This window comes from Geobacter sp. AOG1 (assembly GCF_019972315.1).
Taxonomy (GTDB): domain Bacteria; phylum Desulfobacterota; class Desulfuromonadia; order Geobacterales; family Geobacteraceae; genus Geomobilimonas.
In genome coordinates this window covers 866727-922416 of the sequence record NZ_BLIZ01000001.1, presented here as the reverse complement: position 1 = coordinate 922416, position 55690 = coordinate 866727, and the positions used below count along the sequence as shown (strand labels likewise).

Here is a 55690-nt window from a genome sequence, read left to right as displayed (position 1 = left end):
GCGTGGCCTATGCCACCGACTACAAGTACATGTGCTCCGATCCGGGGCAGGGGCTCCTCAAGAAGGCGGTGGCTGAGCACAAGCTGGACGGACTTGTGGTCGCAGCCTGTTCCCCCCGCATGCACGAGAAGACCTTCCGCAATGCTGCGAAGGCTGCGGGCCTGAATCCGTTTCTCTGCGAGATGGCCAACATCCGCGAGCATTGCTCCTGGGTCCACGAGGACCGGGAGGAAGCGACAGCCAAGGCGATCGACATCGTAAGGCTTATGGTGGAACGGGTGAAGAAGGACAAGGCACTCCAGCCGATCACCGTTCCCATCACCAAGCGGGCGCTCGTCATCGGTGGCGGCATCGCCGGCATCCAGGCAGCCCTGGACATTGCCGATTGCGGCCACCAGGTGCTCCTGGTGGAGCGGGAACCTTCCATCGGCGGCCACATGGCCCAACTTTCCGAGACGTTTCCCACCCTGGACTGCTCCCAGTGCATCATGACCCCCAAGATGGTGGACGTGGCCAACCACCCCAACATCAAGCTCTACACCTGGTCCGAAATAGAGAACGTCGACGGCTATATCGGCAACTTTCAGGTTACCATCCGCAAGAAGGCCCGCTCCGTCGACATGGACAAGTGCACCGGCTGCGGCGTCTGCATGGCCAAGTGTCCCCAGAAGAAAATCAAGAGCAAGTTCGACTGCGGTCTCGGCACCCGGCCGGCCATCTATGTCCCGTTTCCCCAGGCGGTCCCCAACGCTCCGGTTATCGACCGGGAAAACTGCACGTACTTCAAGTCCGGCAAGTGCGGTGTCTGCGCCAAGGTCTGCGGTCCCGGTGCCGTGGATTATGACCAGCAGGACGAGCTTATTACCGAACCGGTGGGGGCCATCGTCGTCGCAACCGGATTCGAGCTCTACAGCATCGCCGAAAAGCCGAAGGGCTCTTCCATCAAGGGGTACGGGGAATTCGGCCATGGCACCATCCCCGATGTCATCGACGGGATGACCTTCGAGCGCCTCGCCTCGGCCAGCGGCCCCACCGGCGGCAAGATCCTCCGTCCCTCGGACGGAAGGGAGCCGAAACAGGTGGTCTTTGTCCAGTGCGTCGGTTCCCGGGCAAGGGAGAAGGGGATATCCTACTGCTCCAAGGTTTGCTGCATGTACACCGCCAAGCACACCATGCTCTACAAGCATAAGGTCCATGACGGACAGGCCTACGTCTTCTTCATGGATGCCCGTACGCCGGGGAAGAGCTACGACGAATTCTGGCGCCGTGCGGTGGAGGAAGAGGAAGCGGTCTACATCCGCGGCATGGTCTCCCGCCTCTATCAGAAGGGGGACAAGATCGTGGTCATGGGGAGCGACGTGCTGGTCGGCGTCCAGGTGGAGATCGAGGCGGACCTGGTGGTCCTCGCCACGGCGGTTCAGCCCCGGCAAGGAGCCGATTCCCTGGCCCAGAAACTCGGCATCTCCTACGACACGTACAATTTCTACTCCGAGGCCCATGCCAAGCTGAAGCCGGTGGAGTGCGCAACGGCCGGGATATATCTGGCAGGTGCCTGCCAGGGACCGAAGGATATCCCGGACACCGTCTCCCAGGCCTCCGCCGCCGCGGCCAAGGTGATGACCCTCTTTGCCAAGGACCAACTGGAGCGGGAGCCGATTGTGGCGCGGGTCAACGAAAGGAACTGCGTCGCTTGCTTCTACTGCAAGAAGGTCTGTCCTTACGGCGCTGTGGAGGAGAAGGAAATTCGCGACCGGCAGGGGAACCTGGTCCGGGTGGTGGCCTACGTCAACCCCGGCGTCTGCGGCGGCTGTGGTACCTGCCAGGCAACCTGCCCGTCCAAATCCGTGGAACTGGACGGGTATACGGACGAGCAGGTCATGGCAATGATCGAAGCGTTATGAACGAGTGATTTTCCGCCAGCTCGGCGTCAGACTTCGCTCCTTCTTGTGCGACGTAGCGCTGCTACGTCTCCGCGCCGGAACTTGCCTTCCTTGATCTGACGAAAACTTGCTCGTTCCGAATGATGTGAGGAAATGATGCACGAAACCAAAGAAAAACATGACTTTGAACCGAAAATAGTTGCCTTCGTCTGCACCTGGTGCACCTATGCCGGCGCGGACCTGGCCGGGACGAGCCGGCTCCAGTACCCGAGCAACGTCCGGGTTCTCAAGTTTCCCTGCACCGGGCGGATCGACCCGGTTTTCATCCTTCGCGCCTTCCAGCGCGGTGCCGACGGGGTGCTGGTTTCCGGCTGCCATCCCGGCGATTGCCATTACATGGCGGGGAACCTCCATGCCCGGCGCCGGTTTGCCGCTTTCCGGGGGCTGCTGGACTTCGTCGGCGTCGACCTGAACCGCCTCCAGTTTTCCTGGGTCTCGGCTGCCGAGGGGGGAAAATGGGTCGAGGTGGTGACGGAGTTGACGGAGCGGATCCGCGCCATGGGTCCGATGGAAGAGTTCAAGACGCTGGAGACGGAGGAGTGCTGGTCGGGTGCATTGGCTACCCCGGAACTGCAAGAGGCGTACAACCAAATTTAACAGAGATAATCAGGATCTTCAGGATTAAGAATGTTTAGATTCAACAACAATAAAAAACTATTGGGTTTTATCCTGACTATCCTGAACATCCCTGTTAATTGAAGGGTTACAGTTATGAACAGAGCAGAGAAACTTGAAACGGCCATCCCTATCGACACCTCCTGCTATGCCGCCGTCACCGACGCTATCCGGAACGAAGCGGCCCGGATTCTCTCCGACGGGACGGTAACTGCGGTGGTGGGGTACAAGGCCGGTCGTCGTGCCGGCACCACCATGCCGGCCATCGTCACTGATCCTGAAAAGGCCGGCGACCTGATCTTCTCCCCTGCCTGTGTCAACAACCTCGCCCTCTACCTCACCAAGGCGAAGAAGGACGTGGTCAAAAAAGGGCGGATTGCCATCGTCGCCAAAGGGTGCGACATGCGCGCCCTGGCCGGCCTCATGGGGGAATCCCAGCTGAAACGGGAGGAGGTCTTCATCATCGGCGTGGTCTGCGCCGGGGTGAAGGGGAGCGGGGCCGGTAACGGCGAGCCGCTTACCACCGGGAATCTTGCCCGCAAATGCCGGGAATGCACCGTCCACACGCCGGAGGGGGCCGACCTTACCGCCGGGACCATGCCCTCACTGCCGGAGCTGACGCCGGTGGAGGCCCGGGAGATGGCCCGGCTGGAGGCCATGACGCCGGCGGAGCGCTGGGAGTTCTGGAAGGAACAGTTTTCCCGCTGCGTGCGTTGCATGGCCTGCCGCCAGGTCTGCCCCTTCTGCTACTGCGAGCAGTGCCTCTGTGACAAGAACCGCCCCCAGGCTGTGGAGAGCACTCCCCGGCCGGCAGGGAACATGGCCTGGCACATCGTCCGTGCCATGCACCTGGCGGGGCGCTGCGCCGGCTGCGCCGAGTGCGAGCGGGTCTGCCCCATGGACATCCCCCTGAACCTCCTCAACCGGAAGATGGCTCAGGAGATGAAGGAGCTGTACGGATTCGAGACGGGACTCCAGCCGGTGGAGAAGGGGCCGCTGGCGGAGTACAAGGACAACGACGACCAGAGCTTCATAAAATAGGGAAGCGGCCCTTTTTCGCTCACTCTGCGTAAGTCTTCGGGATAGCTTGTGCGGCGTACTTCCAGTACGCCTCCGCGCTCTCCCTCGACAGCCTTGATTGAGCGAAAAATTGCTCGCTTCAAAAAGACATCGAGAAATCCTATGCCGAAAATGATTACCGAACAGAACCTCCGCCTCCTCGTCGACACCCTCGTTAAAGAGGGTGCCCGGGTGGTGGGCCCCAAACAGGCCGGGACCATGACCCTCTACGAACCGCTGACGAAGGGGGACGATCTGGTCCTGGATCAGCTGCCGCGCCGTTCCGCCAAGGAGGCGTTCTTCCCCGTCTGTGAGACCATCCTCTCCTTCGAGAAAAAAGAGGGAAAGACGACGGTGCTAGATGTGGATGTGTGCGCCGTTCCGGAGACGGTGCTGTTCGGCGCCCGACCCTGCGACGCGGCGGCGCCGGGAATCCTGGATGCGGTCTTTTCCTGGGACTATAAGGACGAATTCTTCCTGGAGCGGCGGCGCCGGACCACCATCATCGGCCTTGCCTGCACGAAGGCCGACGACGCCTGCTTCTGCACGGCGGTGGGGCTTTCCCCTGCCGATATGAAGGGGTCCGACCTCTTCCTGACGCCGCTGGAAGGTGGGGGATTCTCCTGCGAGGCGCCGACGGAGAAGGGAGAGCGCCTCATGGCGCGCTATCCCCAGCTCTTCAACGAGACAGACAACGCAAAACCCCTCCCCCCGGCGGAACCGGCGGTGGAGAAACTCGACCTGGAGAAGATCAAGACGTGGCTCGACGGCAACTTCGAAAGCCCCATCTGGAACGGCATCGCCGATCGGTGCGCCGGCTGCGGCGCCTGCGCCTTTCTCTGCCCCGCCTGCCACTGCTTCGACATCAACGACGAAGGAACCGCCGACAAGGGTGAACGCCGCAAGCACTGGGACGCCTGCGGTTTCGGCAAGTTCACCAACCACGCCTCCGGTCACAACCCACGGGACATCCAGAACAAGCGCTACCGCAACCGGATCATGCACAAGTTCAAGTACTACGACGACAAGTTCGGCCAGACCCTCTGCACCGGCTGCGGACGCTGTATCCGCCACTGCCCGGTGGGCATCGACATCTACGAAATCCTGGACAAAATCGGCTCTGGGCACTAGGCACTGGGCTCTAGGTTTTCCTAAAGCCCCGTGTCTGACGCCTCGTGCCTGGAGTTATCATGTGCGAACACGGTAAAAACATCTACATGCCCCACCTCGCCACTATCGAGGCGATGCGCGACGAGACGTCCGACATCCGGAGTTTTCGGCTGGTGTTCCAGGACGAACAGGTGCGGGAGAGTTTCACCTTCCGGGCCGGCCAGTTCGCCGAGTACTCCGCCTTCGGGGCCGGCGAGTCCACCTTCTGCATCGCTTCCTCTCCCACCAGGAAGGGGTACATCGAGTGCTGCTTCCGCTCCGTGGGGCGGGTGACCGATGCGCTCCGCTCCCTGGAGGTGGGGGACACCGTCGGCGTCCGTGGTCCCTACGGTAACTCCTTCCCCATCGAAGAGTTCTACGGCAAGAACCTGGTCTTCGTGGCCGGGGGAATCGCCCTGCCGCCACTCAGGACGGTGATCTGGAACTGTCTCGATCTCAGGGACAAGTTCGGTGACATCACCATCGTCTACGGTGCCAGGAGCGAGGCGGACCTGGTCTACAAGCACGAGTTGAAGGAGTGGGAGGAGCGGAGCGACGTGAACCTCGTCAAGACCGTCGATCCCGGTGGCAACGGCCCCACCTGGGATGGCAAGGTCGGCTTCGTGCCAACCATCCTAGAGGAGGCGGCCCCTGCTGCAGCCAACACCATCGCCCTGGTCTGTGGCCCCCCCATCATGATCAAGTTCACCCTTCCTGTACTGGAGAAACTCGGCTTTTCTGACGAGGCGATCTATACCACCCTGGAGAACCGGATGAAGTGCGGGCTGGGGAAGTGCGGCCGCTGTAACGTGGGGAACGTCTACGTCTGCAAGGACGGGCCGGTATTCACGGCGAAGCAGGTGAAGGCGATGCCCCAGGAGTTCTGAGATTCGCCGGGGGTAGAGAAGATGAAGGGTCCGGCAGGTGTGCCGGGCCCTTTTTTTGTGAAATCGCACTTTTTTGACCTGGCTCAAAGAAAATCTTCTGCCCGATGATAAGGTTGATGACAGGATAGGAGGTGGGGGAAATGCCACCGCCGGGGATTTACGGGGATTATTTTCCCATGGGAGGTGCGGTATGGAAATTATCGTGGCATTAATGGCAGGGATCTGGTCGGTGGTTATCGCACTCGCGTTTTGTCCGTTTCGGCAGGAACGTTGAGCAGGGGGAAAAGGAGGTCGTCCGTGGAAACAAAGGTGCAACGCTGCATGAAAGCAATGGTAGGGGCGATCGCTGTCGGTCTGCTGCTGGCGGGGGCTGAATCGGCCTTGGCCCATTGCGATACGCTTGACGGGCCGGTGGTGGTTGATGGACGGAAGGCCCTGGAGAAGGGGGATATGACGCCGGTCCTGAAGTGGGTAAAGCCGGAGGTCGAAGGGGAACTCCGCGACGCCTTCAAGCTGGCCCTGACGGTGCGCGGCAAGGGGCCGGAGGCGCGGGAACTGGCTGATCATTACTTCTTCGAAACCCTGGTTCGGGTCCACCGGGCAGGTGAAGGTGCTCCCTATACGGGTCTGAAGCCGGCCGGCGAAGTGGAGCCGGCCATCGCCATGGCGGACAAGGCGGTGGAAAGTGGCGCCGGTGACCAACTGGCGAAGCGGATTGCCGAGCATGCGGCCAAGGGGATCAAGGAACGCTTTGCTGAAGTCGCGGCGAAGAAGAAGCATGCGGAGGAGAGCGTGGCCGCCGGCCGGGAGTACGTGGCGGCCTACGTCGAGTTCATCCACTATGTGGAGCGGCTGCACCGGGACATCGTGGGTGAGGGTGCCCACCATGGCGAAGGAGGAGGCGGGGCACTGGAGCATAAACACTGACCTTTCTTTTGCAGGATTACGATATAAAACGGCCGCTCTTCCTTGGAGGAGCGGCCGTTTCCTTTCCGGGGACCAAGGGGGGAAAAGATGCTTAAATGTAGGGGAACGGCCTGCCGTGGCAAGCATATTTGTGCAGTGGCAAATTTCTCTTGACCCCCCCAGCCCGCCGGGTATAGTTGTGCCGATTGTATTGATTCCCAATCTGGCTGGTGAATAACGGATGAAATGGCTTCTCCTTCTCTCCTGTGCTCTCTACCTGTTCGGCGGCTTCAGGCGGCCGTTCCTGGTCACCGGGCTGGTGGCCGAGCTCACCTATCTGGCCCTGCGTGGCCACGACCTGGGGCGGTTGCCGCTCGTTGGCCCCCACGACACCCTGGTCTTTTTCTCCACCTCCATACCCCTCATGGCGCTACCCTTCCTCTTCGCCGCTCCCCTGCGGCAGTCCGATCGATTTGCCTGGCTGGTTGGTTTCACTGCGGCGCTCTTCGCCCTCATGGCCCTTCCGTTCAGGAGCTTCAACATGCCGCTGCCGCCGATCCTGGACATATACTGGTTCGAGCTCCACGTGGCGCTCGCCTTTTTTGCCTATGCCCTGTTCACCATCGGTGCCCTGCTCGGCGCGCTCTTCCTCATGCGGAACGAGCGGCCGCTCCTTGACCTCCAGTACCGGGCGGCCCTGGTAGGGTACACGTTTTTCTCCGCCTCCATGGTGTCGGGGGGGATCTGGGGGTACTATGCCTGGGGGACCTACTGGCTCTGGACCCCCAAGGAGTTCTGGACTTCTATCCTCTGGCTCTTTTACGCGTTCTACCTCCACATCCGGCTCAAAGGTCCCCAATGGGAGCGGGCCGTGGCCTGGGGAGGGATCGTTGGCTTCGCCGTGACCCTCTTCACCTACCTGGGGGTCAGCATGCTGATGAAGAGTTCCCACAGTTTTTGACCCCCTTTGGGTCTGAAAACCACCACAGAGAAGTGGTTTGCAAAAGGTAATGTGGATAGACGAAATAAAAAAGGGAGCGACCGTTTGGTCGCTCCCTTTTGCTGTTTTAGGCAAAGTCAGAAGCGTGGATTTTTCGATAAGCTCTAGGCGCTCAAGGGATTGGGCGGAGGCGTACTGGAAGTACGCCGCACAACCAGTCCCGAAGAGCAACGACGAGATTGCGGAAAAGCAGCGCTTCCTATTGAATTTACATCATTCCGCCCATTCCACCCATTCCGCCCATACCACCCATGCCGCCGGGCATTGCCGGCATGGCGCCTTCGTCCTTGGGTTTCTCGGCGATCATCGCCTCGGTGGTCAGCATCAGACCGGCGATGGAAGAGGCGTTCTGCAGGGCGCTGCGGGAGACCTTGGTCGGGTCGATGATGCCGGCCTTGATCATGTCAACATACTCGTCATTAGCGGCGTCGTAGCCGAAGGCGTCCTTGCCGTTCTTCACCTTGTCCACCACGATGGAGCCATCGACGCCGGCGTTCTGGGCGATCTGGCGGATCGGCTCTTCCAGTGCGCGCTTGATGACGGTGACGCCGAACTGCTGCTCGGTCGGGAGGGAGAGCTTGTCGAGGGCGGACATGGCGCGGAGGTAGGCAACCCCACCACCGGGGACGATCCCCTCTTCGACGGCGGCGCGGGTTGCGTGCAGTGCGTCTTCAACGCGGGCCTTCTTTTCTTTCATTTCCACTTCGGTGGCTGCACCGACCTTGATGACGGCAACGCCGCCAACCAGCTTGGCCAGGCGCTCCTGGAGCTTTTCACGGTCGTAGTCGCTGGTGGTTTCCTCGATCTGGGCGCGGATCTGCTTGACCCGTCCCTGGATGTCGACTTCCGAACCGGCACCGTCGATGATGGTGGTGTTGTCCTTGTCGATGGTGAGCTTCTTGGCGTTGCCGAGCATGTCCATGGTGGTGTTTTCGAGCTTGAAGCCGATCTCTTCGGAGATCACCTTGCCGCCGGTGAGGATAGCGATGTCTTCCAGCATGGCCTTGCGACGGTCGCCGAAGCCGGGGGCCTTGACGGCGCAGATGTTGAGGACGCCGCGCAGCTTGTTGACCACCAGGGTGGCCAGTGCTTCGCCATCGATGTCTTCGGCGATGATGAGGAGCGGGCGGCCGGACTTGGCGGTCTGCTCCAGTACCGGGAGCAGGTCCTTCATGTTGGAGATCTTCTTGTCGTGGATGAGGATCAGGGCGTTGTCCAGTTTCGCTTCCATCCGCTCCGGGTCGGTGACGAAGTAGGGGGAGAGATAGCCGCGGTCGAACTGCATCCCTTCCACGGTCTCAAGGCTGGTTTCCATCGACTTGGCTTCCTCGACGGTGATGACCCCTTCCTTGCCGACCTTCTCCATGGCCTGGGCGATGATGTCGCCGATGGTCTTGTCGTTGTTGGCGGAGATGGTGCCGACCTGGGCGATTTCCTTGTGGTCCTTGATCGGTTTGGAGAGGGTTTTCAGCTCGCCCACGAGGGTTTCGACTGCCTGGTCGAGACCGCGCTTGATCTCCATCGGATTGTGGCCGGCGGCAACCAGCTTGGCTCCCTGGCGGTAGATGGCCTGGGCGAGGACGGTGGCGGTGGTGGTGCCGTCACCGGCAATGTCGGAGGTCTTGGAGGCCACTTCCTTCACCAGCTGGGCCCCCATGTTCTCGAACTTGTCATCCAGCTCGATTTCCTTGGCGACGGTCACGCCGTCCTTGGTGATGAGGGGGGCGCCGAAGGACTTATCGATGACCACGTTGCGTCCTTTGGGGCCGAGGGTTACCTTGACGGCGTCGGCCAGGGTATTGACACCTTTCAGGATGGCGTTTCTGCCGTCCTGGTCGAATTTTATGATCTTAGCCATGTTGTACTATCCTCCTTGGGGTAATAACTGATTGATGGTGTTACCGCACGGTGGTGCGTTTACTTTTCCAGGACGCCGAGGATGTCGTCTTCCCGCATGATCAGGTAGTCCTGCCCGTCCAGCTTGATCTCGGTGCCGGCGTATTTGCCGAACAGCACCTTGTTGCCAACCTTCACGTCCAACGGGAGAATCTTGCCGTCCTCGGTGACTTTGCCTTTCCCGACCGCAACCACTTCCCCCTGCTGGGGCTTTTCCTTGGCGGTGTCGGGAATCAGTATTCCGCCGGCGGTTTTTGTCTCCTCTTCCAGTCTCTTCACGATAATACGGTCCTGCAATGGTCTCAGATTCATCAGCTGCATCTCCTTTCTGCGTGGGTTTTGTAATAGATTGTGTTGGCGAAAAAAATATTAGCACTCGAAACCGCTGAGTGCTAATCGCTGGGTAAATATAAACAGGCCGCCGGTAAAAATCAAGTCATTAATCGAAAAAAATTCCTGTGGCCTGGTTGGTTGATGAACTGGCGGAGGTCGGTGCGTTTCTTCACGGCTTGGCGAGACGCTGGTGCTACCGCTTCTGGAGTGCCTTGAGGGTCTGGACAGTCATTTCGTGGGCCAGGCGTGCTGCCAGACGATCCCGTTCCACGGCGAGGGTGGAGCGGTCGTGGTCGAAGAAGCTTTCCAGGGGAATATAGACCTCCATGGACGGTTCTTTCTTTCCCACTTCGTAGAACTGGAGCCGGGCCTTGACCCGCAGTTCGGTGGAGCAGCAGCCGGAGTTCTCGATGTAGCTCCAGATTTCGCCGGTAATGTAGAACTGCTTGGCGAGCCATTGCTGGTTGACGTTCTTCAGGTCTTCCTTGATGATGGAGAACCAGGTGGCGTTGGTCTGGGCGTGGTTGTCGTTCAGGTCGTCCACGTAGGAATTGAATACGGTATCGCTGAAATTTTCAGGCACCAGGGTGGTGACGAAGGGGACGATGTAGACCGCTTCCTGTTCCGGTCCCTTCTTGAAGTCGGGGGTAACGGAGACTTTCGTTGCGGGACCGCAGCCAGTCAACAGCAGCACCACGAGAAGGGCGAGGTGTGAGGAAAGCCTGCATTTGACAAGAAACCGTAGGCGTGACGTTACCATTTTCGCTTGACCATCTCTTCCTGATAAAATTTCTGGTAGAGGATTTCCCAGTCCCTGCTCCCCGGAACCTTGGCCTGGCTGTAAGATGCAAGTTTTTTCCGGACCGCTTCGTCCACCTCTGCCGCCAGGTGGAAAAAGGTGGCGATGGTATCCTTGACCGACTGCAGGGCACGGGCTTCATCGGGGAAATCGGCCAGGTCGTCCCGCCAGATCTTTTCTACGATGCGGTGGGCCAGGTGGGAGATGCGGTCTTCGCTTACGTGCATGGGGAACCCCGATGAATGGTGAAAAGTAAAAGGTAAAACGTGAAAAGAAAACGGATCAAAGGACGATTTTGCGTTCCTTGGCCAGTTTCTCCTTGATCATCCTGAGCATCTTGTGCCGGTCGATACCGCTGGCGGCGCTTCCCATGGAGCGGAGGGTCTGTTCCAGGAGGTTTTCCGCATCCTTTTCAAGAGTCGCTTCCATCGAGAGGTCTGAGGCGATGGCTCCCTTGATGCCGGCCAGGATCGCCCCCCGCTCCCGCTTGAGACGAATGAGATCGGCGGTGGTGAGATCGGCGAGAATTTTGTCGGCCAGTTTGGCAATCTGCTCGTCCTTGAGGCGCACTGTTCCCCCGCTAACATAAAAGTAGGTGTATATTACTGAATCCCCACAAAAATGCAACCAATTCCCGGAGGAGAATTAGCCCCTTGCATTAAAGATGGCACGGCGTTACAATGATTCCCACATAACCGGCTTCTCTCTGCCATGTGCGTGATGCTGCAATGCCCAGGCGGAATACTCATTTGTTCGGGGGTCTTGATCGATCGTGGTGTGCTGCCCCTCTGCGGGATTTGCCTGAAGCGATACAGAGACGCCCACGTGTTAGGGAACTCGCTCGGAGGCCCTAAAGCTAACGGCATGGTGGAGAGAGTAAAAAAAGAGGGCTGGGTTTCCAGCCCTCTTTTGTTTGTATATGCAAACGCCATATTTGAACGCTTGCTTACGCCGACTCGCCGTCGGCCTCCTCACCATCTATGTGATTATCTCAAATCTGACGTTTGTTAGTTCAATGTAGTTTTTCAGGGGGCGAGAATGGTAAGGGTGTTCATTGGGGTAATCGTGCTGCTGGGGCTCGCTGGGGTAGTTCAGGCGGCTGGGGTGAAGGAGCAACCGGCGGCGGGAACGGTGGTGCGCGACCGGCTCCGTGACGGCACACCCGGACCGGAACTCGTGGTAATCCCGGCCGGCAGTTTCAGGATGGGGGCCATCAATGGCGGTGGTGACCCGGACGAGAAACCGGTGCATGCGGTAACCATCTCCCGCCCCTTTGCCATGGGGCGTTACGAGATCACCTTTGCCGAATACGACCGGTTCTGCCAGGCAACCGGCCGTGAAAAACCGAAGGACGGCCGGCGCTGGTTCCCCTTTTCCAACTGGGGACGGGATCACCGTCCGGTGATGAACGTCACCTGGGATGATGCGGTGGCCTACACCCGCTGGCTTTCCGAGCAGACAGGTCAGCGCTACCGCCTCCCCAGCGAGGCGGAATGGGAATACGCTGCGCGGGGCGGGATCGAAGAGCGCTACTGGTGGGGGTTCAGCGTAGGTGAGAACCGCGCCAACTGCAAAGGGTGCGGCAGCAAGTGGGACAACAAGCTGACCTCCCCGGTCGGCGCCTTCGGTGCCAACCCCTTTGGCCTGTTCGACACTGCAGGCAACGTGTGGGAGTGGTGTCAGGACAACTGGCACGAGAGCTATGAAGGTGCTCCAACCGACGGGAGTGCCTGGCAGGGAGGAGAGGACAAGCGGCGTGTGCAGCGGGGGGGCTCCTTCGGGAGCAAGCCGCGCTATGTCCGCTCTTCGGCCCGCGGCCGAGGGAACCCCGACGGCCGTTATGTCTACCTCGGCCTGCGGGTGCTGCGGGAGTTGTGACCAGATTGAGTGATAGGTGGATAAGGACAACCTCCATGCCTGAAGCACCCCTTGAAACCCTCCGCGCCGTCTTCGGCTACCACGCTTTCCGTCCCCACCAGGAGGAGATCATTGCTGGGGTAATCCGGGGGGAGGACAGTTTCGTACTGATGCCGACCGGCGGCGGCAAGTCCCTCTGCTACCAGATTCCCGCCCTGCACCGGCAGGGGGTGGCCCTGGTGGTCTCACCCCTCATCTCCCTCATGAAGGATCAGGTGGATGCGTTGCAGGCCAACGGTGTGAGGGCGGAGTTTTACAACTCTTCCCTCACGGAACGTGAGGCGCAACGGGTGTTGGCCAGGCTTCACCAAGGCGATCTCGACCTCCTCTACGTCGCGCCGGAACGGCTCATGGGGGAGTCTTTCCTGGAGCGGCTCAAGGATATCCCCCTTTCCCTCTTCGCCATCGACGAGGCCCACTGCGTTTCCCAGTGGGGTCACGATTTCCGCCCCGACTACGTCCAGCTCGGCCGCCTGCGGGAGCTCTTTCCGCGGGTGCCGCTCCTTGCCCTCACCGCCACCGCCGACGCCCAGACCCGCACCGATATCATCCGCCGCCTTGGGCTGACCCGGGCCACCTGTCACGTCACCGGTTTCGACCGCCCCAACATCCGCTATACCGTCGTGGACAAACAGAAGCCGTTCAATCAACTCCAGGCATTCCTGGCCGGCCGCCCTCCCGAAGACGCGGGGATCGTCTATGCCCTTTCCCGCAAGCGGGTGGAGGAGGTGGCAGGTCGCCTGGTCGCGGCCGGGATCGCCGCCGCTCCCTACCATGCCGGCCTGGGGGACGGGGAGAGGAGTAGGGTCCAGGAGGCCTTCCAGCGCGACGAGCTGCGAGTGGTGGTGGCCACGGTCGCCTTCGGAATGGGGATCGACAAGCCCAACGTCAGATTCGTGGTTCATTACGACCTCCCCAAGAACATTGAGAGCTATTACCAGGAAACCGGCCGTGCCGGGCGGGACGGCCTTCCCGCCGAGGCGCTGCTCCTGTTCGGCTACGGGGATATCGCGGTGGCCCGCGGCCTCATCGAAAACGGCGGAAATCCGGACCAGAACCGGATCGAACTCCAGAAACTCAACGCCATGGTTGGCTTCGCCGAGGCGGTGACCTGCCGGCGCCGGGTGCTCCTCGGCTATTTCGGCGAGTCACTGGGGGAGGATTGCGGGAACTGCGACGTCTGCCTCGACCCGCCTGAGCGCTTCGATGCGACGGAAGAGGCACAAAAGGCACTTTCCTGTGTCTATCGGGTCGGCCAGCGCTTCGGCATGGGGCACGTGATCGACGTGTTGCGCGGCTCCCGCAGCCAGCGGCTGCTCCAGCTGGGACATGACCGGCTCTCCACCTATGGCATCGGCAAGGAGCTTTCTCCCGAACTCTGGGGAGGGCTGCTCCGCCAGCTGGTACACCTGGGCTACCTGGAACAGGACCTTGCCAGCTATGGAGTACTGAAGCTGACAGCAGCGGCCCGGCCTCTTCTGCGGGGTGAAGAGCGGCTGCACTTGGCACGTCCCCGTGAGAAACCGGTGGCTCCCGCCAAATCCCCTCGGCGTGGTGCCGGCAGTATCGCCTATGACGAAGGGTTGTTCCAGTCTTTGCGCTCCCTTCGCAAGGAGCTGGCGGACGCGGCCGGAGTCCCGCCTTTCGTGATCTTCGGTGATGCCACACTGATGGAGATGGCGGCTTTTCGGCCGACTGACCCGGAGGCGCTGCTCCGGATCAACGGGGTGGGGGGACACAAGCTCGGCCGGTATGGCGGGGAGTTTCTGGAGGTGCTGCGCGGCTATGGGGGCACTGTGCCGGGAAAGAAGGGATGACGATGGCGATGGCGACATTCGCGGCAGGATGTTTCTGGGGGGTGGAAGCAGCATTCCGCAGGGTTGCGGGGGTGATCGGCGCCATGGTCGGCTACACCGGCGGAAACAGGACGAACCCGACCTACGAAGATGTCTGTACCGGGATGACAGGTCATGCGGAGGCGGTGCAGCTGGAGTACGATCCGGCGAAGGTCTCCTACGAAGCGCTGCTGGAGGTGTTCTGGGGGATGCACGACCCGACGACTCTCAATCGGCAGGGGCCCGACGTGGGTACCCAGTACCGCTCGGCGATCTTTTATCACACTCCGGCCCAGGCTGACGCGGCTCGGCTCTCCCGGGACCGTGAACAGGGGCGTCATCGGCGGACCATCGTGACGGAGATCGTCCCGGCGGAGGAGTTTTTCCGGGCGGAGGAATACCACCAGAGATATCTGGAAAAGCGGGGCGCCCCACACTGTGGCATCTGAACGTGCTGGCATACAGCCGCCGCGACAGGAAATCTCCCGACGGTTACGACCGGGACACCTCGCGCAGGATAGCGGTGAACATGGTTTTCTGGGCGGCCCGTGATGCGGAGAGGGCGATTTCCACGGATGTTGTCCCACCGCGCCGGTCCTGGAAGTGGTGGAATGTCGTTTCTCCCACGCCGCCGCCATGCCCCTCCTGGAGGAATTTCCGAATCCCCTTCTCCACGTCGCTCCCATCCATCAGGAATCCGTAGATTATTTCCCCGAGCAGGTCCTGTCTGCTGAGTCCGAACAACCGCTCCGCTTCCTGGTTGGCGATGACGATCTTGCCGTCCTCCAGGAAGGTCACGATGGCGGAGTGGGCCATTTCGATCATCCCCCGATAGCGTTCTTCCGATTCCTGCTGCTGGAGGGTCTTGTGCTCCAGCTCTTCCATCATGGCGTTGAAGGTGCCGACCAGCTGTCCCAGCTCATCGTTGGATTTTTGAGGAATCCGCTCGTCGAACCTGCCGGTACGGGTGACCCGGGTGATGGTGGCCGAGACGAGAGTGACGGGATTAATGACGGTGCGGCGGATCAGGGTTCCCATGATCAGGATGATGATGAAGAAAATGACGGCACGATAGAGAAGTTCGAGTTCCAGGTTGGTGCCGATCTCCCGGTAGAGGTCGGCCATGGGTATGGTCACGGAGACCGCCCCGATCACTTCACCGAGTTTGTAGTTGAAAGAAAAGTGACCGCGGGGGAACAGGGCGCGGACGAAGGGTGGGGCGCTGTCGTAGTCGCCATGGCATTCCAGACAGGATTTTTCCGCCACCATGGGGAGCATGTAGCGAAATGCCTCCTGTCCGCGTACCTTGATGACCCGATAGGTTTCACCGCCATCCTTGCTGGCGAAGATCCGCAGCTGGGCGGTTTCATAGTCATCCGGGCGATTTTCTGGGTTGCGGTAGCGCAGGGACACTTGGCGGACGTAGTACTTGCTGCCGCTGGTGATCCGTTTCGCCACCCGGGTCGCAACCACCTGAGGGACGAGAGCGTAGTTTTTTTCCGGCTCACCCCGCACGACGCTCGACATGTAATCCCTGGTTTCGATGATCTGACGGGCGAAGCTGCGGGCGTTGTCCACCGCTACCTTGAGGATCAGTGCCTGCTGCCGCCGGTAGGTCATGAAGGCCGCCGCGAGAAAGAGGACGATGAGGAGCAGGGACATGATGATGTTGAACTTGGTGCTGATGTGCAGGTCGCGGAACCTGGGCATGCCGGCCTCCAAAGGTGCGATTTCCCTGCAAGTATAGCCGGTGCGGTTCCGACCGCAAGCAAAAAGGTGGATGCTGGAATGGGTGCGGCCGCTATTTTTTGTGGCACTCCACGCAGAGGGGATCGCTGCTACGCCGCGTCAACAGGGAGTCGCGGTCCGTCGGCTGGCCCTTACCCATGAGTTTCTGGCCGACCTTGTGGCAGTCGAAGCACCCTCGCCCCCGCAGCGCCTCATGCATGCGGACCATGGCCGGGTTCTTGCTGTGACATTCGTTGCATTGAAACGCCAGGGACTGCGTGGCGGGCACCGTCAGGAGGATGGCGATGATGGCAGGCATAACGCCGTAGATACGTTTCATGGTGATTCTCCCCATTGTGTGATGATGGGGGGAGTCTAGCGCGATGCGTTCGGGCACGGTTTGACCGAAGTCAAAAATGCTGCCGTTGATTCGCATGGAGATGACACGTGGTGCCTTATAGTCATAATTTTTCATGAAATCGCCGTTTAAGCGACGTAACATCAGGAAAGGGGTTGCGGTGGAAAAGAAAAATCCCTTTTCTTGGGAGATATTTTGTGGTACCGTGCGGTGCTCTCGAATCCGCACGTCGTCTCCTGCCGTACTAGTCGCATAACTTACCGGAAATTAAGCGCAAATTATGGCAAAAGTGATCTGTATCGCCAATCAGAAGGGGGGGGTGGGGAAGACCACCACCTCGGTCAATCTCGCCGCTTCCCTTGCCGCGGCGGAGAAGAAGACCCTCCTTATCGACATGGACCCACAGGGGAACGCCAGTAGTGGTGTCGGTGTGGACAAGGGGGGGCTGGGGGAAACAGTCTACGACGTCCTCATCAACGAGACCGATCCGGCCGGTGCCATCATTCCAACCGGATTTGCAGGTCTCGATCTTCTGCCGGCTACCGCCGATCTGGCGGGGGCGGAACTGGAACTGGTGGCGGCGATGGCGCGGGAGCTCAAGCTCAAGCAGGCACTGGAAGCACTTCGTGACAGGTATGACTACATCATCATCGACTGCCCTCCCTCCCTCAACCTCCTGACCATCAATTCCCTGACGGCTGCCGATTCGGTCTTGATCCCCCTGCAATGCGAATTCTACGCCATGGAAGGGCTATCCCAGATACTCAATACCATTCGCCTTGTCCAGAAGGGACTGAATGCGGCCCTGAAAATCGAGGGAATACTCCTCACCATGTTCGATGCCCGGAACAATCTCTCCCGTCAGGTGAGCGAGGAGATCAGGACCCATTTCCCGCGGGAGACCTTTGCGGCCATGATTCCGCGGAATGTAAGGCTGTCCGAGGCTCCCAGCCACGGCAAACCGATAATCCTTTATGATATTACCTCCCGGGGAGCTGCCAGCTACCTGGAGCTTGCCAAGGAAGTCCTCAGGAAAGAGGGGAGCAATGGTTAAGAAGACCGGGTTGGGAAAAGGCATGGCCGCCCTGCTGCCGGTGGCCGCGGAGGACAACAAGAGTTACTTCTCTTGCCCCATCGAAGAGATACGCCCGAACAAGGGGCAGCCGCGCAAGACCTTCGTGCCGGAGAAGCTGGAAGAGCTGGCGGCGTCCATCCGCGAAAAGGGGATTATCCAGCCTCTGGTGGTGCGCAAGAAGTCCGACCACTACGAGTTGATTGCCGGGGAGCGGCGCTGGCGGGCTGCCCAGAAAGCTGGGCTGCGAGATGTGCCGGTGGTCATCCAGGATGTGTCGGACGATACCGCCCTGGAGATGGCCCTCATCGAGAATATTCAGCGGGAGGACCTGAACGCGGTGGAAGAGGCGGAAGCCTATCACGCACTGCTGGACAAGTTCGAGCTCTCTCAGGAGGAGCTGGCAAAAAGGGTTGGCAAGGAACGCTCCACCGTAGCCAACTCCCTGCGGCTTCTGAAGCTGCCGACCGAACTCAAGCGTGACATCGTGGAGGAGCGTCTTGCCATGGGCCATGCCCGTGCCCTCCTGGCCCTTGATTCGCCGGAACAGATGAAGCAGGCCCGGGAGGAGATCCTCAAGGGAGACCTGACTGTCCGGGCAACGGAAAACCTGGTCAAGCGGCTGAAGGCCAACAGACCGGCCAAGGCGGCGCCGAAACCCGATCCCCACATCACCGACCTGATGGAGCAGCTGAAGCGGCACTTCAAGACCAGGGTTGCCATCCATCAGAGTGGCAAGAAGGGGAAGATCGAGATATTTTACACCTCTCCGGGCGAACTTGACCGGCTCCTCGATATCCTGAACAAATAATCACAACCTCAGCAGAGTTCTGGCAGATCCGAGTTCTTTAAGGTGTATAAAAAACTTGACATCGCACGTATCGTGTGATAGCTATCCTAAGCTTTTAGTCCGGAGGTCCGCAGAGGGACGCCGGATTGTATACTGTATACAAAAGAACGACACGAGGTGGCAGGGTGATCAATCTAGATTTGACCTTCATTATCCAGCTGGTCAACTTCCTGGTGCTGGTACTGATCCTGAACGTTTTCCTGTTCAAACCGATCCGCCGGGTGCTGGCGGACCGGGCGACTGAACTGAGCGGTGCCCGGGAGCGGGCCGCCGAAGTTGACCGTGATGTACAGGAGAAGGTGGCCCTTTACGAGGCACGTATGCGCGAGGCCAAGACTGCGGCCAATGGTGAGCGGGACGCCCTGAAGAAGGTGGCCCAGGCTGAAGAATCGGCCGTTCTCGAGAAGGCCCGGAAGGAAGCCGCCGATACCCTGGCGACTATCAAGGAGAAGGTGGCCAAGGAAGCTGCCGATGCCAAGGAGCTCTTGCGTGAGCAGGCCCGCGGGCTCTCCCTCGAAATCTGCGAGAAAGTCCTTGGAAGGAGTCTGTAAGATGATATGCCGTGAGCGGAATACCGGCTGGAAATCGTGGGTCATGGCGGCAGCGGTCTGCCTGCTGCTGGTCGGTCTGGCTACGGCCGGTTTCGCCTCCGAGGGGGGAGAAGGTGCCCACCAGGGAGGCCATGCCGCAGCCCAGATGAAGGATTTCATGTGGCGGGTCATCGACTTTGCCGCGCTCTTCATATTGATCGCCTGGGGAGTTAAGAAGGCCGACGTCAAAGGTTCCCTGGCAGCCCGTCAGGTCGCCATCGAAAAGGCCCTCAAGGAAGCAGTGGAGGCCAGGGCCGAAGCGGAGCGGAAATTTGCCGAATACAGCGACCGGCTTGCCAAGGCCAACGCCGAGGTCGATGAGATTTGCGCCGCCATCAAAAAAGAGGGCGAACTGGAGAAAGAGCGCATTGTCGCCGAAGCCAAGCTGACCGCAGAGCGGATCAAGGAGCAGGCCAAGTTGTCCGCCAGCCAGGAAGTGGCGCGGGCCCAGGCGGAGCTCAGGGGCGAGGCGGCCCGGCTTGCCGTTCAGCTTGCAGAGCAGACCCTCCGGGAGAAGATCAAGAAAGACGACCAGGATCGTCTGGTTGGCGAATATCTTACCAAGGTGGTGGAGTTACATTGATCACGAACGCTATTGCACGACGGTATGCCAAGGCGCTGGTGCAGCTGGCAGCTGAGGATGGGGCGGTCGAGAAGTTTAACGGCGAACTCTCCCTGGTTGCGACCCTGCTGGAAGCCAGCCCCGAACTTTCGGCCATTTTCAGCAATCCTGCCTACGGCATAGAGGCGAAAAAAGAGATACTCAAGGATGTCATCGGCAAGACTGGCCTCTCTACCATGGTGGGGAACTTTCTGCAGCTCCTACTCGACCGGAGCCGGATTGCCTTTCTCCCGCAGATAGCGGCAAGCTACAGCGCTTTTGCCGATGAGCTTTCCGGCATCATCCGGCCGGTGCTTACTTCCGGCATGCAGCTTGAGGCGGGACAGGTGGAAGAGATAAAGACGGCCCTTGCCAAGTCTACCGGCAAGCAGGTCGTGTTGCAGGTAGAGGTCGACCCGGCCCTGATCGGCGGCGTGGTGACCAAGATCGGCGACAAGGTGTATGACGGCAGTGTACGAACCCAGTTAGACAGAATCGAAGATATATTACAGAAGGGGTGAGATCTTTCTATGGAAATCAGAGCGGAAGAAATCAGCGAAATTATCAGGAAGCAGATCAAGGAGTACGGCAAGGAAGTGGCGGTCGCCGAAACCGGCACCATCATCTCCGTCGGTGACGGTATTGCCCGTATTCATGGTCTCGACAAGGCGATGGCCGGCGAGTTGCTGGAGTTCCCGGGCGGTGTTTCCGGGATGGTTCTCAACCTGGAAGAAGACAACGTCGGTGCCGCCATCCTCGGTGAGAACAACGAGACCATCAAGGAAGGCGCCACGGTCAAGCGTACCGGCAGGATCGTCGAGGTTCCGGTGGGCGAGGCCCTTGTTGGCCGCGTTGTCAACGCCATCGGCCAGCCGATCGATGGCAAGGGCCCGATCAACACCGACAAGTTCGGCAAGGTCGAGGTAAAGGCCCCCGGCATCGTCAAGCGCAAGTCGGTCCATCAGCCGATGCAGACCGGTCTGAAGGCGATTGACTCCATGGTTCCGGTAGGCCGCGGTCAGCGCGAGCTGATCATCGGTGACCGGCAGACCGGCAAGACCGCCGTTGCCCTCGATACCATCATCAACCAGAAGGGTGGAGACGTTGTCTGCATTTACGTCGCCATCGGGCAGAAGCGTTCCACCGTTGCCCAGGTTGTGAGCAAGCTGCAGGAACATGGCGCCATGGATTACACCATAATTGTGGCGGCAACCGCTTCCGAACCTGCACCTCTCCAGTTCATCGCCCCGTACACCGGTGTAACCATGGGTGAATACTTCCGTGATAACGGCAAGCATGCCCTCATCATTTACGATGACCTTTCCAAGCAGGCGGTCGCCTACCGGCAGCTCTCCCTGCTCCTCCGTCGTCCCCCCGGGCGCGAAGCCTATCCGGGTGACGTTTTCTATCTCCACAGCCGTCTCCTCGAGCGTGCCGCCAAGCTTTCCGACGAGTGCGGTGCCGGTTCCATGACGGCACTCCCCATCATCGAGACCCAGGCCGGTGACGTGTCCGCCTATATTCCGACCAACGTCATCTCCATTACCGACGGCCAGATTTACCTGGAGTCCGACCTGTTCTACTCAGGCGTCCGTCCCGCCATCAACGTCGGTCTCTCTGTCTCTCGCGTCGGCGGTTCCGCCCAGGTAAAGGCCATGAAGCAGGTTGCCGGTACGCTGCGCCTCAATCTGGCCCAGTACCGTGAAATGGCAGCCTTTGCCCAGTTCGGTTCCGACCTGGACAAGGCGACCCAGATGCAGCTGGCCCGGGGTGAGCGTCTCGTAGAGATTCTCAAGCAGCCCCAGTATCGGCCTATCCCCAACGAGAAGCAGGTCCTCATCATCTTCGCGGCCAATAACGGCTTCCTGGATGACTACCCGGTTGCTTCCCTGCGGCGTTATGAGACCGAGCTCTATACGTTCTTCGATGCCAGAAAGAGCGATGTTCTGGCCGAATTGCGCGATAAAAAGGCCATCGACGACGATCTGAAGGCCAAGATTATTGCCTCTCTGGAAGAGTTCAAGAAAGAATTTACCGCGTAACGTAAGGACGGGATCTCCGTATGGCAAGCCTTAAGAGTATCAAAAAGCGCATAGTGTCGGTTAAAAATACCCGACAGATCACCAAGGCCATGAAGATGGTCTCGGCGGCCAAGCTGCGTCGCGCCCAGGAAAACGTGGTCGCTGCCCGCCCCTACGCCAAGAAGCTCGGCGAGGTGCTGGAGCGGCTGGCCAAGAGCCAGGACGGTGATAGCAGCCCGCTTTTGCAGAAACGGGCGGCTGAAAAGGCCCTCCTCATCGTGGTCACCTCCGACCGCGGATTGTGCGGCGGCTTCAATGCTAATATCTGCAAAGCTGCCGAGCGTTTCGTCAGGGAGCGGAGTGCTGAATTCTCCGAGATCAGTGTCATGACGGTCGGGAGAAAAGGTTACGAGTTCCTGAAAAACCGTCGCACGGTCTACAAGAACTACAGCAACGTCTTCTCCAGCCTGAGCTATCAGACTGCAGCGCTGCTCGGGCAGGAAGTGATCGAAGGCTTTTTGAACGAGGAGTACGACGAAGTCTTTATCCTCTACAATGCCTTCCGGAGCGTCATGTCCCAGGATATCACCCTGGAGCAGCTTCTTCCCATAAGCCCTGCTGAATCTGAAGAAGAGGAGTACGTGCCGGAATACATCTATGAGCCTTCCAAAGGTGAGCTCTTGGCGGAACTTCTCCCCAAGCACATAGAGGTGCAGATTTTCAAGGCGTTGCTGGAGTCCGTCGCTTCCGAGCACGGGGCCCGTATGACGGCAATGGACAGCGCTTCGAAGAACGCCACGGAGATGATCGGCAAGCTGACCCTGCAGTACAACAGGGCACGCCAGGCGGCCATCACCACTGAGCTGATGGAAATCATCTCCGGCGCCGAATCAATCAAAGGCTAATTTGGATTTTACACAATAGAGGCCGCCACAGGGGGCCGCAGGAGGAAAAGGGTACATGAGTCAGAACATCGGTAAAATTACGCAGGTCATCGGCGCGGTTATCGACGTTGAGTTTGAGCCGGGCAAGCTGCCCCCTATCTACAATGCGCTCCGGGTGACCAACCCTGCGATTGACGACAAAGAAAACAACCTGGTGCTCGAGGTTGCCCAGCACCTGGGAGAGAACGCGGTCAGGACCATCGCCATGGACTCCACCGACGGTCTCGTCCGGGGTCAGGGCGTTCTCGACACGGGCAAGCAGATTTCCGTGCCGGTCGGTCGCAAGACCCTCGGCCGGATTCTCAACGTCATCGGCGACCCGGTCGACGAAATGGGCCCGGTCAATGCCGACAAGGAATACGGCATCCACCGCGAAGCACCTGCTTTCGTGGACCAGTCCACCAAGGTAGAAGCATTCACTACAGGGATCAAGGTTGTTGACCTCCTCGCTCCCTATGCCCGCGGTGGTAAAATCGGCCTGTTCGGCGGTGCCGGCGTCGGCAAGACCGTTCTCATCATGGAGCTGATCAACAACATCGCCAAACAGCACGGTGGCTTCTCCGTCTTTGCTGGTGTTGGCGAGCGGACCCGCGAAGGAAACGACCTCTGGATGGAGATGAAGGAGTCGGGGGTTCTCGACAAAGCAGCTCTGGTATACGGCCAGATGAACGAGCCGCCGGGTGCCCGTGCCCGTGTTGCCCTCTCCGCCCTTTCCATCGCCGAGTACTTCCGTGATGAAGAGGGGCAGAACGTGCTCCTCTTCATCGACAACATATTCCGTTTCACCCAGGCAGGTTCCGAGGTCTCCGCGCTCCTCGGCCGTATCCCTTCCGCCGTCGGTTACCAGCCGACCCTGGCCACCGAGATGGGTGAGCTGCAGGAACGGATCACCTCAACCACCAAGGGGTCCATCACGTCGGTCCAGGCTATCTACGTTCCTGCCGACGACTTGACCGACCCGGCTCCGGCCACCGCATTCGCCCACCTGGATGCCACGACCGTTCTCTCCCGGCAGATTGCCGAGCTCGGCATCTACCCGGCAGTTGACCCGCTGGACTCCACGTCCCGGATTCTCGATCCCCAGGTCATCGGGGAAGAGCACTACGCCATCGCCCGTCAGGTCCAGTACGTACTGCAGAAGTACAAGGATCTCCAGGACATCATCGCCATTCTCGGTATGGACGAACTTTCCGAGGAGGACAAGCTGGTAGTTGCCCGTGCACGGAAGATCCAGCGGTTCCTTTCCCAGCCGTTCCATGTTGCGGAGGCCTTCACCGGTTCACCGGGCAAATATGTCGAGCTCAAGGATACCATCAAAGGGTTCCAGGAGATCGTCGAAGGAAAGCACGACGACATCCCCGAGCAGGCGTTCTACATGGTCGGTACGATAGAAGAAGCCCTGGAAAAAGCCAAGAAACTGGCAGTATAAATTAGTCAGGCACGAGACATCAGGCTCCAGGTTCCAGATTGTACCTGTGCCCAGTGTCCAGCGCCCAAAGGGTTTGATATATGGCTGAAAAACTGAAACTTGAACTGGTAACACCCTATAAAAAGGTCCTTTCCGAAGAGGTGGACGAGATTACGGCCGCTGGCGCCATCGGCGAATTCGGTGTGCTGCCGGGGCATGCACCGTTTCTCACCTCACTCAGAATCGGCGAGTTTGTCTATAAAAAGGATGGTGCGGTCAGCCACCTGGCCGTGAACTGGGGATACTTCGAGGTCGAGGATGACAAGGTAACCGTATTGGTGCAAACCGCGGAACGGGCCGACGAAATCGACCTTGAGCGTGCCAAGGCTGCTCTTGGCCGTGCCGAAGAAGCGTTGAAACGCTTGAATCCCGAGGACAAGCAGTTCCGCGTCTATGAAGCCGCGCTGGAGCGTGCCGTGACCAGAATCCAGGTCGCCGGCAAGAGCGGCAACAGATAGACCAGAATTGAGGAGTGGTATAAAAGAGTGGCGGATTCGCCACTCTTTTTTTTTTGCCGGCACACCGGGAGGTTGTTGTAGTATAATCTCGGCCTTCTGGCTACAGTGCAGGCAGCGAGGCAACGATGAAACAACCTGTTATTGCTGTTACCATGGGAGACCCGACCGGTGTGGGCCCCGAAATAATCGCCAAGGCGCTTCGTGATTCCGAGGTGCAGCACAGATGCCGGCCTCTGGTACTCGGCGACCCATCGGTGATGGAACGGGCACTTGCCATCACGGGCGAGCCACTGGCGGTTGAGTTCCTCGATGACGGCATTCCTCCGGCTGATGACCGTACCGATCGCATCTACCTGCGGTCGCTGTCACGACTGTCGCCTGGCGACATGGTGTTCGGAGCGCCCTCTCCCGCAAGTGGCGCGGCAATGTACGACTATATAACGACTGCGGCGAAACTCTGCCTTGCCGGCGAGGTTGCGGGGATGGCCACCGCTCCCATCAACAAGGAGGCGCTCAACCGTGCCGGCCACCACTATCCGGGGCATACCGAACTCTTGGCGGAGTTGACGGGTACGGACCAGTTTGTCATGATGCTTGCTGGAGATCGCTTGCGAGTGGCCCTCGTCACGATCCATGAGGCGCTGGCCAATGTTCCCCAACTAGTCACCTTCGACAGGGTGCTGTCTACGATCAGGACCACGCACCGGGATGTGAACCGCTATTTTCGACCCAATCCGCGGCTTGCGGTACTCGCCCTTAACCCACACTGCGGAGAAGGGGGGCTGTTCGGGAACGAGGAGGCACGAGTCATATCTCCTGCCATTGCGGCCGCCCGCGCCGAGGGGATCGATGCCGTGGGTCCGCTTTCGGCCGACACCCTTTTCCATTTCGCGGTGCAGGGGGGGTACGATGCGGTGATCTGCATGTACCATGACCAGGGGCTCATCCCGCTAAAGCTCCTCCATTTCGATGACGGCGTCAACGTTACCTTGGGACTCCCCATCATCCGTACCTCCGTTGACCATGGTACTGCCTACGATCTGGCCGGAACGGGAAAGGCCAACCCCCGGAGCATGGTTGCGGCCATTCTGCTGGCTGCCCGCATGGCAGCCGTGCGTGACGGGGACGGAGAGCCATGAAAAGACCCGGCATGTCCGTGAAGAAGGCAGGTATCGTTCTGTGCGGCATAATCCTGCTCTATGCCGTCTACATCGGTATATCCATCTTCTTTCTCCCGTCGGTTGAGGAGTTGAAGAACCGGCGCGCGGTCATGACCATCCAGGTCAGGGACTGGCAGGGTAAAAGCCACCCCTTCGTGGTGGGTCCGAAAAATAGAGACTGGACGCCGTCGGGGAGCATCCCCGCCGAAATGAAATGGGCGGTGATTCTGGCGGAGGATGCCAATTTTTACAAGCACGAGGGGATTGACGTCAAGGCGATCAAGAATGCCATCAAATACGATCTGGAAAAGAAGCGTCTCGCCCGCGGCGCTTCTACCATCACCCAGCAGGTGGCCAAGAACCTCTTTCTGTCGCGGGAGAAGACCATCAGCCGCAAGATCAAGGAGATCATCCTGGCCAGGCGGATGGAGCAGGAACTGACCAAGGGGCGTATCGTCGAACTCTATCTCAACGTGGTCGAACTGGGGCCGATGGTACACGGGATAGGTCATGGCGCCCGGTACTACTTCGGGAAATCGGCGGCGGAGCTCACGCCACGGGAGTGCGCGTTCCTTGCCGCCATGCTCCCCGGGCCGCGGGTGGCCTACAATCCCTACAAAAACCTGGGAAAGGTGCTGAAGCGTTCTGACATGATTCTGCGACTCCTGCGGGGCAAAGGGGTGCTGTCAGAGGATGAGTACCACCAGGCGCTGGCGGAAATCCCCAACGTAGGGAGGATGCAGCAGAAGGTGGATAAGACCATCGAACAGGAACCGGTTTTTAAGAACCTGAGCAGTGGTGTAAAAGAGGGAGAGGTGCACGTCGCGCCGCCGGCGGAATCGGTGCATCCGGTGGATCGGGCGCCATCGGGCGGGCCGGCAGACGGGCAGGAAAACAAGGGTGTTGATGCCGGCGGCCATGACCAGACGCCGGCAGTGGGGGAACCGAAACAACCCTGACAGGCCTGTGGAGACGTTGCATGCAACGTCTCCACAGGCCTGCCTTCAGATACGGAAGCCTTCGATCTCGGTCTCGGTGAAGTCATTGGTGATCTGTTGCAGTTCCTCACCGCCGTTTAGAAGCAGCTTTACCGTGCAGTCGCGCCCCGGTTCCGCCTTGGTGTAGCGAAGGAGTATCCTGGCGGCGGTCTGCACCAGATGGTCTTCCACTATGCCCGTCACTACGCCGAGGGGACTACCCCCCTCGTTCCAGCGAAGCGCCAGCTCGCCGTCCTGCAACGCGCCTTCCAGCAGCTGGTTATCCGCCTCGTTGCGGCCGATCAGCACTTTTGTTCGCGGTCCGATCCGGAAATGACGCCCGACCTTGAGGAGCCTGCAGTCTCGCAGGTTGACCTGGTCAGCGTGGTCGAACACGTCCCGCACCTTGGAGACGAAGGAGAGTTCGGTCAGGAGGCAGCCGCCGGCAGGGCAGGGATAGTTCTTCACGTCCAGGTCGTCGGCCAGCTGCATCTGTTCCTTGCGGGAGCGACCCTGGATGGCAAGAAGCTTCTCCCGGTCCACCCAACCTTCCTGCTCGGGGATGGTGGGGGGGAAATGCTTGGCCGAAAGGGGGCGCAGGAGCAGCCCTTCCAGGCCGCTCTCCCGCTCGATCACCCGCAGGGTGTCGCGCCGCTGACTCATGGGGCGTTGTCCCAGCACCTCGCCGGTTATGACGAAATCGGCGCCGCATGTCGCCATGTACTCCTTGGCCTTCCGGAGCAGATAGATGCGGCAGTCGATGCAGGGGTTCATCCCCTTGCCGTAGCCGTGGCGGGGGTTGCGGATGATGTCCAGATACTCCGCCCCCTTGTGCAGGACCTTGATGGGGATGCCGAATTCGCCGGCGACCCGGACGGCCTCCGATTTGCAGCCGGCGTTCTTGCCGGTGCAGGTGCAGAAGGGGGAGGTGAAATTGAGGGCCTCAACCGCGATCCCCTGCTCAAGCATGACCTTGACGGCTAGGGTGGAGTCGAGTCCTCCTGAGAGAAGGGCGAGGGCTTTACGCTGCATGGTGTCTCCTGTGGTGCCATGCCGGGGTAGCCAGTGAAATAGCGCTCCCGTACGGAACCCGATTGAATTTGTCCAAGGCTAGCACAGCCGGTCGACAAATGTAAAGGCCAGAAAAACCGGCGGTTAGGGACAACCTTTGCACGCCTGCTGTTTTTCGGCCGGTATGGTAGAGAGATTGCATGGAAGATATGCTTGCCCGAACTGGCGTCTGGTTTCCGGGCGCAGGGGCAACGTTTCCGCTGGAGGGGCCATGAACGGTCTGGTTAAGGAAGGTTCGCTGGGTGCGATCCTTTTCAAGTCACAGATAATTACGGAACAGGACATCAAGGCCGCGCTGGACGAGCAGCAGGCTTCCGGCTGCCGCTTCGGCGAGGCCCTGGTCAAGCTGGGGGTCGTAACCCAGGAGGACATAGACTGGGCCCTCTCTAACCAGCTGAACATACCTTACGTGCGGCTCAAGCAGGGAATGATCGACCAGGACGCGGTCGAGCTCATTCCAGCCACGGTGGCACGCCAGTACAACCTTATCCCCCTGCTCAGGATGGGGGACGACCTCTCCCTTGCCATGGCAGACCCGCTCAACATGGAGGCCATAGGGGCGGTGGAGGAACTGACCGGTTGTCAGGTCACGGTCTCCGTTGCCCTCATCCGGGAGATACGGGAGATGCAGGATATCTGCTACGGCCCGGCGGAGGTCGCTACCTCCCTCGGATTCGCGGCGGACTGTTTTCCCGAACGCGTGCTCGCGGAGATCAATGCCGATCTTACCGGGGCACGGCTCCTCGATTATCTCCTCGTATTCGTCAACCAGAACAAGGCGACGGGGCTCTCCCTGCAACCGGTGGGGGATACGGTCGGTATCGCGGTGAAGCGGGCCGGGAAAACCCGGCATGTCGGCACCCTTGCCGGTACCTACTATCCCGATTTCGTACTGCGGTTAAAGAAACTCGCCAAGATCGACGATACCGTCGAAAGCGCAGCGGGGGGGGAGCTGGGGTTTCGCTACAAAGGGGCCCACCTCTCCTTCCAGATTCTGCTGTTGCGAGGCGTAGCCGGTGATTTCGTGACGATCAAGCCCCAGGCGGTGGCACCATTCCCCGCACGGCTCGCGGATCTCGGCAGTGCAGCAGGCCAGGTTACACGGCTCCGGGGCCTGGCGGCCTCGGAATCAGGTCTGGTGCTGGTCGTTCATCGGGACAGCGAAGACCGCTGCCGTCTCATGGACCTCTTTCTGGAAGAGTGCTCCACGATTGGCAAGAGTGTCCTTCTCCTCGGCAACGACCTGGGCAAGGGGAGCAAGCACTTTCCTCGGATTCCCCTACCGAACGGGGCGACGGGTGAGGCCCACGACCTGCTCCTTGCCGCCCTCGAACATGATCCGGACATCATCGTCGTGGAGGATGCTACCGACTCGCTCTCCTTCATTGCGGCAACCAAGGCCGCCATGCGGGGGAAGCTGGTAGTGGCCGGCATCTCTTCCCCCGATATGGACACGGCGTTCAAGCACCTCCTCTATCTCTGGCACCGGCATTACTTTGTCCCTACCTGCCTCAGGGGGATGATCTCGTGCAAGGGGGTGGCGATACTCTGTCCCCACTGTCGCGGGGAATACAGCCCGACCAGGGAAGAGATTGCCGCCCTGCGCCTGGCGGCGCCATCCGGGAACTACTTCCGGGCTGCCGGCTGCCCGGCTTGCGACCAGACCGGACACAAAGGGCGGCGCTATCTGCTTGACCTGATCACCTTCGAAGAAGGGCTATTGGCTGCTTTCGAGTCGGCCCGCGACAGCAGAGATATTGAGCGGTACCTGCAGGGTGCGGGGTATCGCGGCATCATGGCGGAGGGAGAGGAGCTGCTCCAGGCCGGTGAGATTTCACCGGTGGAGTATGTTGCCTCACTCCTCCTCTGACTGAAAGAGGGCAGGGGGGCCCGTGAGTGTGCCCCAGTTGCAGTATCTGTGGAGTCTACCGGCTCCGCCGCATAAATGTTTTACGGGGAGTACAGAACATGGCACGAATCGACGGACTGTTCAAAATGCTCAAGGACCAGGGGGCGTCGGACCTCCATCTCTCGACGGGGTCGCCTCCCATCTTCCGTCTCCACGGCGAGATGGAGAAATCGAACTTCAAGGCCCTTTCCCATGAAGAGACCAAGTCGATCCTCTACGAGATCCTCACCGAGCGGCAGAAGCGGGACTTCGAGGAGAAGCACGACCTGGATTTTGCCTACGAGATACCCGGCCTGGCCCGGTTCCGCGGTAATATGTTCCTGCAGCACAAGGGGATTGCGGCAGTCTTCCGGATCATCCCGAGCAAGATCCTCTCCGCCGACGATCTGGGGCTCCCCGAAGGGGTCCGAAAAATGACCAACCTGAAAAAGGGACTGGTCCTGGTCACCGGGCCGACCGGTTCCGGGAAGTCCACAACACTTGCCGCAATGATCGACCTCATCAACAGCACCCGGCGGGAACATATCCTGACCCTTGAGGACCCGCTGGAATTCATTCACCCGAGTAAGCTGTCGCTCCTGAACCAGCGCCAGATCGGCGAGCATTCCGAGAGCTTCACCGCGGCCCTGCGCGCGGCGCTGCGGGAGGACCCGGACGTCATCCTGGTTGGGGAGATGCGCGACCTGGAGACCATCAGCCTCGCCATGACCGCTGCCGAGACCGGCCACCTGGTGTTCGGCACACTCCACACCAATTCCGCTGCCAAGACCATCGACCGGATCATCGATGCCTTCCCGCGGGATAGCCAGGAGCAGGTCCGTACTATGCTTTCCGAATCGCTGCGGGGGGTGATCTGCCAGCAGTTGCTGCGTACTGCCGACGGAAAGGGGCGGGTGCCGGCGCTGGAGATCATGGTCGGAACGCCGGCCATTGGCAACCTTATCAGGGAAGGGAAGACCTTCCAGATCCCATCCATCATCCAGACCGCAAAGAAGGAGGGGATGCAGCTCATGGACCAGCATCTCCTGGACCTCCTCAAAATGCGGAAGATTGGAGCAGAGGAGGCCTACCGCTGCGCGGCGGACAAGAAGCAGTTCGAGCAGTATCTTCCCCACCGGCCGCCGCAGTAGAAAGGGCAAACAGTGCATACTCCCGGCATGTCACCCGATTCCCGGTATATAAAGCACGTGCCATGCGATAATTGCTTGCAAGGAGGATTGGGCATGAAAATGCAGGACGCTCATAATCCCTTAAAAATGCTGGCAGCTGTTGCTCTGACGTCCCTGTTGGCCCTGGCCATGACAGGCTGCACCAGGTCCGATGCGCGGAAAATCAGCCTGGAGAAAAAAGCCCCGCTATCTGCTCCGGTGCCAGGCCCGGAACAGCCGGGGCTGCGTATCGGCATGGGGGCGTTGAACACGCCTAAGGAAGGATATTTATACTATAGGCGACTGAAGGAGTATCTGGCAAAAGAACTGCGAATGCCGGTAACTCTCGTTGATCGCGAAAACAATGCCGAGATGAACAGGTTGCTGGCTGTCGGTGGGGTTGATGTTGCTTTTGTCGGCGCCGGCCCCTATGTGGAGGGGCATGACCGGTTCGGGTTGGAGCTTCTGGTAATGCCGCTGGTGAAGGGGAAGTCAGCGTACCATTCGTACATAATCGTGCCGAAGGATAGCACGGCCAATAGTCTCGATGACCTGCGGGGGAAAAGATTTGCTTTCACCGAGCCCCAGTCCAATTCCGGGAAACTGGTGCCCACCTACCTGCTTGCCCGCCATAAAGAGACGCCGAAATCCTTTTTCGGCAAGGTTTCCTACACCTATGGTCATGACATATCAATTGCTTCCGTAGCCAAAAAATTGGTGGACGGTGCAGCGGTCAACAGCCTGATCTGGGACTATCTGGCGCGAACACGGCCTGAACTGACCACCAAAACCCGCATAGTTTACGTCTCCGAACCCTACGGCATTCCACCAATGGTGGTAAAGAATCTCAATCCTGCCCTCAGGGAGCGGCTGCTCAAGGTGCTGCTGTCCATGCATGAGACGCCTGAAGGCAAAGATGTCCTGGCTGGGATGATGATCGACCGTTTTGTTCCGGGCAATGACGCAAATTATGATTCGATCCGAGCGATCAAAAGATGGACTATGGGGCACTAACGTACTATTCGATCATGGACCGGAAGAATACCGGAGCAGGGGCTCCGGGAACGAAAAAGGGCTCCCCGGAGGAGCCCTTTTCTTGTCTTGTATGGTCGGGATGACTGGATTTGAACCAGCGGCCCCCTGCTCCCGAAGCAGGTGCGCTACCAGGCTGCGCTACATCCCGACAAGGGCTTATATATACCTTGATGGTCGTTGTTTGTCAACAGGTTAACTGGTCCTTTTGCCAAAAAACCGTTGTCAGATTCCCCCCGAAGTGCTACAAAATTAGATTCGGTGAAACGTCACGGCATTTCATGGTGAGGGTGAATGACTTACCGCAACCATGCAGGAATACCGGAAAAAGCGGGAGAGGTGGGGTACCCCGGCGAATCTAGGTGGTCGATACACTGCTGGAGGTTGTTGACGTAACCGTTGACTGGTAAACAGATGCCCTTGAGTGGAGGAATACAGTTTGTGACGGTGTGGCGAGGGGTTCTGGCCGGGTTGATGCTGATAGTCCTGCTCTGTGCCGGCGGTTGCTATCATATGAGATTGATGCCGGTTCCCCTTGAGGGGGCGAGTTTCGAGACCGGGCAACCGGTGGGGCGGACTGTTGCCGAGATCGAAAAACGGCTGCTGCAGGATGGATTTCTTCTGGAGACAGTCGATGCAAGTAGTGGCATGATCCTCACGGGATACCGGTTCTTTTACAACGACACCAGCACCGGTCAGCCTGCCGGGGGACGGGACTACCACTACCGGCTGGAAGTCAGGGTTACCGCCAAAGAGAAGGGCACTGCGGTACGGCTGACTCCCATTGATCTGGAACTCAGGACGTTCTACGTTTACGATCACGAAGGAAAACTCGACACGCTGAAGAAGCGGTACCCCTACGAGGTATTCCCCGGCATGTTCGAACTTGAGTATTTGAAGAAGGAGTTGCAGCGAGTGAAGGAACTGCTCGTTGCGGAGAAATGGCAGGGTTAGCATGCAGGCGGAAAGTGCAATGAAAGTAGCGTGGCTGGAAAAACTCCGGGTATTCCTGGAGATGATCAAATTTTCCCACACCGTATTCGCCCTCCCCTTTGCCTTCACCGGTGCGTTGCTGGCGAAAGGGGGGCTTCCCTCCGGAGAGCAGGCGTTCTGGATCCTCATGGCCATGGTGGGGGGGCGTACCACCGCCATGGGGTTGAATCGGCTCATCGATGCGGAGATCGACGCCGCCAATCCCCGTACCAGCAGCCGTGCCATCCCCGCCGGTCTCCTCGGCAAGGGGACAGTCTTCGTCTACGTGCTGCTCGCCTCACTTCTCTTGTTCTTCGCTGCCGCCCAACTGAACCGTCTCTGCCTCTACCTCTCGCCAGTGGCACTCGCTTTCCTCGTGCTCTATTCCTACTGCAAGCGGTTCACTTCCCTGGCGCACCTGGTGCTGGGGCTCTGTCTTGGTGCCGCTCCTGTCGGGGCGTGGATCGCCATCCGGGGGACAGTGGATCTGCCGGTGGTGCTTCTGGGACTGGCAGTGCTCTTCTGGGTGGCCGGTTTCGATATCCTCTATGCGCTTCAGGATCTGGAGTTCGACCGGCAGCGGGGGCTCCACTCCATTCCGGTGCGGTTAGGGGTCACCGGTTCCCTCTGGACGGCCCGCCTTTTTTCCCTCGTCATGCTCGTTCTGCTGGTCGGGCTCTACATGACCATGCATCTCGGAAGTTGGTTTCTCGCCGGCCTGGTGGTGGTGGCGCTAATGCTTGGTTATGAGCACTGGCTGCTGCGGGGGGGAGACTTGAGCCGTCTGGATGCGGCCTTTTTCACCATGAACGGCTATATCAGCGTGGCGATTTTTCTCTTCACCCTTGCGGAAGTGTTATTGGGGAGGAGTGCATGAACGAGCGTCAGGTGGTCCTTGCCATTACCGGCGCCTCCGGTGCGGTCTACGGTCTCAGGCTCGCCGAAGAGCTGTTGCGCGCATCGGTGCGGTTGACGGTGCTCATCAGTCGTCCCGGCTTTGCCGTTCTTAAGGAGGAGTGCGGGCTGGTGTTGGACGGGGACGCGAGGGGGGTCCGGGAGACCCTTTGCCGCCACTTTGGGGTGGATGCCAAGCAGCTTGCCCATTATGCCGAGGATGATTTATTTGCCCCCATTGCGAGCGGTTCCGCCGCGCCCGATGCGCTCGTTATCTGCCCTTGCTCTATGGGAACCCTTGCCCGCGTGGCAACGGGAGTTTCCGGCAATCTTTTGGAGCGCTGTGCCGATGTCATGCTCAAGGAGCACCGCAGGCTGATCATGGTCCCCCGGGAGACGCCGCTCAACGAGATTCACCTGGAGAACATGCTGAAACTCAGCCGTATGGGGGTACGGATGATACCGGCCATGCCTGCTTTCTATAACCATCCCCGTTCTCTCGATGACCTGGTGGATTTTGTGGTGGGTCGAGTGCTCGACGATATAGGGATCGCGCACCGGCTGGTTCGGCGCTGGGGAGAAGGGGCAGGAACCGGGGATTAGGGACCGGGGACCGGTGGAAAACCTTGCCGGAGCACGGTTACCGGATTAGGAAATGAGAAAATTCATGATTTCATTTGCATCCATAGACAGGAAGGTCCGGAGCGGCCAACGGTTGGATGACGACGAAGCCCTCTTCCTGTTCGAGTCGCCTGACCTCCTGGCGGTTGGCGAACTGGCGGCCTTTGCCAATGAGCGGCGCAACGGCCGGAAGGTTTTTTTCAACGTCAACCGGCATATCAATCATACCAACATCTGCGTGAACCGGTGCCAGTTTTGCGCTTTCTCCCGTACCGCCGACCAGCCGGGGGCCTATACCTACGACCTTGAGGAGATCCGGAGCCGGACCCTCCAGGCCCTTGCCCAAGGGGCGACGGAGATCCACATCGTCGGTGGCCTGCACCCCGACCTTCCCTTCGACTTCTACCTGGAGATGCTCCGGACGGTGCGGGAAACGGCTCCTGCCCTCCATATCAAGGCTTTTACCGCCGTGGAGATCGACTACCTTGCCACGCTTGCCGGTCTTTCCCTGGAGGGGACCCTGGAAGCGCTGAAGCAGGCCGGCCTCGGTTCCCTGCCGGGTGGAGGGGCGGAGATCCTCCGCCAGGAGGTGCGCGACCGTCTCTGCCCGGAGAAAATCAGCGGTGACCGTTGGCTGGAGGTGATGCGGGCAGTTCACGGTGCCGGGCTGAAATCCAACGCCACCATGCTTTACGGCCATGTGGAGACCTATGCAGACCGGATCGATCACATGCGGCGGCTGCGGGAGTTGCAGGACGAAACCGGGGGGTTCCAGGTGTTCATCCCCCTGGCCTTCCAGACGGAGAACAACCCCCTCGGCCACCTGAAGAACCCCCTGAGCGGCGGGGTGGATGACCTCAAGACCCTTGCCGTTGCCCGGCTCTACCTGGACAACTTCGCCAACATCAAGGCGTACTGGGTGATGCTCGGCGAAAAGATCGCCCAGACTTCCCTCTGCTTCGGGGTGAACGACCTGGACGGGACGGTGGTGGAGGAGAAGATCGGCCACGATGCCGGCGCTACCTCCCCCCAGACCATGGGGCGGGAGGATATCGTCTCCCTCATCAGGATGGCGGGGCGGGTGCCGGTGGAGCGGGATACACTCTATAACGAGCTTCAGACGTACTGATAAACAACAAAGTATCAACCACAGAGGACGCGGAGGAACTGCAGAGGACAGCAAACCGATTTTTGGCATGAATCGAAGATTCTTTTACCAATACGGTTAGCTTGTTTTCTGGGGAGTGTGCGGTTTTCCTCGGTGTCCCTCTTCGTTCTCTGTGGTGAGAGCTCTAAGGTTTTAGGCATGCTGACGACCATTACCGCCAAAATTGAGAACAACGAACCGATCAACCGGCAGGAGGCGCTCTGGCTCCTCGCTGACGCCGACCTGCTCGCGGTGGGGAAGTTGGCGGACGGCATCCGGAAGAAGCGGCATCCTGACAACCGGGTCACCTTCGTGGTGGACCGAAACGTCAACTATACCAACGTCTGCGAATCCAAGTGCAAGTTCTGCGCATTCTACCGGGACGCCGGTTCCGACGAGGCTTACGTCCTTGCCGAGGCGGAGATATTTGCCAAGATCGCCGAGCTGGTTGCCCAGGGAGGGACCCAGCTCCTCATGCAGGGGGGGCTCCATCCCGACCTGAAAGTCGAGTTCTTCGAAAGCCTGTTTCGGGAGATCAAGCGCCAATTCCCGGCGGTGCAGAATCATTCCCTGTCACCGGCGGAGATTACCCACATCGCCCGGCTCTCAGAACTCACGGTTCCCGAGACACTCCGGCGCCTCCATGCTGCCGGCCTGGACTCGGTCCCTGGCGGCGGGGCGGAGATCCTGGTGGACAGCGTCCGTCGGGACATCTCCCCCAACAAGATCGGCTGGGAAGGGTGGGCGAGGGTGATGGAAGAGGCGGCCCGGCAAGGGCTTCCGACTACCGCCACCATGATGTTCGGCAGCACGGAAACGCGAGAGGACATCGTCGAGCACCTGTTCCGGGTCCGGGCCCTCCAGGCGGAGGGGGGGAGCTTTACCGCCTTCATTCCCTGGACCTACCAGCCGGGAAACACGGAACTTGGTGGGAAGACCGCCACAGGCGTGGAATACCTGAAGGTGCTGGCTCTCTCCCGCATCGTCCTCGACAACATCCCGAACATCCAGGCGAGCTGGGTTACCCAGGGAGCCAGGATGGCCCAGGTGGCCCTCTTCTTCGGGGCCAATGACTTGGGAGGAACCATGCTGGAGGAAAACGTGGTGGCGGCGGCCGGTTGCTCCTTCCGGATGAGCCGGGAAGAGATGATCCAGTTGATCCGGGGCGCCGGCTTTCTCCCTGTGCGCCGTACCACCACGTACACTATCCTCGAAGAGTACACATAAGAGACGGAGTTCCCATGATCCCCCTGCGCAGGAATATCAAGGAAATGGCCGGGTACGTGCCGGGCTACCAGCCCGCCGATGCGGCGGCCTACATCAAGCTGAACACCAATGAAAATCCCTATCCTCCATCGCCCCGGGTGCTGGAGGCGATAATGGCCGAGGTGGGGGAGGGGCTGCGGCGGTATCCCGATGCAGCCAGCCGAGCACCGCTGGAAGAGGCGGCACGGCTCTACGGCTTTCCCGCCGACTGGGTTGTGATGGCCAATGGCTCCGACGAGTTGCTCAACAACCTGATCCGCGCCTTTGCCTCCGAAGGGGAGGAGATCGCCTACGTGCATCCCTCCTACTCCTACTACGCTACCTTGGCGGAGATTCAAGGGGCAAGGGTGCGGACCTTTGGCCTGACAGAGCAGCTGAGCCTGGCCGGTTTCCCGGCGCGCTACGAGGGGAAGCTCTTCTTTCTCACCAATCCCAACGCGCCGCTCGGATTTTGCTTTCCCCGGGCATTCATCGAGGAACTGGCCGGTCGGGTGGCGGGGATGCTGGTGATTGACGAAGCTTACGTGGACTTCGCTGAGGAACATTCCCTCGACCTGGTCCGTCGCTTTGATAACGTGGTGGTGACCCGGACCTTTTCCAAGAGCTATTCCCTAGCCGGCATGCGGCTGGGGCTAGCCATCGCCCGTCCCGAGGTGATAGCGGCCCTCAACAAGATCCGTGACCATTACAATCTGGACCGGCTGGCCCAGACCGCTGCCGCTGCCGCCCTGCGAGACCAGGAGTATTTCAGTGGCTGTGTGGAGAAAATCCGGGCAACCCGTGAATGGTTCAGCAACGAGCTGCGGGAGCTTGGCTATACGGTTATCCCGTCCCAGGCCAATTTCGTTTTTGCCTCATCGCCGGACCGGGATGGGGAGAGGGTCTATCAGGGGCTCTTCGACCGGAACATCCTGGTCCGTTATTTTACCGATCCGCTCCTTGCCCACGGCATGCGGATTACCATCGGCACCCGTGAGGAGATGGAGAAAACCGTGGAGGCACTTCGTGACATTCGCTGAATCTGCAGGGGCCGAAGCCGGGTCGTCGCACCAGACCGCCAACTTCATCGGTATCATCACCAGCCGGGAGGCTCTTCTGGACCTGGTGGGGAGGATGGAACAGGAACCGGTCCTTGCCTTCGATCTGGAAGCGGACTCGCTCCACCATTACACCGAAAAGGTCTGCCTGATCCAGGTTGCCACCCCGACGGAAAGCGCCCTCATCGACCCCCTTGCCTTGCCTGATCTTTCACCACTGGCGTCGGTGCTTGCCAATCCCTCTATCCACAAGGTCTTCCACGGTGCCGACTACGACATCCGCTCCCTGCACCGGGATTTCGGTCTGGAGGTCAACAGCCTGTTCGACACCATGATCGCCTGTCAACTCCTCGGTGAGGCCGAAGTGGGGCTGGCGGCGGTCCTGAAGAGGCGGTTTGGCGTGGAGTTGGACAAGGGATTCCAGAAGGCAGACTGGAGCAGGCGGCCGCTGAGCGGGGAGATGATTGCCTATGCGGTACAGGACACGACGCTGCTTATTCCGCTCTGCCAGCAGCTGGAGGCGGAGCTCCGCGGCCGGGGTCGCCTCGCGTGGGTGGAGGAGGAGTGCCGGCTGCTTTCCCGGGTCAGGACCGTCCCCCGTGACCAGGAGCCGCTCTGTTTCCGCTTCAAGGGGGCTGCCCGCATGGAGCCGCGGACCCTCGCCGTACTGGAGGAACTGCTCCGTTTTCGCGACCATCAGGCCAGGCGGCAGGACGTTCCCCCTTTCAAGGTACTGGGGACCGACGTGATCAGAGCCCTGGCCGAAGGGCAGCCGCGGACCATGGAAGAGCTGGCAGCCCTTCCCGGGTTCCCTACAAAGCTCCTGACACGTTTGGGTTCGGGGATCATCCAGGCGGTTATCAGGGGGATGGCACTTCCTCCCGACAAATTCCCCCGGTTTCCGCGACAGCAGCGACAGGTCCTCGACAAGGGGCAGCAGGTAATTTTACAGCGGCTGAAAAAGGTGCGGGAGGCGAAAGCGCGGGAATTGGGGATCGATGCGGGGCTTTTGATCAACAACAGCCTGTTGGAATCCCTTGCGGTGGCGGACAGGACCCGCGAGGCGCGGCAGACGGCCCTGGCCGCCCTGAAAGGGTGGCAGCGGGAGGTTCTGGCCGCCGATCTGGCGGCCCTGATGGAAGCGTAAGCTTACTGACCGGGTTTGTCACCTTCTTCGGGAAGTTCGCCGAACAGGGAGTCAAACGTATCCGTGGCAAGGCCGGCGTCTTCCGCCGGCAGTTTTTTGGGTTCGTCCTTTGCGGCGGTCTCATCTTCCTGGAAGAAAAAGTCCATCTCGAATTCTCCCCCCGCAGCCGGCGGTTCGGGTGTTGCGTCTTCTCCGCCTACGTTGCCAAATTCCACGAATTCATCTGTTTCCGGTTCTCCTGCCGGCGTGGCCAGCTCGTCCCCTGCACCTGAAGACTCCAGCAGGTCGGCAAAGCTGTCGTCAACGAACCCCTGTGCGGGCGCTGGCGGCGGTTCCTGTGCAGAGGCAGTTTCCTCGAAGGAAAAATCGCCAAAAGCCGGCTCTTCCACCTCGGACGTCGCTTCCGGCGCTGTTTCGGGTGCGAAGCTGAAGCTCGTGGCATCATCTTCCCCGATGGTGCCGAAATTGAGTCCCAAATCGGTTTCGGCTGGTACCGGCTCCTCTGCAGTGGAAAAATCCCCGTTGAACAATTCCTCCCCCGCCGTGATGCCGGCAGTCGCAGGTGCGAAGTCCTGAGATGGTTCGGCGGCAGGCCGTGAAAGCCCTTGCAGAAAAATAGGGCGAATCCCGCGTGACTCTTTGAACGATGTCAGGTCCTGGTTGCATTTCTTGCAGCTGTCGAGGGTTTCAAAGCTGTTGTACCCGCATTTTGGACATTTCATGATGCTACTCCTTGGTTTTATCGTGTAATCGTACTGATCATTGGCATAGAGACAACCTTAAAGACACCCGGAATAGATTACCCCATGTCTCCCCAGTGAAACTGCAGAATTGCCAGTATGGCGAGACCGGCGGTTTCCGTCCGGAGAATACGGTGACCCAGGGTAACCGGTATGAAGCCGTTTTCCCGGGCTTGCCGGGCCTCCTCCTCCGATAGACCCCCTTCGGGACCGACGATGACGGCCACGCTTTCCGGTGTGAGTTGTTCCGCGAGAACGGCTCGGAGTCCGGTTTTCCGTTCGCCTTCCCAGAGGAGCAGCTTGAGGGACTGGGTCGCCGACTGTAGTACCTCATCCAGGCTTCCCGCGAAGGAAATCCGGGGCAAGGAAGCGCGCTGTGATTGGCGGGCTGCCTCGTCGGCTATCCGCTGCCATCGCTCGACCTTGCCACTGCGCTGGTCGAGGCCGATTCGGGAAACAGACCGACCTGACTGAAACGGCACGATGGCGGCGGCGCCAAGTTCGGTCCCCTTTTGGAGGACCAGTTCCAGCTTGTCACCCTTCGGCAGCCCCTGGTAAAGGGTTATGGCCGGTCCCGTTTCGGTGGCGACCGGCAGGGCTTTCCCCTCCAGTGCAATGGTCAGACTTTCTTTGCCGACCTGAGCAATGACCCCGTGCGCCTCGTGCCCATCGCCGTCGGCCAGAAGCAAAGTGGTTCCGGCCTTCAGGCGGAGCACCCTGATCATGTGGTGGTGGAGTTCGCCGCTGACCGTGAGCGTTTCCCGGTTCAGGCTTCCGGGAGGAACGAAGAAACGTCGCACCTCAGGCATCCCGCCGATAACAGAGGCAACTCCACTCGTCATGGCGAGTGGTTGTCAGTAACGTCACGCCATGGCCGGCAAAACCGGCCCTGACAAATTCTTCCCTTTCCGTCAGTATCCCCGACAGTACGAGCGTTCCCCCTTGCACGAGGTGGTCGATCAGGGGGCTGGCGAGCCTCACCAGTTCTTCAGCCAGGATGTTGGCGAGCACCACGTCGAACTGGCCCTTTACCTCCGTGAGGGGGGTGGTGTCCAGTTCCACGTTCTCCCCTTCCCCGTTCTGGCGCACGTTCTCCCGCGCCACCTCAATCGCCCGGGGGTCGATGTCCAGGCCGACAATCCGTGCCCCCCCCAGTTTGGCGGCGGCGATGGCAAGAATCCCCGAACCTGTCCCCACGTCGAGAACCGTGGCCGGTACCGGCCCATGCCCATCCGCCCACGCCCCTTCCCGGAAAAAGAGCTGTTCCAGGGCCTCAAGGCATAATCTGGTGGTGGCGTGGGTGCCAGTGCCGAAGGCCATGCCGGGGTCCAGTTCGATGATAAGATCATCGGGATCGGGGGAAAATGTTTCCCAGGTCGGTTTGATAACCAGCCGTTTGCCGATACGGGCCGGTTTGAAGTACTGTTTCCAGTTGTTGGCCCAGTCTTCTTCCCGGAGCAGGGAGATGGTCGGTTGCAGAAAGGTGAAACCGGGAAATGCCGGACCGTGCTTGGCCAGGAATGCGGTTATGGCGTCGACTTTACTCGATAGGTCTGCATCGGCGGGGAGGTACGCTTTGACCGTTTTCCGATCGGACTCTTCGACGGTGTCGAGGGAGAAGGTGTCGAGAAAGAGGTTGTCAATACTCACGCCGCTGCCGGAAAGGTCGACGAGAAATTCCGCCACCTCGTCCACCATCGTGGCCGGAACGGTGCAGGAAACCTCGGCCCATACCATATTTTCCATCAGGCGGTCACTCCGGAGCGTTGACGATAGGACATTACTGCGTACCGTAGCAAAACAATGCACGCCTGACAACAAAAAACCTTGACAAATCGGCCCTTTTCATGTGAAATCCTCATTAAAATAGTTCGGGGCGAAAATGGAACTAGCGGCACTCAAACAGGCCATTGCAGGGGTGGTGGGTCAGCGCAGGAATGAACTGACCGATATCGCCGAACAGCTCTTCCGGTTCCCCGAAACGGGTTTGCAGGAATACCGGAGCGCTGCCCTGCTGGCGGATATCTTGGAGCGGGAAGGGTTCCGGCTGGAGCGGAGTTTGGCAGGGATGGATACCGCGTTTCGTGCCGCTTACGGTTCTGACGGACCGACTATCGCCATTCTCGCGGAAATGGACGCGTTGCCGGGGCTGGGACATGCCTGCGGTCATAATGTCATCGCCGCTGCCGCAGTCGGTGCGGCCATTGCCCTGCGGCAAGCTGTTCCTATCGGAGAAGCCCGAATCGTCGTGCTCGGGACGCCTGCCGAGGAACTTGGTATCGGCAAGGTGGAACTGGTCAAGGCGGGGATTTTCCAGGGGGTGGATGCTGCCATGATGGTCCATCCATCCTCGAGACGTCTGGTCATCAAGCATTACCTGGGGCTCGCCCGGATCCGCTTCACCTTTTTCGGCCGGCCGGCCCATGCTGCCGCCTACCCCGAAGAAGGGGTTAACGCCCTGGACGGAGTGATCCAGACCTTCAACGGCATCAACGCCCTCCGCCAGCAACTGCGCCAGGACGTGCGTGTCCATGGGATCATCACTGACGGGGGGGTAGCCCCCAATATCATCCCGGCCACGGCGGCATGCCATTTCTATGTCCGGGCAACAGACCTGGACGAGGTCGGTCGGGTGCGGGAACGGGTTGTCGCCTGTGCCGAAGGGGCTGCCAGGGCAACCGGCTGCCGGCTGGAGGTTGCCGCCGACGAGCGCGTGCTGGCACCGCTGAAAATCAACCATACCCTTTCGGGGCTGTATTCCGAACAGCTTGTCCATCTGGGCCTTCCCGAGGCAACAGCCCCCGCCGACAAAAACCTTGGTTCGTCCGATATCGGCAATGTGTCGCAGGTAGTGCCGACCATCCATCCCCACGTCCCCATCGGCGCGGGCGTCCATATCCATACGGAGGACTTTGCCCGGGCAACTATCTCGGAGCAGGGAAGAGAGGCGGTGGTCGAGGGGGCGACGGCAATGGCGCTGACGGCGGCGGAACTCATTGCCCGGCCTGAACTGCGTAAAAAAATGTGGGATGAATTCACAGGTTCATGAATTTATTTGCACATTAAAGAAATCGTGGTATATGTTAATGAAAATTACGGTTGCAGCGTAGTCGAGAGGCCCATGGAACAGCATGTATATCTTCTCTCCGATGCGACGGGGGAGACGGTTGAGCGGGTGGTGCGGGCTGCCCTGTCCCAGTTCAAGGACGTGGACATACGGCTGCACCGGTTGAGCGGTCTGCGAAGTCATGAGGATATTTTGACGGCGGTGACCCAGGCAACGGTCCAGCCGGGGATCATCATCTATACCCTGGTTGACCCGGAACTGGCGCAGCTCCTCCGGAACGAAGTGGAGGCCCATGGGTTGGATGCCGTGGACCTCATCAGTCCGCTCCTGTACAAACTGTCGGATATTTTTCGGATGCCCCCCCAAAAGGTGCCGGGGCTCCTCTATCAGATCAACTCCGAATACCATAAGCGGGTGGAGGCGGTCGATTATACGGTCAAGCAGGATGATGGCCAGGAACTGCGCAGCCTTCACAAGGCGGACGTCGTCCTCGTCGGCGTCTCCCGGACCTCCAAGACGCCGCTTTCCATGTACCTGGCTCACCGAGGGTACAAGGTGGCCAATGTTCCGCTGGTCAAGGGGATTGACCCTCCTCCCGAACTGTTCGAAATCCACCAGCACCGGGTGGTGGGACTGACCATCGATCCCAAGCGGTTGGTGGAAATCCGCACTGCCCGGTTGCGTAATCTTCACCAGAGCCCGCGCGGCAGCTATGCAGATTACGAGCATGTGGAAGAAGAGCTTGGCTGGTGCATGCGGATATACCGCCGACATCCCGAGTGGCTGGTCATCGACGTAACGAACAAGTCGGTGGAGGAGTCGGCGGCGGAGATACTGAAGCGGCTCAATACCTACTTTAACTGCTGAGATGTCCATAGATGGACATGAGAGACAAAACTATCGTCAGAGAGGTGCGGAACATGAAAATTCTTGTGGTCGAAGATGAGAAGAAAGTATCCAGTTTCATCAAGCGGGGCCTTGAGGAAGAGAAGTATGACGTGGATATCGCCAATGATGGAGAAGAAGGGCTCCGCATGGCCCTCGAAAAGGCATATGACCTGATCGTTCTCGACTGGATGCTTCCCAAGCGGGACGGTTTGAGCGTGGTCAGGGAAATGCGTGGCAGAAGCACCATGACGCCGGTGCTCATGCTCACGGCCAAGGATTCCGTCGAGGATATAGTCGCTGGCCTCGACTCGGGCTCTGACGATTATCTCACCAAACCGTTTGCCTTTGCCGAACTGCTTGCGCGCGTAAGAGCCCTGCTGCGCCGCAGTGAAATGGACCGTGGTGCGGAACTCCGCTTTGCCGACCTGCGTATCGATCCGGTAACCCACAAGGTCTGGCGCAGCGAGAAGGAGATCGATCTTACCGCCAAGGAGTATGCCCTGTTGGAATACTTCATGCGGAATCCGAACCAGGTGTTGACCCGCACCATGATCGCCGACCACGTGTGGGACTATACCTTTGACAGCTTCACCAACATCATCGATGTGTACGTCAACTACCTGCGGAAAAAGATCGACCGGGATGCGGACAAGAAACTTATCCATACCGTGCGAGGGGTGGGCTACATTCTCAAAGAGGAGGATTGATTAGTTGTTCTTCAAATCAATCCGCTTTACGCTTACCCTCTGGTATTCGGTAACGCTTGCCTTAATCCTGATTGTATTCAGCTCGTTCCTCTACGCGACCCTCCGGAACCAGCTGTACGAAGAAGTGGACAGGGACCTGCTTGCTGTTGCGGAAGCAATAGCAAGCCCCACCTTCGAGCCGTTTTACCGCAGTGCCCCCGCCGAAATGGATCAACTCCTGGAGGATTTCATCGGGGCTCGCGTCGCCGGCAAGTACGTCCGGATTCTGGACAGGCGTGGCGAGCCCCGTGCAGCGACCAGCAATCTGGGTAATATCAGCCTTCCGCCGAACCAGCGGGCTCTTATCGCTGCAGCCGCCAACAGAATCGCCTACGAAACCCACCGCGACAGCGACCGCTATCCCGTCCGGGTCATCTCCTATCCGCTCCTTGTCCGCGGACAACTGGATACCATCGTGCAGGTAGGCTCGTCGCTGGTGGGTCCGACTGAAATCCTCAACAAAATTCTCCTCATCTTCACCGTTTCCATCCCCCTTTCCCTGCTTCTGCTGGTGTATGGCGGCTGGTTTCTTGCCGGCAGGGCACTCAAGCCCGTCGACCTGATAACCCGGAGCGCCAGGAGAATCACTGCTGAAAACCTGAGTCACCGGCTTGACGTGGTTAACCCCCGCGACGAGATCGGACGGCTGGCAGAGACCTTCAACACTACCCTGGCACGGTTGGAGAATTCCTTTAACCGGACCCGCCGGTTCTCCGCCGATGTTTCCCATGAGCTGCGTACCCCCCTTACCATCTTGCGCGGCGAAATCGAGGTAGGCCTCAAATGGGCGAAGGAACCGGCGGAGTTCCGCGAACTGATGCAGAGCAATCTTGAAGAAGTGAATCGGATGTCGGGAATCATCGAATCGCTTCTTGAGCTGTCACGTGCGGAGGAGAAGGGTCTGTCGCTTAATCTTCAGGAGGTGGAGCTTTGTGAGCTCCTTCAGGAAGTCACGCAACAACTCCGCACCCTGGCCGACGAAAAAGGGGTTCAGCTGGAATTCGCCGGCACCCTGCCGGTCCATGTACAGGGAGACCGGGTGCGTCTGCACCAGGTATTTTTGAACCTCCTGGGAAATGCCCTCAAGTATACGGAGAGCGGAGGCAAGGTCCGGCTTTTCCTGGAGACCGGCAACGGGTATGCAAAGGTAGCGGTTTCCGATACGGGGCAGGGGATTCCCGCCGAGGATATCTCATGTATATTCGACCGGTTTTATCGGGTCGATAGGGCGCGCAATCGTGCCCATGGTGGCAGCGGCCTTGGCCTGTCGCTGGTCAAGTCATACACCGAAGCCCATGGCGGGCGAATCGAAGTCGTCAGCGAAGTCGGCAAGGGGAGTACCTTCACGGTCTTTCTACCGCTTGCCGACAGCCCCTCCACAGATGATTCCGGAAAGGTTGACAAGCCGCTGCGACGACATTAAATTGTGGGGAACGTCAGAAGAGGAGGTCTCCATGGTAAACATTCTCGTGCGCAGCGGAAAGTGGTTTCTTCCAGTTTTCTTCCTTGTGATGGCGGTGAGCGGAACCGCATTCGCCAAAGCAGTGGTGCCGGACTTCGTCGAACTGGCCCGGAAACTGAAGCCAACGGTCGTTAACATCAGCACCGCAAAAGTCATCACACCCCAGAAACGTCTGAAGCGCCCCTCTCCCAGCCCATTTGGAACTGACCCCTTTGAGGATTTCTTCGAACGGTTTTTCGAAGAGATGCCGCAGCGTCCCCGCAAGGAGCGTAGCCTTGGGTCGGGATTCATTATCAGCAATGAAGGGTATATCCTCACCAACAACCATGTAGTGGCAGGTTCCAGCGAGATAAAGGTGAAACTTGCCGACGGCAGGGAGTTCGGGGGAGAGATAAAAGGGCTGGACGAAAAGCTTGACCTGGCACTCATCAAGATTGACGCCAAGGAACCGTTGCCGGCGGCCGTCTTGGGTGACAGTGACGGTATCCAGATTGGTGAATGGGTGATGGCAATCGGCAACCCTTTCGGGCTAGCCGAGACTGTGACGGCAGGCATCGTCAGTGCTAAGGGGCGGGTCATCGGCAGCGGCCCCTATGATGACTTCATTCAGACCGACGCGTCCATCAATCCCGGCAATTCGGGAGGGCCGCTCTTCAATGCCCGGGGAGAGGTGATCGGCATCAACACCGCGATCGTGGCCGGGGGGCAAGGGATCGGCTTTGCCATCCCGGTCAACATGGCCAAGAACATCATCCCCCAGTTAAGGGACAAGGGACGGGTCACTCGGGGGTGGCTCGGTGTTTCCATACAGCCCATAACGCAGGAGCTGGCACAATCCTTCGGCCTGGCGGCTACAAAGGGGGGGGCGCTGGTTGCCGACGTGGTAAAGGAGAGCCCAGCCGACAAGGCAGGACTGAAGGCGGGTGACATCATACTCGAATTCGACGGAAGGGATATTCACGAGATGAACGAACTCCCCCGGCTCGTTGCGACCACGCCGGTGGGGAAGAAAGTTCCACTCAAGGTGTTGCGCGACGGCAAGCAGGAGGAGCTTACGGTTGCCATCGACTTGTTGAAGGACGGTAGCGATGGTGACGGTCAGTCGCTTGGCACGGACCGGCTCGGCATGACTGTTCGGGAACTGACTAGGGAACTGGCCGCTCAGCTGGGTGCGAAGGATACAAAAGGGGTCGTGGTCGCGGAGGTCAAGCCGGGGAGCGTTGCGGAGGATGCGGGCATTGCGAAGGGGGACATCATCCGGGAAATCAACGGAATGATTATTTCGTCGGTGCCCGACTGCGAAAAGGCGCTGGCAGCCCACAAAAAGGGGAGCCTCATGCGCGTGCTCCTGCGTCGTGGCGACAGTTCGCTGTTTGTGGCACTTAAAGTTGAATGACCCCCGGCTGATGAACGATGCAAGGAGGTCGCCCTGTCGGGCGACCTCTTTTTTTGCCGGTTACGAGGTGAGGTCGAGAAAGGCGAAGAGGCGTTCGAGAGAGGAGTTGATTACCTGCTCCTCCCTCACCCCCGCACATTCCAGCACCTCGAGTGCGGCGGTGAATTCTCCCACCACTTGGGCAATGTGGGCGTCGCTCCCGACTATTACCGGTGTCCCTGCATGTGCAATGAGCTCCGCGAGGGACTCGCAGTTCGGGCGGCTCCCCTTGCGGCTGATGATGAACGAGGAGTTGTTGATTTCCAGGGCGGTGCCGGTCTGACGGGCGGCCTCGACGATTGTTTCATAATGGAGGGGAAAGACGGGGTTACCGGGGTGGGAGATGGCTTTCACCCGGGGATTTGACATGGCCGCGATGACGGCACGGGTGTTCTGATCCGCTCCCAGCCCGTCCATGCCGCACCCTTCGTGGAGGCCTGCCATGACGAAGTCGAGCTTCTGGAGGTATTCCTCGGGGAGATCGAGGGTGCCGTTGAGGTCGATTATGTTGGCCTCCACACCGGTCAGGATGCGTACTCCCTGAATGCTTTGGGGGAAAAACCGCATGGCGCCGAAATGGTAGAGATGGGGACCGCCGGGAATGGCCGGCCCGTGGTCGGTAACGGCCAGAGCCAGAAGCCCTTTGCGGGCCGCTTCCTGTGCCAGTTCGTTGACGGTGGAATAGGCGTGCCCCGAGGCGATGGTGTGGGTGTGCATGTCGGCGACAATCTGCATGAATTTCCAACCTTTTATTGTGTTTGTTGGCTACTGTAGCACAACCTTTATCTGGAGGTCCAGTAATGCGCATTTCGTTGGTGGTGGGGGATTATCTGAAACACTCCTGTCCGGTTCTGGTGGCGGGATGTTTTGAGGAAGATGGGGAGCTGGAATGGATTACCAGGCTGGACCGGGCCATGGAGGGGAGACTCCTGCCCCTCTGCCGGCAGGAGGATTTTGCCGGCAAGCTTGACAAGACCAAGATGGTGCATACCCTGGGTCGACTGCCGGCTGAACGAATCCTCCTGGTCGGCTTGGGGAAACGGAAGGATTTCACCGTGGAGCGCCTGCGGCGAGCCTCAGGAACAATGGTGCAGGTGCTGAAGAAGGCCAGGCTTGAGCGTGGGAGCAGTCTGCTTCTCTGTGTCGCCGGCGACGAACCGGCCAAGATCCGGGCGGTTGCAGAAGGTGCGTTGCTCGGCAGTTATGAGTTCTCTCAGTACAAAACTGCCGCAGGTGATGAGAGTGCTGTCACCGAACTGACCTTCCTCTGTCCTGACAAAAACGTAAGGACTAGCGTGGAGTCGTTTGTTGCTGAAGCCGTCTGCGTCTGCGATGCAGTCTCTTTTGCAAGAGACCTTGTTTCCCAGCCGGGGAATGTGGCTACCCCGACCTATCTGGCAGAAAAAGGGCTGGAGATGGCGGCCCGGCAGGGCATGACGTGCCAGGTGCTGGAGCGGGAGGAGCTGGAACGTCTCGGCATGGAGGCCTTGCTTGCCGTGAGTCGCGGGTCCCACCAGCCGCCGCGGTTCATCATCCTGGAATACCATGGGGATGGCGCGAAAGGACGGCCGGTCGTGCTGGTTGGGAAGGGGGTTACCTTCGATTCGGGGGGGATATCGCTCAAACCAGGGGCCGGGATGGAGCGGATGAAGGACGACATGGCGGGTGCCGCTGCCGTGCTCGGCACGCTCCAGGCTGCCGCCGCCTTGCGCCTCCCTCTGCACTTGGTGGGACTGGTGCCGGCCGCAGAAAACCTTCCCGGCGGTGGGGCATACAAGCCGGGAGATGTGGTGACTGCCATGTCCGGCAAAACCATCGAGGTCATCAACACCGATGCGGAAGGGAGGCTGCTCCTCTGCGATGCCCTTCATTACGCCCAGCGCTATCGCCCGGCCGCGCTCATCGACCTGGCGACCCTGACGGGGGCCTGCATCGTTGCCCTCGGCAACGTCGCCACCGGCCTGATGGGGAACGACAACAATCTCAAACGGTCACTGCAGAGGGCCGGAGAGGCAAGCGGTGAGCGGGTCTGGGAACTTCCCCTCTGGGAGGAGTACGGCGAACTGATGAAGAGCGATATCGCTGACGTGAAAAATGCCGGCGGCCCGACGGCAGGTACCATTTCCGCAGGGTGGTTCCTCCAGCAGTTTGCGGGGAAAGCGCGCTGGGCTCATCTGGATATCGCTGGCACTGCTTGGGAGGAGAAAGGGCAACCCCACATTCCCAAGGGGGCGACGGGGGTTGGGGTGAGGTTGCTGATCGAATACCTCCGTGCTATCTGTTAAGGGGACGGAAGAATGCAGAAATAAAAAAAGGTGTGTCGCAAGACACACCTTTTTTCATAGGCTGGTTAGGCCCGATTACTTTGCGACGGTTTCTGCCAGCTTGAGGGCGATGTCTTTGTAGGGGTTGGCGAACAGGATGATAAGACAGACGACCAGAGCGTAGATGGCGAGAGACTCGATCATGGCGAGACCGATCATCATGGTGGTGAGGATCTTGCCGGAAGCGCCCGGATTACGGGAAACGCCTTCTACCGCACTCTTGACGGCAAGCCCCTGGCCGATACCGGTTCCGAGGGTGCCCAGTGCCATGCCGATACCGGCGGCGAGTACGCACATAGTGAAAAAGCTCATTGTTGGTTCCTCCTTTCGTGAAATATCTCCTAAATAGTATAGGAAGTCGAATGCTTAATGGGCTTCCTCAAGGGAACCCTGGATGTAGATCATGGCCAGCAGCATGAAGACGAAGGCCTGGATGAAGGAGACCAGCACCCCCATGACCATCATGGGGAGGGGTACCAGGAACGGGACGAGCCCGAAGAAGATCATGAGCACCAGTTCGTGGCCGTTCATGTTGCCGAAAAGACGGAGGGAGAGCGAGATGGGGCGACTGAGATGGCCGATGACCTCGATGAAAAACATGATCGGCGCCAGCCACCAGATCGGCCCCATGAAATGCTTGAGGTAATGGAATCCGTGCTCCTTGACCCCGACGATATGGGTGGAAAGGAAGACGATGATGGCGCAGGCGGCGGTGGTGTTGAGATTGGCGGTCGGCGGGTAGAAGCCGGGGACAAGGCCGATCAGGTTGGAGACAAGGACGAAGAGAGCGATGGTCGCGATGAGCGGAAAGTAGGGGCGTCCATGCTCTCCCATGGTCTCTACTACCATGTTTTCGATGCCGCCGACGATGACTTCCATGAAATTCTGCAGGCCGCCGGGAACAGTCTTCAGCCCCTTGGTGGCGAGCAGGGAGACGATCAGCAGGAGGGCCATGACCAGCCAGGTGTAGGCGATGGCATCGGCGCCGGCTTCGGAAATGTGGAACGTCTCCACCAGAAGCTCTCTGAAGAACTGCAAAAACAGTAACGGATGAACCATGGACTACTCTCCTTTTGTGTTCAGCATATAGAGCGCGAGTGCGGTTATGGTCATGACCAGAATTGACAGGCCGAGGAGAAGCCCCCGGATGTCAATGTCAAGCTTTACGATGAGCAGGTATATCAGGGCACCGATGACGGTAAGCCGGAGCAGGTAGCGCAGAATGGCAAAACGCTCGGGGTTTTCCTGCTGCCGGTACAGCACCCGCTGCATGATGCTCAGCAGCCAGTAGTAATTGCCGATGGCAATCAGTCCTCCCGCCAGCACCCCCCCGGCGAACCTGAGTGAGCCGAAACAGGCTCCCCCGATGGTCAGGGCGGCTAGCAGGCACCAACTGCCGGTAGTGACGGCAGTGAAGTAGTCATTCTCCTTTATCGTCACCACGGTCATTTCTGTGAATTTCTTTGCCGGCAATGATGTAGATGTTCCGGAAGCCGGCCGCTATGCCGAAAAAGAGAAAGATAAAGAAAAACCATGGGCCGGTTCCGAGCCACTTGTCCAGCTGCAGCCCGATGAATACCCCGATGGCAATGGCAAGCGCCACCGAGATTCCCATGCTCGACACCATTCCCAGGGTTTTTATCAGGCTCTTTGTATCCTTTTCCATGGTCGGAACCTGACTGCCAGAGTATGGTGAAAAACCAAAGCTAAATAGCATATTGGGCCAATCGTGTCAACTACCTTTTTGCCGACGGGCTACAGGGCCTTGAATGCCTTGCGGGCCGCCGCGATGGTCCGATCGAGGTCGCTGTCGCTATGGGCAGCGGAAACAAAGGCGGTTTCGAACTGGGAGGGGGCCAGATAGATGCCTTCTTCCAGCATGGTGCGGAAATATGTTGCGAAGGCCTTCGTGTCACATTGGGCTGCGGTCGGCCAGTCGCGGACCTCGCCCCTCGTGAAGAAGGCGCAGAACATGCTCCCGACACGGGTGGAATAGATCGGGTAGCCTGCGTCTTTGGCCGCCTGGGCGATACCGGCCGACAGACAGGCGCTCTTCTCTTCCAGCTTCCGGTAGAAGCCTTCCTGTTGGAGCAATCGCAGGGTGGCAATGCCTGCGGTCATGGCGAGCGGATTACCGGAGAGGGTGCCGGCTTGGTAGACGCCGCCCGAAGGGGAAAGGAGTTGCATGATCTCCTTCTTACCGCCGAACGCGCCAACCGGGAGGCCCCCGCCGATGATTTTTCCCAGGGTGGTCATGTCGGGGGTGACGCCGTACACCTCCTGGGCGCCGCCATAGGCAACCCGAAAGCCGGACATCACCTCGTCGAAGATAAGAACGATCCCTTCGTTCGTGCAGATGTCCCGCAGCCCTTCAAGGAAACCATCTCGGGGTGGAACGGTCCCCATGTTGCCGGCCACCGGCTCGACGATGATGCAGGCGACCTCTCCGCTGTTTTCGGCGATGAGGGTACGCACCGATTCCAGGTCGTTGAAGGTCGCAGTCAGGGTAAGCTTGGCGAAATCCTTCGGCACTCCGGGGGAGTCGGGGACTCCGAAGGTGGCTGCTCCGGAGCCGGCCTTCACCAGTAGGGCATCGGCGTGACCGTGATAGCAACCGGCGAATTTCAGTATCTTGTCCCGACCGGTATATCCACGGGCAAGGCGGATCGCGCTCATGGTAGCCTCGGTGCCGGAACTTACCATCCGCACCATTTCTATAGAGGGGACCGCCTGTACGACCATTTCCGCCAGAATTATCTCCAGTTCGGTTGGCGCCCCAAAGCTGCTTCCATTTGCCACTGCGGCCAGCACCGCAGTAACGACGTCGGGATGGCAATGCCCCAGGATCATCGGTCCCCAGGAACCGACATAATCTACGAATTCATTACCGTCTTCATCGTAAATTTTGGAGCCATTCGCCTTTTTGATGAAGAGAGGGTCGAAGCCGACAGACTTGAAGGCGCGTACCGGGCTGTTGACACCACCGGGTATGTATTGCTGGGCCTCTTGAAACAACTGCACGGAACGTCCGTTTTTCATGGCTTGCCACCTCACTTGTTTTTTCTCGCTACGACGTGGGCGTGGTACCACATAACTCCGCATGATGTCAAGGGTTAATAGCGCGCGGAAGAGCGGTGCCGGACTGTGCCGGAGCCGGGAAAAACCGCGGCCAGAGGCGAAAAAATTAGAACTTTTTTTTCTTGACAATAATTTGGAAATGAAATAAGTTTCGACCAATTGAAATTGTATACAGTATACGCTTCTGAAGGAAAATCTGTGTACGATCCAGTGGTTACTGATGCGGTAGAAGCGTAAAAACTGGCTAAAGAGTCTGTTTCAATCTGCAACAAAACATTTTTAACGTTTTTAGAAAATTGGAGGGAAAAGATGCTTGGTGCTTATCTACCCATAATCGTCCTGGTAACGATTGCAATCCTGTTCGGCCTTGGCTCGCTTATTTTTTCGTCCCTTATCGGACCGAAAAAGCCTTCCGAAGTAAAACTGGCTCCTTACGAGTGTGGGTGCGAGCCGGTCGGAAGTGCGCGCGAGCGGTTCTCGATCAAGTTCTACATCATTGCGATGCTCTTCATCCTGTTTGACATAGAGGCGGTGTTCCTCTATCCGTGGGCGGTTGTCTTCAAGAAGTTCATCGCCGCCGGCCTCGGTCCATTCATTCTTGCTGAGATGGGTGTCTTCATCGTCATTCTCTTCGTCGGCTACATATACGTTTGGAAAAAAGGAGCATTGGAATGGGAGTAGATCAGCAGCCATTGGGTGATAACATCATTACCGCGTCGTTGGACGGCCTGGTCAACTGGGCACGTAAATCGTCGATCTGGCCCATGACCTTCGGTCTGGCCTGCTGCGCCATCGAGATGATGGCCACCGGGGCGTCCCACCACGACCTGGACCGTTTCGGCATCATCTTCCGGGCGTCACCCCGTCAGTCGGACTGTATCATCATCGCTGGTACGGTCACCAAGAAGATGCTTCCTGTGATCAAGACCGTTTATGAGCAGATGCCGGAGCCGAAGTGGGTCGTGGCCATGGGGGCATGCGCCTGTTCGGGGGGCATTTTCGATACGTACAGCGTGGTACAGGGGATCGATGAAGCGCTTCCTGTTGATGTCTATATCCCCGGCTGTCCTCCGCGCCCCGAGGCGCTCCTCTTCGGACTGATGAAGCTCCAGGACAAGATCATGAAGGAGAAAAACTCCTTCGGTTCGTCAATCGGCCTCGGTGAGAGGCTGGAGCCGGCTGCGTAAGGGATCAATACCAAAGGAAAAGGTATGACTAATATGGCTGAGAACAATCGTGCAGTGATGGGGCTGAAGGAAAAATTTGCTTCTTCTCTTTTGGAAATCAAGGAATTCCGCGGTGAAGTGACGGTGACCGTCAAGAAAGAGGACATCATCGCAATCTGCAAATGCCTGAAGGAAGAGATGGGGTATAACCTGCTGACCGACGTGACTGCGGTTGACTATTGCGGGAAAGCTCCCCGTTTCATGGTGGTCTACAACCTGTACTCTATTCCCACCAAGGACCGTCTCAGGGTCAAGGCACCGGTGGAGGAGTCGGACACGTCCATTGCCAGCGCCACCTGCCTCTGGAATGCCGCCAACTTCCTGGAGCGTGAAGTGTATGATCTGTTCGGCATCACCTTCACCGGCCATCCTGACCTGCGCAGAATCCTCATGACGGACGACTGGGTCGGTCACCCGCTGCGGAAGGACTATCCGCTCCAGGGCCCGGATCGCGAACCGTACAAGGGCAGGCTGTCCTAATTTAAACCATACGCTTACAAAACTTATTCTATCCAACACATAGAGGCGACGAATGGCTAGTACAGAGATCATGACAGTAAACATGGGCCCGCAGCACCCGAGTACGCACGGGGTTTTGCGGCTAGTTGTCGAACTGGACGGTGAAGTAATCCAGAAGATCACGCCGCACATCGGGTACCTGCACCGGGGGGTCGAGAAGCTGTCGGAGCACCGGACCTACCACCAGACACTCCCCCTGACCGACCGACTCGACTACCTTGCTCCCATGAGCAACAACCTCGGCTACGTGCTGGCGGTTGAAAAACTGCTCGGGATTGAGGTGCCGGAGAGAGCTCAGACGATCCGGGTTATAATGGCCGAATTGACTCGTCTCAAGTCCCATCTCGTCTGGATCGCCTGCCATGCCCTCGACATCGGGGCCATGACGGTCTTCATTTACGCCTTCCGTGAGCGCGAGAAGGTAATGGCCATCTACGAAAAGATCTCCGGTGCGAGGATGACGAGCAACTACTTCCGTATCGGCGGGCTTTCCTCCGAGGTCTACGACGGGTTCGAGAGAGATGTGAAGGAAGTTGTTGACACCTTTCCCGGCCATTTCGACACTTACGAGGGGCTTCTGACCAAGAACACCATCTGGGTCCAGCGGACCGTCGGTAATGGTGTGATCTCGGCCGAAGACGCCATAGATTACGGTATCACCGGCCCGGCACTGCGCGGCTCGGGCGTAGACTGGGACCTGCGGAGAGACAATCCCTACAGTGGTTATGAAAAGTATAACTTCCAGGTGCCGGTCGGTAAGAACTGCGACACCTATGACCGGTACAAGGTACGCCTCGTGGAGATGCGCGAAGCGGTGAAGATCATCAAACAGGCTTTGGACTCCCTCAAACCGGGGCCGATTTTGGCCGATGCGCCTCAGGTCTGCTACCCTCCGAAGGATGATGTCTACAACACCATTGAAGGGCTGATCCACCACTTCAAGATTGCCAGCGAAGGCTTTCCTGTTCCGGAAGGGGAGGTGTACCAGTCGGTGGAAAATCCCAAAGGTGAGTTGGGGTACTATCTGGTCAGCGATGGCGGGAACAAACCGTACCGGATGCGGATTCGTCCCCCCTCATTCGTCAACCTCGGTGCTATCGAGAAAATGGCAAAAGGTGCCATGATTGCCGACCTCGTAGCGGTCATCGGAACGCTCGACATCGTCCTTGGCGAAATCGACAGGTAACTCACTTATTAAAGGAGATGGAGTACATGAGTAACGCTCCAGCCGAAGAAATACCGACTGCAGATATCGATTTGGCACTTGCCAATCACGTCATCGACAAGTACCTGACCCTGCCGGGCAACCTGATGCCGGTCCTTCAGGGAATCCAGGAAGAATACGGTTACGTGCCCAAACCGACCATCGACCTGGTGGCGGAGCGGCTGAACATTTAC

At 59.2% G+C, this 55690-nt stretch carries 59 protein-coding genes, 1 tRNA gene and 1 other RNA gene (2 of these 61 only partly in view); 43 read left to right on the top strand and 18 right to left on the bottom strand.

What is annotated here, in order from left to right; all coding sequences use genetic code 11:
* The 7 genes from LDN04_RS04180 to ccsA form a co-directional block, all read left to right on the top strand.
* A protein-coding gene (locus LDN04_RS04180; protein WP_223906695.1) for a CoB--CoM heterodisulfide reductase iron-sulfur subunit A family protein crosses the window boundary here: on the top strand, window positions 1-1901 show its 3' portion. The gene continues 97 nt to the left of window position 1, outside the view; 1901 of the gene's 1998 nt are visible here — the last part of the coding sequence; its start codon lies off the left edge, out of view; it ends in the stop codon at window positions 1899-1901.
* Between the two features lie 135 nt (window positions 1902-2036).
* The gene (locus tag LDN04_RS04175) at window positions 2037-2537 is read left to right on the top strand and encodes a hydrogenase iron-sulfur subunit (protein ID WP_223906693.1); all 501 of its coding nucleotides are present in this window, start codon (window positions 2037-2039) and stop codon (window positions 2535-2537) included.
* Between the two features lie 114 nt (window positions 2538-2651).
* Window positions 2652-3596 carry a 4Fe-4S dicluster domain-containing protein gene (locus LDN04_RS04170; RefSeq protein ID WP_223906691.1) on the top strand — a complete coding sequence of 315 codons (945 nt, stop codon included), beginning with the start codon at window positions 2652-2654 and terminating at the stop codon, window positions 3594-3596.
* A gap of 141 nt (window positions 3597-3737) precedes the next feature.
* Window positions 3738-4745 (top strand): 4Fe-4S dicluster domain-containing protein, encoded by a 1008-nt coding sequence (locus tag LDN04_RS04165; RefSeq protein WP_223906689.1) that lies wholly within the window; start codon window positions 3738-3740, stop codon window positions 4743-4745.
* Window positions 4746-4804: 59 nt separating this feature from the next.
* Window positions 4805-5650 (top strand): FAD/NAD(P)-binding protein, encoded by an 846-nt coding sequence (locus LDN04_RS04160; RefSeq protein WP_223906686.1) that lies wholly within the window; start codon window positions 4805-4807, stop codon window positions 5648-5650.
* 297 nt (window positions 5651-5947) lie between these two features.
* A complete protein-coding gene (locus tag LDN04_RS04155; RefSeq protein WP_223906683.1) occupies window positions 5948-6577 on the top strand; it encodes a DUF6448 family protein in 630 nt (209 codons plus the stop codon).
* 220 nt (window positions 6578-6797) lie between these two features.
* The gene (ccsA, locus tag LDN04_RS04150; RefSeq protein ID WP_223906680.1) at window positions 6798-7517 is read left to right on the top strand and encodes a cytochrome c biogenesis protein CcsA; all 720 of its coding nucleotides are present in this window, start codon (window positions 6798-6800) and stop codon (window positions 7515-7517) included.
* 247 nt (window positions 7518-7764) lie between these two features.
* On the opposite strand, the gene groL is transcribed toward ccsA, so the two are convergent.
* The 5 genes from groL to LDN04_RS16825 all read right to left on the bottom strand — a co-directional run bounded on the left by groL (window position 7765) and on the right by LDN04_RS16825 (window position 11154).
* The gene (gene groL / locus LDN04_RS04145; protein WP_223906676.1) at window positions 7765-9414 is read right to left on the bottom strand and encodes a chaperonin GroEL; all 1650 of its coding nucleotides are present in this window, start codon (window positions 9412-9414) and stop codon (window positions 7765-7767) included.
* A gap of 59 nt (window positions 9415-9473) precedes the next feature.
* Entirely contained in the window at window positions 9474-9764 is a 291-nt protein-coding gene (gene groES / locus LDN04_RS04140; protein ID WP_223906673.1) for a co-chaperone GroES, read from the bottom strand.
* Window positions 9765-9978: 214 nt separating this feature from the next.
* Window positions 9979-10545, bottom strand: coding sequence for a hypothetical protein (locus LDN04_RS04135; protein WP_223906670.1), 567 nt, complete (start codon window positions 10543-10545; stop codon window positions 9979-9981).
* A complete protein-coding gene (locus tag LDN04_RS16830; RefSeq protein WP_255573245.1) occupies window positions 10539-10811 on the bottom strand; it encodes a DUF507 family protein in 273 nt (90 codons plus the stop codon). The genes LDN04_RS04135 and LDN04_RS16830 overlap by 7 nt, the downstream gene beginning before the upstream one ends.
* 55 nt (window positions 10812-10866) lie before the next feature.
* Window positions 10867-11154 (bottom strand): DUF507 family protein, encoded by a 288-nt coding sequence (locus LDN04_RS16825; RefSeq protein WP_255573244.1) that lies wholly within the window; start codon window positions 11152-11154, stop codon window positions 10867-10869.
* 130 nt (window positions 11155-11284) lie between these two features.
* On the opposite strand from LDN04_RS16825, the gene ssrS reads away from it, so the two are divergent.
* The 4 genes from ssrS (at window position 11285) to msrA (ending at window position 14785) form a co-directional block, all read left to right on the top strand.
* Window positions 11285-11462: non-coding RNA, 6S RNA (ssrS, locus tag LDN04_RS04125), on the top strand.
* A gap of 160 nt (window positions 11463-11622) precedes the next feature.
* Entirely contained in the window at window positions 11623-12462 is an 840-nt protein-coding gene (locus LDN04_RS04120; protein WP_223906668.1) for a formylglycine-generating enzyme family protein, read from the top strand.
* Between the two features lie 35 nt (window positions 12463-12497).
* Window positions 12498-14318: a DNA helicase RecQ gene (recQ, locus tag LDN04_RS04115; protein WP_223906665.1), complete on the top strand. Its 1821-nt coding sequence runs from the start codon at window positions 12498-12500 to the stop codon at window positions 14316-14318.
* Window positions 14319-14320: 2 nt separating this feature from the next.
* Window positions 14321-14785 (top strand): peptide-methionine (S)-S-oxide reductase MsrA, encoded by a 465-nt coding sequence (gene msrA / locus LDN04_RS04110; RefSeq protein ID WP_374045134.1) that lies wholly within the window; start codon window positions 14321-14323, stop codon window positions 14783-14785.
* Window positions 14786-14828: 43 nt separating this feature from the next.
* On the opposite strand, the gene LDN04_RS04105 is transcribed toward msrA, so the two are convergent.
* A complete protein-coding gene (locus LDN04_RS04105; protein ID WP_223906660.1) occupies window positions 14829-16046 on the bottom strand; it encodes a DUF3365 domain-containing protein in 1218 nt (405 codons plus the stop codon).
* A 91-nt stretch (window positions 16047-16137) separates the two neighbouring features.
* Window positions 16138-16404: a cytochrome c3 family protein gene (locus tag LDN04_RS04100; protein WP_223906657.1), complete on the bottom strand. Its 267-nt coding sequence runs from the start codon at window positions 16402-16404 to the stop codon at window positions 16138-16140.
* Window positions 16405-16702: 298 nt separating this feature from the next.
* Here LDN04_RS04100 and LDN04_RS04095 point away from each other — a divergent pair, with 298 nt between their 5' ends.
* The 11 genes from LDN04_RS04095 (at window position 16703) to LDN04_RS04045 (ending at window position 26545) form a co-directional block, all read left to right on the top strand.
* On the top strand, window positions 16703-17476 hold the full coding sequence (locus LDN04_RS04095; RefSeq protein WP_223906654.1) for a ParA family protein: 774 nt from the start codon (window positions 16703-16705) through the stop codon (window positions 17474-17476).
* Window positions 17469-18305: a ParB/RepB/Spo0J family partition protein gene (locus tag LDN04_RS04090; RefSeq protein WP_223906652.1), complete on the top strand. Its 837-nt coding sequence runs from the start codon at window positions 17469-17471 to the stop codon at window positions 18303-18305. The genes LDN04_RS04095 and LDN04_RS04090 overlap by 8 nt, the downstream gene beginning before the upstream one ends.
* Before the next feature lie 164 nt (window positions 18306-18469).
* Complete coding sequence (locus tag LDN04_RS04085) at window positions 18470-18895, top strand: ATP synthase F0 subunit B (protein ID WP_223906648.1); 426 nt, start codon at window positions 18470-18472, stop codon at window positions 18893-18895.
* A gap of 1 nt (window position 18896) precedes the next feature.
* Entirely contained in the window at window positions 18897-19517 is a 621-nt protein-coding gene (locus LDN04_RS04080) for an ATP synthase F0 subunit B (protein WP_223906645.1), read from the top strand.
* A complete protein-coding gene (atpH, locus tag LDN04_RS04075; protein ID WP_223906642.1) occupies window positions 19514-20056 on the top strand; it encodes an ATP synthase F1 subunit delta in 543 nt (180 codons plus the stop codon). Before LDN04_RS04080 ends, atpH begins: the two co-directional genes overlap by 4 nt.
* A 9-nt stretch (window positions 20057-20065) precedes the next feature.
* Window positions 20066-21577, top strand: a complete 1512-nt coding sequence (gene atpA, locus LDN04_RS04070) for a F0F1 ATP synthase subunit alpha (protein ID WP_223906638.1) — start codon at window positions 20066-20068, stop codon at window positions 21575-21577.
* A 20-nt stretch (window positions 21578-21597) separates the two neighbouring features.
* Window positions 21598-22461 (top strand): ATP synthase F1 subunit gamma, encoded by an 864-nt coding sequence (gene atpG, locus LDN04_RS04065; RefSeq protein ID WP_223906635.1) that lies wholly within the window; start codon window positions 21598-21600, stop codon window positions 22459-22461.
* Between the two features lie 55 nt (window positions 22462-22516).
* Window positions 22517-23929, top strand: coding sequence for a F0F1 ATP synthase subunit beta (gene atpD / locus LDN04_RS04060; protein WP_223906633.1), 1413 nt, complete (start codon window positions 22517-22519; stop codon window positions 23927-23929).
* 80 nt (window positions 23930-24009) lie between these two features.
* Complete coding sequence (locus LDN04_RS04055; protein ID WP_223906630.1) at window positions 24010-24426, top strand: F0F1 ATP synthase subunit epsilon; 417 nt, start codon at window positions 24010-24012, stop codon at window positions 24424-24426.
* 125 nt (window positions 24427-24551) lie between these two features.
* The gene (gene pdxA / locus LDN04_RS04050; RefSeq protein WP_223906628.1) at window positions 24552-25565 is read left to right on the top strand and encodes a 4-hydroxythreonine-4-phosphate dehydrogenase PdxA; all 1014 of its coding nucleotides are present in this window, start codon (window positions 24552-24554) and stop codon (window positions 25563-25565) included.
* A gap of 11 nt (window positions 25566-25576) precedes the next feature.
* Window positions 25577-26545, top strand: coding sequence for a transglycosylase domain-containing protein (locus LDN04_RS04045; RefSeq protein ID WP_223913331.1), 969 nt, complete (start codon window positions 25577-25579; stop codon window positions 26543-26545).
* A 45-nt stretch (window positions 26546-26590) separates the two neighbouring features.
* Here LDN04_RS04045 and LDN04_RS04040 read toward each other — a convergent pair whose 3' ends face one another.
* Complete coding sequence (locus tag LDN04_RS04040; RefSeq protein ID WP_223906625.1) at window positions 26591-27595, bottom strand: hypothetical protein; 1005 nt, start codon at window positions 27593-27595, stop codon at window positions 26591-26593.
* Window positions 27596-27845: 250 nt separating this feature from the next.
* Here LDN04_RS04040 and LDN04_RS04035 point away from each other — a divergent pair, with 250 nt between their 5' ends.
* The 3 genes from LDN04_RS04035 to phnD all read left to right on the top strand — a co-directional run bounded on the left by LDN04_RS04035 (window position 27846) and on the right by phnD (window position 31705).
* On the top strand, window positions 27846-29504 hold the full coding sequence (locus LDN04_RS04035) for a pilus assembly protein PilB (RefSeq protein WP_223906623.1): 1659 nt from the start codon (window positions 27846-27848) through the stop codon (window positions 29502-29504).
* A gap of 98 nt (window positions 29505-29602) precedes the next feature.
* Window positions 29603-30673 carry a type IV pilus twitching motility protein PilT gene (locus LDN04_RS04030; protein ID WP_223906621.1) on the top strand — a complete coding sequence of 357 codons (1071 nt, stop codon included), beginning with the start codon at window positions 29603-29605 and terminating at the stop codon, window positions 30671-30673.
* A 93-nt stretch (window positions 30674-30766) separates the two neighbouring features.
* The gene (phnD, locus tag LDN04_RS04025) at window positions 30767-31705 is read left to right on the top strand and encodes a phosphate/phosphite/phosphonate ABC transporter substrate-binding protein (RefSeq protein ID WP_223906618.1); all 939 of its coding nucleotides are present in this window, start codon (window positions 30767-30769) and stop codon (window positions 31703-31705) included.
* A gap of 92 nt (window positions 31706-31797) precedes the next feature.
* Here phnD and LDN04_RS04020 read toward each other — a convergent pair.
* Window positions 31798-31874 (bottom strand) — tRNA-Pro (locus LDN04_RS04020).
* A gap of 290 nt (window positions 31875-32164) precedes the next feature.
* Here LDN04_RS04020 and LDN04_RS04015 point away from each other — a divergent pair.
* The 7 genes from LDN04_RS04015 (at window position 32165) to LDN04_RS03985 (ending at window position 38807) form a co-directional block, all read left to right on the top strand.
* Complete coding sequence (locus LDN04_RS04015; RefSeq protein ID WP_223906616.1) at window positions 32165-32677, top strand: hypothetical protein; 513 nt, start codon at window positions 32165-32167, stop codon at window positions 32675-32677.
* A gap of 19 nt (window positions 32678-32696) precedes the next feature.
* On the top strand, window positions 32697-33572 hold the full coding sequence (locus LDN04_RS04010; protein ID WP_223906614.1) for a 4-hydroxybenzoate octaprenyltransferase: 876 nt from the start codon (window positions 32697-32699) through the stop codon (window positions 33570-33572).
* On the top strand, window positions 33569-34192 hold the full coding sequence (locus LDN04_RS04005) for a UbiX family flavin prenyltransferase (RefSeq protein WP_223906611.1): 624 nt from the start codon (window positions 33569-33571) through the stop codon (window positions 34190-34192). The genes LDN04_RS04010 and LDN04_RS04005 overlap by 4 nt, the downstream gene beginning before the upstream one ends.
* 64 nt (window positions 34193-34256) lie before the next feature.
* On the top strand, window positions 34257-35339 hold the full coding sequence (gene mqnE, locus LDN04_RS04000) for an aminofutalosine synthase MqnE (protein WP_223906608.1): 1083 nt from the start codon (window positions 34257-34259) through the stop codon (window positions 35337-35339).
* Between the two features lie 177 nt (window positions 35340-35516).
* The gene (mqnC, locus tag LDN04_RS03995; protein ID WP_223906606.1) at window positions 35517-36584 is read left to right on the top strand and encodes a cyclic dehypoxanthinyl futalosine synthase; all 1068 of its coding nucleotides are present in this window, start codon (window positions 35517-35519) and stop codon (window positions 36582-36584) included.
* Between the two features lie 14 nt (window positions 36585-36598).
* Window positions 36599-37642 carry a histidinol-phosphate transaminase gene (gene hisC, locus LDN04_RS03990; protein ID WP_223906603.1) on the top strand — a complete coding sequence of 348 codons (1044 nt, stop codon included), beginning with the start codon at window positions 36599-36601 and terminating at the stop codon, window positions 37640-37642.
* Entirely contained in the window at window positions 37629-38807 is a 1179-nt protein-coding gene (locus tag LDN04_RS03985; RefSeq protein WP_223906600.1) for a ribonuclease D, read from the top strand. The genes hisC and LDN04_RS03985 overlap by 14 nt, the downstream gene beginning before the upstream one ends.
* 2 nt (window positions 38808-38809) lie before the next feature.
* Here LDN04_RS03985 and LDN04_RS03980 read toward each other — a convergent pair whose 3' ends face one another.
* The 3 genes from LDN04_RS03980 to prmA form a co-directional block, all read right to left on the bottom strand.
* A complete protein-coding gene (locus tag LDN04_RS03980; protein WP_223906598.1) occupies window positions 38810-39529 on the bottom strand; it encodes a hypothetical protein in 720 nt (239 codons plus the stop codon).
* A gap of 77 nt (window positions 39530-39606) precedes the next feature.
* Window positions 39607-40389, bottom strand: coding sequence for a 16S rRNA (uracil(1498)-N(3))-methyltransferase (locus tag LDN04_RS03975; RefSeq protein ID WP_223906595.1), 783 nt, complete (start codon window positions 40387-40389; stop codon window positions 39607-39609).
* Window positions 40349-41284: a 50S ribosomal protein L11 methyltransferase gene (prmA, locus tag LDN04_RS03970; RefSeq protein WP_223913330.1), complete on the bottom strand. Its 936-nt coding sequence runs from the start codon at window positions 41282-41284 to the stop codon at window positions 40349-40351. Before prmA ends, LDN04_RS03975 begins: the two co-directional genes overlap by 41 nt.
* A gap of 145 nt (window positions 41285-41429) precedes the next feature.
* On the opposite strand from prmA, the gene LDN04_RS03965 reads away from it, so the two are divergent.
* The 5 genes from LDN04_RS03965 to LDN04_RS03945 all read left to right on the top strand — a co-directional run bounded on the left by LDN04_RS03965 (window position 41430) and on the right by LDN04_RS03945 (window position 47106).
* Entirely contained in the window at window positions 41430-42596 is a 1167-nt protein-coding gene (locus tag LDN04_RS03965; RefSeq protein WP_223906592.1) for a M20 family metallopeptidase, read from the top strand.
* Between the two features lie 72 nt (window positions 42597-42668).
* Window positions 42669-43481: a pyruvate, water dikinase regulatory protein gene (locus LDN04_RS03960; RefSeq protein ID WP_223906589.1), complete on the top strand. Its 813-nt coding sequence runs from the start codon at window positions 42669-42671 to the stop codon at window positions 43479-43481.
* Window positions 43482-43534: 53 nt separating this feature from the next.
* On the top strand, window positions 43535-44209 hold the full coding sequence (locus LDN04_RS03955; RefSeq protein WP_223906586.1) for a response regulator transcription factor: 675 nt from the start codon (window positions 43535-43537) through the stop codon (window positions 44207-44209).
* A 4-nt stretch (window positions 44210-44213) separates the two neighbouring features.
* Complete coding sequence (locus tag LDN04_RS03950; RefSeq protein WP_223906583.1) at window positions 44214-45671, top strand: cell wall metabolism sensor histidine kinase WalK; 1458 nt, start codon at window positions 44214-44216, stop codon at window positions 45669-45671.
* 31 nt (window positions 45672-45702) lie between these two features.
* Complete coding sequence (locus LDN04_RS03945) at window positions 45703-47106, top strand: DegQ family serine endoprotease (protein WP_374045133.1); 1404 nt, start codon at window positions 45703-45705, stop codon at window positions 47104-47106.
* 60 nt (window positions 47107-47166) lie between these two features.
* On the opposite strand, the gene LDN04_RS03940 is transcribed toward LDN04_RS03945, so the two are convergent.
* Window positions 47167-47880: a phosphatase gene (locus LDN04_RS03940; RefSeq protein ID WP_223906580.1), complete on the bottom strand. Its 714-nt coding sequence runs from the start codon at window positions 47878-47880 to the stop codon at window positions 47167-47169.
* Between the two features lie 65 nt (window positions 47881-47945).
* On the opposite strand from LDN04_RS03940, the gene LDN04_RS03935 reads away from it, so the two are divergent.
* Window positions 47946-49430 (top strand): leucyl aminopeptidase, encoded by a 1485-nt coding sequence (locus LDN04_RS03935; protein WP_223906578.1) that lies wholly within the window; start codon window positions 47946-47948, stop codon window positions 49428-49430.
* Between the two features lie 75 nt (window positions 49431-49505).
* Here the strand turns inward: LDN04_RS03935 and atpE are convergent, their stop codons facing one another.
* The 5 genes from atpE to hemL form a co-directional block, all read right to left on the bottom strand.
* On the bottom strand, window positions 49506-49781 hold the full coding sequence (gene atpE / locus LDN04_RS03930) for an ATP synthase F0 subunit C (protein ID WP_214173850.1): 276 nt from the start codon (window positions 49779-49781) through the stop codon (window positions 49506-49508).
* A gap of 54 nt (window positions 49782-49835) precedes the next feature.
* A complete protein-coding gene (gene atpB, locus LDN04_RS03925; RefSeq protein WP_223906576.1) occupies window positions 49836-50528 on the bottom strand; it encodes a F0F1 ATP synthase subunit A in 693 nt (230 codons plus the stop codon).
* 3 nt (window positions 50529-50531) lie between these two features.
* A complete protein-coding gene (locus LDN04_RS03920) occupies window positions 50532-50918 on the bottom strand; it encodes an ATP synthase subunit I (protein WP_223906573.1) in 387 nt (128 codons plus the stop codon).
* Window positions 50890-51135: an AtpZ/AtpI family protein gene (locus LDN04_RS03915; protein ID WP_223906571.1), complete on the bottom strand. Its 246-nt coding sequence runs from the start codon at window positions 51133-51135 to the stop codon at window positions 50890-50892. Before LDN04_RS03915 ends, LDN04_RS03920 begins: the two co-directional genes overlap by 29 nt.
* Window positions 51136-51224: 89 nt before the next feature.
* Window positions 51225-52508 (bottom strand): glutamate-1-semialdehyde 2,1-aminomutase, encoded by a 1284-nt coding sequence (hemL, locus tag LDN04_RS03910; protein ID WP_223906569.1) that lies wholly within the window; start codon window positions 52506-52508, stop codon window positions 51225-51227.
* 348 nt (window positions 52509-52856) lie between these two features.
* Here hemL and LDN04_RS03905 point away from each other — a divergent pair, with 348 nt between their 5' ends.
* The 5 genes in view from LDN04_RS03905 to LDN04_RS03885 are tightly spaced (at most 52 nt apart) and all read left to right on the top strand, a layout consistent with a single transcriptional unit that may run on beyond the window.
* Window positions 52857-53228 (top strand): NADH-quinone oxidoreductase subunit A, encoded by a 372-nt coding sequence (locus LDN04_RS03905; RefSeq protein ID WP_223906565.1) that lies wholly within the window; start codon window positions 52857-52859, stop codon window positions 53226-53228.
* Entirely contained in the window at window positions 53219-53734 is a 516-nt protein-coding gene (locus LDN04_RS03900) for an NADH-quinone oxidoreductase subunit B (RefSeq protein WP_223906562.1), read from the top strand. The genes LDN04_RS03905 and LDN04_RS03900 overlap by 10 nt, the downstream gene beginning before the upstream one ends.
* A gap of 33 nt (window positions 53735-53767) precedes the next feature.
* Entirely contained in the window at window positions 53768-54253 is a 486-nt protein-coding gene (locus LDN04_RS03895; RefSeq protein ID WP_223913328.1) for an NADH-quinone oxidoreductase subunit C, read from the top strand.
* A 52-nt stretch (window positions 54254-54305) separates the two neighbouring features.
* On the top strand, window positions 54306-55478 hold the full coding sequence (gene nuoD, locus LDN04_RS03890; protein WP_223906559.1) for an NADH dehydrogenase (quinone) subunit D: 1173 nt from the start codon (window positions 54306-54308) through the stop codon (window positions 55476-55478).
* A 26-nt stretch (window positions 55479-55504) separates the two neighbouring features.
* Window positions 55505-55690, top strand: the start of a protein-coding gene (locus tag LDN04_RS03885; RefSeq protein WP_223906557.1) for an NAD(P)H-dependent oxidoreductase subunit E. It continues 324 nt past the right edge of the window; the window shows 186 of its 510 coding nt (coding positions 1-186); its start codon is at window positions 55505-55507; its stop codon lies beyond the right edge, outside the window.

Coding starts and splice junctions, on each gene's coding strand:
- LDN04_RS04175 (WP_223906693.1), top strand. CDS start 2,037: ATGCACGAAACCAAAGAAAAACATGACTTTGAACCGAAAATAGTTGCC.
- LDN04_RS04170 (WP_223906691.1), top strand. CDS start 2,652: ATGAACAGAGCAGAGAAACTTGAAACGGCCATCCCTATCGACACCTCC.
- LDN04_RS04165 (WP_223906689.1), top strand. CDS start 3,738: ATGCCGAAAATGATTACCGAACAGAACCTCCGCCTCCTCGTCGACACC.
- LDN04_RS04160 (WP_223906686.1), top strand. CDS start 4,805: ATGTGCGAACACGGTAAAAACATCTACATGCCCCACCTCGCCACTATC.
- ccsA (WP_223906680.1), top strand. CDS start 6,798: ATGAAATGGCTTCTCCTTCTCTCCTGTGCTCTCTACCTGTTCGGCGGC.
- groL (WP_223906676.1), bottom strand. CDS start 9,414: ATGGCTAAGATCATAAAATTCGACCAGGACGGCAGAAACGCCATCCTG.
- groES (WP_223906673.1), bottom strand. CDS start 9,764: ATGAATCTGAGACCATTGCAGGACCGTATTATCGTGAAGAGACTGGAA.
- LDN04_RS04135 (WP_223906670.1), bottom strand. CDS start 10,545: ATGGTAACGTCACGCCTACGGTTTCTTGTCAAATGCAGGCTTTCCTCA.
- LDN04_RS16830 (WP_255573245.1), bottom strand. CDS start 10,811: ATGCACGTAAGCGAAGACCGCATCTCCCACCTGGCCCACCGCATCGTA.
- LDN04_RS04120 (WP_223906668.1), top strand. CDS start 11,623: ATGGTAAGGGTGTTCATTGGGGTAATCGTGCTGCTGGGGCTCGCTGGG.
- recQ (WP_223906665.1), top strand. CDS start 12,498: ATGCCTGAAGCACCCCTTGAAACCCTCCGCGCCGTCTTCGGCTACCAC.
- msrA (WP_374045134.1), top strand. CDS start 14,321: ATGGCGATGGCGACATTCGCGGCAGGATGTTTCTGGGGGGTGGAAGCA.
- LDN04_RS04105 (WP_223906660.1), bottom strand. CDS start 16,046: ATGCCCAGGTTCCGCGACCTGCACATCAGCACCAAGTTCAACATCATC.
- LDN04_RS04100 (WP_223906657.1), bottom strand. CDS start 16,404: ATGAAACGTATCTACGGCGTTATGCCTGCCATCATCGCCATCCTCCTG.
- LDN04_RS04095 (WP_223906654.1), top strand. CDS start 16,703: ATGGCAAAAGTGATCTGTATCGCCAATCAGAAGGGGGGGGTGGGGAAG.
- LDN04_RS04090 (WP_223906652.1), top strand. CDS start 17,469: ATGGTTAAGAAGACCGGGTTGGGAAAAGGCATGGCCGCCCTGCTGCCG.
- LDN04_RS04080 (WP_223906645.1), top strand. CDS start 18,897: ATGATATGCCGTGAGCGGAATACCGGCTGGAAATCGTGGGTCATGGCG.
- atpA (WP_223906638.1), top strand. CDS start 20,066: ATGGAAATCAGAGCGGAAGAAATCAGCGAAATTATCAGGAAGCAGATC.
- atpG (WP_223906635.1), top strand. CDS start 21,598: ATGGCAAGCCTTAAGAGTATCAAAAAGCGCATAGTGTCGGTTAAAAAT.
- atpD (WP_223906633.1), top strand. CDS start 22,517: ATGAGTCAGAACATCGGTAAAATTACGCAGGTCATCGGCGCGGTTATC.
- LDN04_RS04055 (WP_223906630.1), top strand. CDS start 24,010: ATGGCTGAAAAACTGAAACTTGAACTGGTAACACCCTATAAAAAGGTC.
- pdxA (WP_223906628.1), top strand. CDS start 24,552: ATGAAACAACCTGTTATTGCTGTTACCATGGGAGACCCGACCGGTGTG.
- LDN04_RS04045 (WP_223913331.1), top strand. CDS start 25,577: ATGTCCGTGAAGAAGGCAGGTATCGTTCTGTGCGGCATAATCCTGCTC.
- LDN04_RS04040 (WP_223906625.1), bottom strand. CDS start 27,595: ATGCAGCGTAAAGCCCTCGCCCTTCTCTCAGGAGGACTCGACTCCACC.
- LDN04_RS04035 (WP_223906623.1), top strand. CDS start 27,846: ATGAACGGTCTGGTTAAGGAAGGTTCGCTGGGTGCGATCCTTTTCAAG.
- LDN04_RS04030 (WP_223906621.1), top strand. CDS start 29,603: ATGGCACGAATCGACGGACTGTTCAAAATGCTCAAGGACCAGGGGGCG.
- phnD (WP_223906618.1), top strand. CDS start 30,767: ATGAAAATGCAGGACGCTCATAATCCCTTAAAAATGCTGGCAGCTGTT.
- LDN04_RS04010 (WP_223906614.1), top strand. CDS start 32,697: ATGAAAGTAGCGTGGCTGGAAAAACTCCGGGTATTCCTGGAGATGATC.
- LDN04_RS04005 (WP_223906611.1), top strand. CDS start 33,569: ATGAACGAGCGTCAGGTGGTCCTTGCCATTACCGGCGCCTCCGGTGCG.
- mqnE (WP_223906608.1), top strand. CDS start 34,257: ATGATTTCATTTGCATCCATAGACAGGAAGGTCCGGAGCGGCCAACGG.
- mqnC (WP_223906606.1), top strand. CDS start 35,517: ATGCTGACGACCATTACCGCCAAAATTGAGAACAACGAACCGATCAAC.
- hisC (WP_223906603.1), top strand. CDS start 36,599: ATGATCCCCCTGCGCAGGAATATCAAGGAAATGGCCGGGTACGTGCCG.
- LDN04_RS03980 (WP_223906598.1), bottom strand. CDS start 39,529: ATGAAATGTCCAAAATGCGGGTACAACAGCTTTGAAACCCTCGACAGC.
- LDN04_RS03975 (WP_223906595.1), bottom strand. CDS start 40,389: ATGACGAGTGGAGTTGCCTCTGTTATCGGCGGGATGCCTGAGGTGCGA.
- prmA (WP_223913330.1), bottom strand. CDS start 41,284: ATGGTATGGGCCGAGGTTTCCTGCACCGTTCCGGCCACGATGGTGGAC.
- LDN04_RS03965 (WP_223906592.1), top strand. CDS start 41,430: ATGGAACTAGCGGCACTCAAACAGGCCATTGCAGGGGTGGTGGGTCAG.
- LDN04_RS03960 (WP_223906589.1), top strand. CDS start 42,669: ATGGAACAGCATGTATATCTTCTCTCCGATGCGACGGGGGAGACGGTT.
- LDN04_RS03955 (WP_223906586.1), top strand. CDS start 43,535: ATGAAAATTCTTGTGGTCGAAGATGAGAAGAAAGTATCCAGTTTCATC.
- LDN04_RS03945 (WP_374045133.1), top strand. CDS start 45,703: ATGGTAAACATTCTCGTGCGCAGCGGAAAGTGGTTTCTTCCAGTTTTC.
- LDN04_RS03940 (WP_223906580.1), bottom strand. CDS start 47,880: ATGCAGATTGTCGCCGACATGCACACCCACACCATCGCCTCGGGGCAC.
- LDN04_RS03935 (WP_223906578.1), top strand. CDS start 47,946: ATGCGCATTTCGTTGGTGGTGGGGGATTATCTGAAACACTCCTGTCCG.
- atpE (WP_214173850.1), bottom strand. CDS start 49,781: ATGAGCTTTTTCACTATGTGCGTACTCGCCGCCGGTATCGGCATGGCA.
- atpB (WP_223906576.1), bottom strand. CDS start 50,528: ATGGTTCATCCGTTACTGTTTTTGCAGTTCTTCAGAGAGCTTCTGGTG.
- LDN04_RS03920 (WP_223906573.1), bottom strand. CDS start 50,918: ATGACCGTGGTGACGATAAAGGAGAATGACTACTTCACTGCCGTCACT.
- LDN04_RS03915 (WP_223906571.1), bottom strand. CDS start 51,135: ATGGAAAAGGATACAAAGAGCCTGATAAAAACCCTGGGAATGGTGTCG.
- hemL (WP_223906569.1), bottom strand. CDS start 52,508: ATGAAAAACGGACGTTCCGTGCAGTTGTTTCAAGAGGCCCAGCAATAC.
- LDN04_RS03905 (WP_223906565.1), top strand. CDS start 52,857: ATGCTTGGTGCTTATCTACCCATAATCGTCCTGGTAACGATTGCAATC.
- LDN04_RS03900 (WP_223906562.1), top strand. CDS start 53,219: ATGGGAGTAGATCAGCAGCCATTGGGTGATAACATCATTACCGCGTCG.
- LDN04_RS03895 (WP_223913328.1), top strand. CDS start 53,768: ATGGCTGAGAACAATCGTGCAGTGATGGGGCTGAAGGAAAAATTTGCT.
- nuoD (WP_223906559.1), top strand. CDS start 54,306: ATGGCTAGTACAGAGATCATGACAGTAAACATGGGCCCGCAGCACCCG.